The sequence below is a fragment of the Burkholderia vietnamiensis LMG 10929 genome, assembly GCF_000959445.1.
Lineage (GTDB): Bacteria > Pseudomonadota > Gammaproteobacteria > Burkholderiales > Burkholderiaceae > Burkholderia > Burkholderia vietnamiensis.
Genome location: NZ_CP009632.1, coordinates 964,174 through 1,021,844, shown reverse-complemented (window position 1 = coordinate 1,021,844; position 57,671 = coordinate 964,174). Strand labels below are relative to the sequence as shown.

At 68.5% G+C, this 57,671-nt stretch carries 47 protein-coding genes and 1 pseudogene (1 of these 48 running past the window's edge); 24 read left to right on the top strand and 24 right to left on the bottom strand.

Annotated elements, in window-relative coordinates:
- Positions 1-769 carry the 3' portion of a type II secretion system F family protein gene (locus tag AK36_RS29325; protein ID WP_045579835.1) on the top strand. It extends 215 nt beyond the left edge of the window, so only the last 769 of its 984 coding nucleotides appear in the window; the start codon falls outside the window, past its left edge; its stop codon occupies positions 767-769.
- A gap of 316 nt (positions 770-1,085) precedes the next feature.
- On the opposite strand, the gene AK36_RS29320 is transcribed toward AK36_RS29325, so the two are convergent.
- From AK36_RS29320 to AK36_RS29300, 5 genes are all read right to left on the bottom strand, one after another.
- Positions 1,086-2,045 (bottom strand): SphA family protein, encoded by a 960-nt coding sequence (locus AK36_RS29320; protein WP_045579834.1) that lies wholly within the window; start codon positions 2,043-2,045, stop codon positions 1,086-1,088.
- A 33-nt stretch (positions 2,046-2,078) separates the two neighbouring features.
- The gene (locus tag AK36_RS29315) at positions 2,079-2,609 is read right to left on the bottom strand and encodes a flavin reductase family protein (protein ID WP_011880519.1); all 531 of its coding nucleotides are present in this window, start codon (positions 2,607-2,609) and stop codon (positions 2,079-2,081) included.
- Positions 2,606-3,853, bottom strand: coding sequence for a styrene monooxygenase/indole monooxygenase family protein (locus tag AK36_RS29310; protein ID WP_045579997.1), 1,248 nt, complete (start codon positions 3,851-3,853; stop codon positions 2,606-2,608). The genes AK36_RS29315 and AK36_RS29310 overlap by 4 nt, the downstream gene beginning before the upstream one ends.
- 63 nt (positions 3,854-3,916) lie before the next feature.
- The gene (locus tag AK36_RS29305) at positions 3,917-4,705 is read right to left on the bottom strand and encodes an SDR family oxidoreductase (protein ID WP_045579833.1); all 789 of its coding nucleotides are present in this window, start codon (positions 4,703-4,705) and stop codon (positions 3,917-3,919) included.
- Between the two features lie 65 nt (positions 4,706-4,770).
- The gene (locus tag AK36_RS29300; RefSeq protein WP_045579832.1) at positions 4,771-6,000 is read right to left on the bottom strand and encodes a dienelactone hydrolase family protein; all 1,230 of its coding nucleotides are present in this window, start codon (positions 5,998-6,000) and stop codon (positions 4,771-4,773) included.
- A gap of 353 nt (positions 6,001-6,353) precedes the next feature.
- On the opposite strand from AK36_RS29300, the gene AK36_RS29295 reads away from it, so the two are divergent.
- Both AK36_RS29295 and AK36_RS29290 read left to right on the top strand, forming a co-directional pair.
- Complete coding sequence (locus tag AK36_RS29295) at positions 6,354-7,379, top strand: AraC family transcriptional regulator (protein WP_014726166.1); 1,026 nt, start codon at positions 6,354-6,356, stop codon at positions 7,377-7,379.
- Positions 7,380-7,550: 171 nt separating this feature from the next.
- Complete coding sequence (locus tag AK36_RS29290; protein WP_045579831.1) at positions 7,551-8,744, top strand: NnrS family protein; 1,194 nt, start codon at positions 7,551-7,553, stop codon at positions 8,742-8,744.
- Positions 8,745-8,921: 177 nt separating this feature from the next.
- On the opposite strand, the gene AK36_RS29285 is transcribed toward AK36_RS29290, so the two are convergent.
- The gene (locus AK36_RS29285; protein ID WP_011880513.1) at positions 8,922-10,031 is read right to left on the bottom strand and encodes an S-(hydroxymethyl)glutathione dehydrogenase/class III alcohol dehydrogenase; all 1,110 of its coding nucleotides are present in this window, start codon (positions 10,029-10,031) and stop codon (positions 8,922-8,924) included.
- Positions 10,032-10,086: 55 nt separating this feature from the next.
- The gene (gene frmR / locus AK36_RS29280; protein ID WP_011880512.1) at positions 10,087-10,362 is read right to left on the bottom strand and encodes a formaldehyde-responsive transcriptional repressor FrmR; all 276 of its coding nucleotides are present in this window, start codon (positions 10,360-10,362) and stop codon (positions 10,087-10,089) included.
- Positions 10,363-10,715: 353 nt separating this feature from the next.
- On the opposite strand from frmR, the gene AK36_RS29275 reads away from it, so the two are divergent.
- The 3 genes from AK36_RS29275 to AK36_RS29265 all read left to right on the top strand — a co-directional run bounded on the left by AK36_RS29275 (position 10,716) and on the right by AK36_RS29265 (position 14,125).
- Positions 10,716-11,435: an autoinducer binding domain-containing protein gene (locus tag AK36_RS29275; RefSeq protein ID WP_011880511.1), complete on the top strand. Its 720-nt coding sequence runs from the start codon at positions 10,716-10,718 to the stop codon at positions 11,433-11,435.
- 650 nt (positions 11,436-12,085) lie between these two features.
- The gene (locus tag AK36_RS29270; protein WP_011880510.1) at positions 12,086-12,460 is read left to right on the top strand and encodes a nuclear transport factor 2 family protein; all 375 of its coding nucleotides are present in this window, start codon (positions 12,086-12,088) and stop codon (positions 12,458-12,460) included.
- Between the two features lie 114 nt (positions 12,461-12,574).
- Positions 12,575-14,125, top strand: a complete 1,551-nt coding sequence (locus tag AK36_RS29265) for an MFS transporter (protein WP_045579830.1) — start codon at positions 12,575-12,577, stop codon at positions 14,123-14,125.
- A gap of 213 nt (positions 14,126-14,338) precedes the next feature.
- Here AK36_RS29265 and AK36_RS29260 read toward each other — a convergent pair whose 3' ends face one another.
- Entirely contained in the window at positions 14,339-15,427 is a 1,089-nt protein-coding gene (locus tag AK36_RS29260; protein WP_011880508.1) for an aldose epimerase family protein, read from the bottom strand.
- Positions 15,428-15,452: 25 nt separating this feature from the next.
- Positions 15,453-16,646: a XylR family transcriptional regulator gene (locus AK36_RS29255; RefSeq protein ID WP_011880507.1), complete on the bottom strand. Its 1,194-nt coding sequence runs from the start codon at positions 16,644-16,646 to the stop codon at positions 15,453-15,455.
- 263 nt (positions 16,647-16,909) lie between these two features.
- Here AK36_RS29255 and xylA point away from each other — a divergent pair, with 263 nt between their 5' ends.
- From xylA to AK36_RS29205, 10 genes are all read left to right on the top strand, one after another.
- On the top strand, positions 16,910-18,232 hold the full coding sequence (gene xylA / locus AK36_RS29250) for a xylose isomerase (protein WP_011880506.1): 1,323 nt from the start codon (positions 16,910-16,912) through the stop codon (positions 18,230-18,232).
- A 4-nt stretch (positions 18,233-18,236) separates the two neighbouring features.
- Positions 18,237-19,715: a xylulokinase gene (xylB, locus tag AK36_RS29245; protein ID WP_011880505.1), complete on the top strand. Its 1,479-nt coding sequence runs from the start codon at positions 18,237-18,239 to the stop codon at positions 19,713-19,715.
- 86 nt (positions 19,716-19,801) lie between these two features.
- The gene (gene xylF, locus AK36_RS29240) at positions 19,802-20,830 is read left to right on the top strand and encodes a D-xylose ABC transporter substrate-binding protein (protein ID WP_011880504.1); all 1,029 of its coding nucleotides are present in this window, start codon (positions 19,802-19,804) and stop codon (positions 20,828-20,830) included.
- A 71-nt stretch (positions 20,831-20,901) separates the two neighbouring features.
- Positions 20,902-22,461, top strand: a complete 1,560-nt coding sequence (gene xylG, locus AK36_RS29235; RefSeq protein ID WP_011880503.1) for a D-xylose ABC transporter ATP-binding protein — start codon at positions 20,902-20,904, stop codon at positions 22,459-22,461.
- Positions 22,458-23,657: a sugar ABC transporter permease gene (locus tag AK36_RS29230; RefSeq protein ID WP_011880502.1), complete on the top strand. Its 1,200-nt coding sequence runs from the start codon at positions 22,458-22,460 to the stop codon at positions 23,655-23,657. Before xylG ends, AK36_RS29230 begins: the two co-directional genes overlap by 4 nt.
- Positions 23,658-23,778: 121 nt before the next feature.
- Entirely contained in the window at positions 23,779-25,275 is a 1,497-nt protein-coding gene (locus AK36_RS29225) for a sensor histidine kinase (RefSeq protein WP_045579829.1), read from the top strand.
- Positions 25,260-26,648 (top strand): sigma-54-dependent transcriptional regulator, encoded by a 1,389-nt coding sequence (locus tag AK36_RS29220; RefSeq protein ID WP_011880500.1) that lies wholly within the window; start codon positions 25,260-25,262, stop codon positions 26,646-26,648. Before AK36_RS29225 ends, AK36_RS29220 begins: the two co-directional genes overlap by 16 nt.
- A 274-nt stretch (positions 26,649-26,922) precedes the next feature.
- Positions 26,923-27,468 (top strand): hypothetical protein, encoded by a 546-nt coding sequence (locus AK36_RS29215; RefSeq protein ID WP_011880499.1) that lies wholly within the window; start codon positions 26,923-26,925, stop codon positions 27,466-27,468.
- A 13-nt stretch (positions 27,469-27,481) separates the two neighbouring features.
- Positions 27,482-28,786 (top strand): MFS transporter, encoded by a 1,305-nt coding sequence (locus AK36_RS29210; protein ID WP_011880498.1) that lies wholly within the window; start codon positions 27,482-27,484, stop codon positions 28,784-28,786.
- 37 nt (positions 28,787-28,823) lie between these two features.
- Positions 28,824-30,056, top strand: coding sequence for an arsenic transporter (locus tag AK36_RS29205; protein ID WP_045579996.1), 1,233 nt, complete (start codon positions 28,824-28,826; stop codon positions 30,054-30,056).
- Between the two features lie 384 nt (positions 30,057-30,440).
- Here the strand turns inward: AK36_RS29205 and AK36_RS29200 are convergent, their stop codons facing one another.
- Positions 30,441-31,343, bottom strand: a complete 903-nt coding sequence (locus tag AK36_RS29200; RefSeq protein ID WP_011880496.1) for a LysR family transcriptional regulator — start codon at positions 31,341-31,343, stop codon at positions 30,441-30,443.
- A 100-nt stretch (positions 31,344-31,443) separates the two neighbouring features.
- On the opposite strand from AK36_RS29200, the gene AK36_RS29195 reads away from it, so the two are divergent.
- Positions 31,444-32,319: an aldo/keto reductase family oxidoreductase gene (locus AK36_RS29195; protein ID WP_011880495.1), complete on the top strand. Its 876-nt coding sequence runs from the start codon at positions 31,444-31,446 to the stop codon at positions 32,317-32,319.
- A 258-nt stretch (positions 32,320-32,577) separates the two neighbouring features.
- Here the strand turns inward: AK36_RS29195 and AK36_RS29190 are convergent, their stop codons facing one another.
- The gene (locus AK36_RS29190; protein WP_011880494.1) at positions 32,578-32,982 is read right to left on the bottom strand and encodes a cupin domain-containing protein; all 405 of its coding nucleotides are present in this window, start codon (positions 32,980-32,982) and stop codon (positions 32,578-32,580) included.
- A 474-nt stretch (positions 32,983-33,456) separates the two neighbouring features.
- Complete coding sequence (locus tag AK36_RS29185; RefSeq protein ID WP_011880493.1) at positions 33,457-34,320, bottom strand: SDR family oxidoreductase; 864 nt, start codon at positions 34,318-34,320, stop codon at positions 33,457-33,459.
- A 137-nt stretch (positions 34,321-34,457) separates the two neighbouring features.
- Between AK36_RS29185 and AK36_RS29180 the strand changes: the two genes are divergently transcribed.
- The gene (locus tag AK36_RS29180; protein ID WP_011880492.1) at positions 34,458-35,354 is read left to right on the top strand and encodes a LysR family transcriptional regulator; all 897 of its coding nucleotides are present in this window, start codon (positions 34,458-34,460) and stop codon (positions 35,352-35,354) included.
- A 9-nt stretch (positions 35,355-35,363) separates the two neighbouring features.
- Here AK36_RS29180 and AK36_RS34050 read toward each other — a convergent pair whose 3' ends face one another.
- The 10 genes from AK36_RS34050 to AK36_RS29135 all read right to left on the bottom strand — a co-directional run bounded on the left by AK36_RS34050 (position 35,364) and on the right by AK36_RS29135 (position 47,707).
- Complete coding sequence (locus AK36_RS34050) at positions 35,364-35,534, bottom strand: hypothetical protein (protein ID WP_011880491.1); 171 nt, start codon at positions 35,532-35,534, stop codon at positions 35,364-35,366.
- Positions 35,531-36,490, bottom strand: coding sequence for a DUF72 domain-containing protein (locus AK36_RS29175; RefSeq protein ID WP_011880490.1), 960 nt, complete (start codon positions 36,488-36,490; stop codon positions 35,531-35,533). Before AK36_RS29175 ends, AK36_RS34050 begins: the two co-directional genes overlap by 4 nt.
- A 127-nt stretch (positions 36,491-36,617) precedes the next feature.
- Complete coding sequence (locus tag AK36_RS29170) at positions 36,618-38,576, bottom strand: phosphatase PAP2 family protein (RefSeq protein ID WP_011880489.1); 1,959 nt, start codon at positions 38,574-38,576, stop codon at positions 36,618-36,620.
- A 163-nt stretch (positions 38,577-38,739) separates the two neighbouring features.
- Positions 38,740-40,326: a methyl-accepting chemotaxis protein gene (locus AK36_RS29165; RefSeq protein ID WP_045579995.1), complete on the bottom strand. Its 1,587-nt coding sequence runs from the start codon at positions 40,324-40,326 to the stop codon at positions 38,740-38,742.
- Between the two features lie 130 nt (positions 40,327-40,456).
- Positions 40,457-41,977 carry a GGDEF domain-containing protein gene (locus AK36_RS29160; protein WP_011880487.1) on the bottom strand — a complete coding sequence of 507 codons (1,521 nt, stop codon included), beginning with the start codon at positions 41,975-41,977 and terminating at the stop codon, positions 40,457-40,459.
- Between the two features lie 218 nt (positions 41,978-42,195).
- A complete protein-coding gene (locus tag AK36_RS29155) occupies positions 42,196-43,668 on the bottom strand; it encodes an NAD-dependent succinate-semialdehyde dehydrogenase (RefSeq protein WP_045579828.1) in 1,473 nt (490 codons plus the stop codon).
- Positions 43,669-43,774: 106 nt separating this feature from the next.
- Positions 43,775-44,266, bottom strand: coding sequence for an Lrp/AsnC family transcriptional regulator (locus tag AK36_RS29150; RefSeq protein WP_011880485.1), 492 nt, complete (start codon positions 44,264-44,266; stop codon positions 43,775-43,777).
- Between the two features lie 86 nt (positions 44,267-44,352).
- The gene (locus AK36_RS29145) at positions 44,353-45,753 is read right to left on the bottom strand and encodes an aspartate aminotransferase family protein (protein WP_045579827.1); all 1,401 of its coding nucleotides are present in this window, start codon (positions 45,751-45,753) and stop codon (positions 44,353-44,355) included.
- Positions 45,754-45,911: 158 nt separating this feature from the next.
- Positions 45,912-46,838 (bottom strand): 2-hydroxyacid dehydrogenase, encoded by a 927-nt coding sequence (locus tag AK36_RS29140; RefSeq protein WP_011880483.1) that lies wholly within the window; start codon positions 46,836-46,838, stop codon positions 45,912-45,914.
- 8 nt (positions 46,839-46,846) lie between these two features.
- Positions 46,847-47,707: a GNAT family N-acetyltransferase gene (locus AK36_RS29135; RefSeq protein WP_011880482.1), complete on the bottom strand. Its 861-nt coding sequence runs from the start codon at positions 47,705-47,707 to the stop codon at positions 46,847-46,849.
- A 22-nt stretch (positions 47,708-47,729) separates the two neighbouring features.
- Here AK36_RS29135 and AK36_RS33785 point away from each other — a divergent pair, with 22 nt between their 5' ends.
- From AK36_RS33785 to AK36_RS29125, 3 genes are all read left to right on the top strand, one after another.
- A complete protein-coding gene (locus AK36_RS33785) occupies positions 47,730-48,074 on the top strand; it encodes a hypothetical protein (RefSeq protein ID WP_155624968.1) in 345 nt (114 codons plus the stop codon).
- A 65-nt stretch (positions 48,075-48,139) separates the two neighbouring features.
- Positions 48,140-48,808 (top strand): haloacid dehalogenase type II, encoded by a 669-nt coding sequence (locus tag AK36_RS29130; protein ID WP_011880480.1) that lies wholly within the window; start codon positions 48,140-48,142, stop codon positions 48,806-48,808.
- A gap of 167 nt (positions 48,809-48,975) precedes the next feature.
- Positions 48,976-50,514 (top strand): methyl-accepting chemotaxis protein, encoded by a 1,539-nt coding sequence (locus tag AK36_RS29125; RefSeq protein ID WP_045579826.1) that lies wholly within the window; start codon positions 48,976-48,978, stop codon positions 50,512-50,514.
- A 133-nt stretch (positions 50,515-50,647) separates the two neighbouring features.
- On the opposite strand, the pseudogene AK36_RS34805 reads toward AK36_RS29125, so the two are convergent.
- Positions 50,648-50,729: pseudogene (locus AK36_RS34805) on the bottom strand (transposase); the annotation flags it as partial.
- 359 nt (positions 50,730-51,088) lie between these two features.
- On the opposite strand from AK36_RS34805, the gene AK36_RS29115 reads away from it, so the two are divergent.
- Together AK36_RS29115 and AK36_RS29110 are read left to right on the top strand one after the other, a co-directional pair.
- Positions 51,089-52,981 carry a methyl-accepting chemotaxis protein gene (locus AK36_RS29115; protein WP_011880478.1) on the top strand — a complete coding sequence of 631 codons (1,893 nt, stop codon included), beginning with the start codon at positions 51,089-51,091 and terminating at the stop codon, positions 52,979-52,981.
- Positions 52,982-53,143: 162 nt separating this feature from the next.
- Positions 53,144-54,163 (top strand): IS110 family RNA-guided transposase, encoded by a 1,020-nt coding sequence (locus AK36_RS29110; RefSeq protein WP_045579824.1) that lies wholly within the window; start codon positions 53,144-53,146, stop codon positions 54,161-54,163.
- 343 nt (positions 54,164-54,506) lie between these two features.
- Here AK36_RS29110 and AK36_RS29105 read toward each other — a convergent pair whose 3' ends face one another.
- A complete protein-coding gene (locus tag AK36_RS29105; RefSeq protein ID WP_011880477.1) occupies positions 54,507-55,910 on the bottom strand; it encodes an aminotransferase-like domain-containing protein in 1,404 nt (467 codons plus the stop codon).
- A 441-nt stretch (positions 55,911-56,351) separates the two neighbouring features.
- Between AK36_RS29105 and AK36_RS29100 the strand changes: the two genes are divergently transcribed.
- Complete coding sequence (locus tag AK36_RS29100; RefSeq protein ID WP_011880475.1) at positions 56,352-57,614, top strand: NAD(P)/FAD-dependent oxidoreductase; 1,263 nt, start codon at positions 56,352-56,354, stop codon at positions 57,612-57,614.
- Positions 57,615-57,671: the final 57 nt, after the last annotated feature.

Below are 57,671 nucleotides of genomic sequence, written 5' to 3'. Positions count from 1 at the left end.
GCTGTCGCAACCGATCTCCAAGCTGTCGGTGCCGCAGGACGGCTGGGAGAACTCGCCGCTGCGGGTGCGGTTGATGAATGCCGGATGGCGCGACCCGAGCGCGGCCGGGCTCTACTTCACCGCGAAGACGGTGCTGGCGCTGGCCTTGCCGGGCGCCGCGCTGCTCGCGCTCGCCACGACGCGGCTCGCCGATCAGCGCATGCTGCTGTCGTTCATCCTCGTCGCGCTGGCCGGCATCGGCTACTACCTGCCGAACTTCGTCCTGTCGCGCCGCATCACCAAGCGTCAGCGGACGATCTTCGAGGATTTCCCCGACGCGCTCGACCTGCTGACGGTTTGCGTCGAGGCCGGGCTCGGGCTCGATGCGGCGTTGATGCGGGTCAGCGAGGAGCTGCGCTTTCGCAGCGAAGTGGTCTCGGGCGAACTCGACCTGCTGCTGCTCGAAATGCGCTCGGGCTTCACCAAGGACACGGCATTGCGCAACCTCGCGCTGCGCACCGGCGTGGAAGACATCGAGTCGTTTTGCGCGATGCTGATCCAGGCCGACCGGTTCGGCACGAGCGTCGCCGAATCGCTGCGCGTGCTGTCGGACATGCTGCGCACGCGGCGGCGCATGCGCGCCGAGGAGCGCGCCGCGCGCATCGCGCTGAAGCTGCTGTTCCCGCTGATCTTCTGCATCTTCCCCGCGCTGATGGGCGTGCTGCTCGGGCCGGCGATGATTCATGTGTACCGCGTGCTGCTGCCGAGCTTCGCGACCATCGGCCAGTAAGCGGCGCGGCGCGGCCGGCCGCGCCGTGGATCGGCGCGCCGGCTGCGCGGCATCGCGAGCCGGCACGGCAACCGTCTTCATGGGAGGCTCGTCGTCCCCCGGGCGGCGTCGCGAGACAGGCCGATCATAGCGGCGTCAACGCAACCCGGACCCATGGTCGACCCTGGACGTGGCCGTAGTCCACCGCCCGCGCGGGTGGCCCCCTACGGCCATTGGAACGCACGGCGCGCGTGCGAGCCACGCGCGATGCGGCGCGCGCGAGCCGCGATCGCGTTGCACGGCCCGATGCCGTCCGTCACCCGTCACCCGTCACCCGTCACTGAAAGTGATGCACGTACCGTAGCACCATCCGCGTGCCCTGCGGGCGGTTGCGCGCATAGGTCTCGAAGTAGGCGTTGAACATCACGTGGTCCTGCGGCGAGAAGCTGTACATCGCGCCCGGTCCGATCGCGAACACCGCTTCCCGCGTGCCCGCCACGTCCTGCCCGTTCGCCTTCATGTCGGTGGTCTGACGCAGCCAGTAGCCGTTCAGCCCGAGCCGCAATCCGGGGCGCACCTCGTAGTCGGTCGCGAAGTTCGCATGCACGGCCTGACCGGCCTGCGTCGACGTCACGTCCGGCCCGAGCGAGGCGGCCGGCGCGTGATTGGTTGCATTCCACAAGTAATGCAGCCGCCACGACACGGTCCACTTCGGCGTGATCCAGAAGGTGGCGGCCCAGTACGGATCGAACGACCAGAAATGACTGCCCGGATTGATCGCGCGCGTGCGGTCGTACGCGCCGGTCGGCGCGATGAACTGGAATTCCACCCGCTGCGCGAAGCGCGGTCCGTGCGCGCCCATCACCGGGTCGAACTGCACGAACGGGCCGATCAACAGATCGCCGAAGCCCGCACGCGCGTTCAGCGCGACGTTGCCGATGCCGTCGTCGGTATGGACCGAGCCGACCCACGGCAGGATCACGTCGAGCCCCGGATGCATGCCGCCGAACGTCAGCGGCGCCTGGTAGACGAGCTGGCTCAGCCCCGCGAACAGGTCGATGTCCTGCTTCGGCAGCCCGACCTTGTTGCCCGCGTTGTCGTTGACGCGGCCGGCCGTGTAGTACTCGAGGTACTGCGTGCCGTACCAGCCGGAGCCGGCCGGCGGCAGCCCGTCGACGAAGCTCGTCATCCCCAGGTTGACCGACGGCAGGTCGGCCGCCTGGGCCGGCGCGTGGACGGCCAGGCCGGCGACCACGATGCCCGCGATCGCGAGCAGGCGAGAGCCGCAATTCCTCATCACCACCTCCTGTTGCGTTATGAGTAGAGCCGGTCAAACGGCGCGTGCGAGATCCGGGTGCGCGCAGAGCGCGCGATATTCGCCGGCATGGAAGACCAGCGGCGCCTTGCCGAACGCGTCGAACGCTTCGATCCGGCCGATGAACAACAGGTGGTCGCCGCCTTCGTAATGGCCGACGTTGCGGCACACGAAGCGCGCGCTCGATCCGTGCAGGCACGGCACGCCGCCGGCTTCGGCGTCGTCGTGCGGCACGCCGTCGAACTTGTCGGCGCGCGGCGTCGCGAAGCGGCGCGACAGCTCGAGCTGGTCGTGCGCGAGGATATTGATCGCGAAGTGCGTGGCCGCAACGAAATCCGGCCGGCTCGGCGCCACCTTGCGCAGGCTCCACAGCAGCAGCGGCGGATCGAGCGACAGCGACGAGAACGAATTGGCGGTAAGCCCGACCTTGCGGCCGTCGGCGGCGCGCGTGGTGATCACGGTGACGCCGGTCGGAAAATGCCCGAACGCGGCGCGCAGTTGCAGCGGATCGACGGCGGCGAGAGGGGAGGAAGCGCTGGCGTTCATCGCGCTTGCTCCGAACGTGCCGCGTGTTCGCGGATCATCGCGGCGCACGCGGCCGGCTCGAACCACCACGGCGCGAAGCGGCGCGGGTCGTCGAAGCCGTCGACGAGCGTCGCGGCCAGCGTCGGATACTGGCCGGCCGCGCCGAGCAGTTCGAGCACGTGCGGCGGCGGCGGCGTGAGCAGCGAGTTGGTCCAGCGCACGACGTGCTGCGCGTAGGCCCAGTAGCGTTCGAACGTGTCGTGCATCCAGCCTTCGTCGAACGGCGCGGCCTCGCGCGTGAGGATCGCGTCGCCGTAAACCTTCGCGCATTTCGCCGCGTTGTTCGAGCCCTGCCCGGTGATCGGGTCGTTCACGACCACCGCGTCGGCCATGCCGAACACGGTGCGGCCCGACGGCAGCCGCAACAACGGCTTGCGCACGGTCGGCGTGAAGCGCCCGGCGAGCGTGCCGTTCGGATCGGTCAGCTCGACGTCGCGGCAGCGCTCGAATTCCCACGGCACGTAGCGTTGCAGGAACGACAGGCTGCGGTCGAGGTGCTGTTCGGGCGTTTTCACGTCGGCCCAGCAGTCGAGCGGGCCGCCCGGAATGCCCTCGAACACCATGATCTCGCACGGGCCGGTCGTGGTCAGCGCCGGAAACACGAAGTATTCGCCGATGCCGGGCAGCAGGTTGAAGCGCACGCGCGCATACGGCTGGCTCGGCGTCATGCCCTTCACGTAGGTCAGCGCGAGCGCGCGTTGCGGGCGCTCGAACGCGCTGCGCGCGTCGTCGCGGCCCAGCAGGTTGACGATGTCGCCCTTGCCGGCCGCGAGCAGCACGAGATCGTGGCTGCTCGCGAGCGCTTCGAGCTCCGCTATGCCGACGTCGCAGATGCGCACGTCGGCGCCGCGGTCGCGGACTGCGTCGAGCCAGTCGGCCATCTTCACGCGCTGGTCGACCGACTGCGCGTAGCGGGTCAGGCGCGACGACCAGTCGATCGCCTTGCGGCCGCCGCCGTCGGGATGCGGCACCGCGACGCCGATCCCCTCGATGGACGGGCACGCTTCTTCCCAGTGGTTCAGGCCGGCATCGCGCTCCAGCTGCAGCGCGGTGTGGAACATGCATTGGCTCGACATCACCTTGCCGGAGCGGATCTGCTGCGCGTCGCGGTTGGTCGCGAGCGTGACGTGATAGCCGTGGTCGAGCAGCGTGAAAGCGAGTTGAAGGCCGGACTGGCCGGCACCGACGATGGCGATGCGCTTCATGATGAAATCCTTGGTATGACGAATCAATCGGGTCGTGATGCGGCGCGGCGAATCGGCTTGCCGCTATTGCGCGAGCTGCGGGATCGCCGGCACGGCCTGCTCGGGGCCCATCGCGGAATAGCCGCCGTCCACCGCGTAGTCGGCGCCGGTGACGAAGCTCGCCGCGTCGCTGCACAGGAACGTGACGACCTGCGCGACTTCCGACGGGTCGCCGACGCGCCCGAGCAGATGAAACGGCGCGGCCACGCGGTCCGTCTTCGCGCGGTCGCCGTGCGTCATCTCGTCCATCACGCGCGACCAGGTCCAGCCCGGCGACACCGAGTTCACGCGGATCCGGTCCGCCGCGAGATCCATCGCCATGCTGCGGGTGAGCTGGCGCATCGCGGCCTTCGAGGTCGGGTAGAGCCAGCGGCCCGTCTGCGCGCATTGCGCCGAGATCGAGCTGAAGTTGACGATCGCGCCGCCGCCGCGTCGCACCAGGTGCGGATGCACGGCCTTGACCAGCATCGCCGCCGATACGACGTTGACGTCCATCGCCGCGAGCCAGTCGCGGCGCGTCGCGCGGATGCCGTCGTCGACGTAGCTGCATGCGAGGTTGATCAGCAGATCGATCGCGCCGAAGCGCTCGACGACGGCCGCCACCGCGTGCTCGATCGCACGATCGTCGGTGATGTCTGCGGCGATGAACATCGCGTGCTCGCCGAGCGTGTCGGCGACGCGCGCGCCGTTCTGCACGTCGAGGTCGACGATCGCGACGCACGCGCCGGCGCGCACCAGATCCTGCGCGACCGCCGCGCCGATCAGCGTGGCGCCGCCGGTGACGATCGCGACTTTGCCTGCCAGAGCTGTCATGGGGTGTCTCCTGGAATGATTGAGTGAAGGCGACGCGCTCGCGCTGCGGGCCGTCGCTCGGGCGCTTACGCGCTGTCGCGCCAGCGCTGCATCAGTCGGTTCGACGGCACCGTTTCGTCGAGCAGCTTGCGCGCCGTTTCGACGCCGGCGACCGGCAGCCCGGCCGCGTCCAGCAAGCCGATCTGCACGAGCACGCTCGCCTGGTCCCAGTAGATGTGCTCGTGATACAGCTTGTCGCCGCGGAACTTGACGATCGCGACGAGCGGAATCTCGACGCGTTTGCCGGTCGGCGCGACGCCGGGCAGCATCCAGTCGATCTCGGTGGTGTGGGTGAAGCAGAACAGCAGTTCGTCGACGATCTGGCTCGCGCCGATCGTGCGCGAGATCGGCGTGATCGTCGTGTCGGGCGGGTTCGCATGCACGAAGTGATGCGTGTAGAAGCGCTTGAGCTCGTCGTGGCCGACGCCGCCGGTCAGCGTCGGGATATGGTTCACGTACGGTTGCGCGACCATCGTGGCCATCGTCGCGTCGACGTTGCGCGTGTCGAATTCGTGGCGCAGGTGTTCTTCCCACAGTGCGGACAGATCGTAGTGCGGGCCGAGCGCCGCACGGAACGCGGCGATCGCGCGCTGATGCGCCATCACGGCGGCCGCCTTGTCGAAGTGATCGCCGCCGCTGCGCGCGAACGCATGGTCGACGCCGGGATACACGTACACCTCGACGCCATCGCGGCCGCTCAGCGCTGCGACGATGCGCGCCTGCGCGTCCGGCGGGCAGAAGCGGTCCTGCGCGGCGATCTGCAGCACGAGCCGGCCGCGCACGCCGGCCGCCTCGTCGAGCGCGTGCTCGATCCCGACGCCGTAATAGCTGACCGCGGCCGCCACGTCCGGCAGCCGGCACGCGGCCAGATAGGCGAGCTTGCCGCCCAGGCAGAAGCCGAGCACGCCGGCCTTGCCCGTGCACTCCGGCCGGCTGGTCAGCGCGGCCAGCGCGGCGGCGACGTCGTCGACGCCGTCGTTTTCGTCGTAGTCGCGGTACAGCGCCATCGCGCGCTCGAAGTCCGGCGCGGTGTAACCGAGCTCGATGCCCGGCGCCTGACGCCAGAACAAATCGGGCACGAGCACCGTATAGCCTTCTTCGGCGTAATAGTCGGCCACCTCGCGCATCGTCGCGTTCGCGCCGAAGATTTCGTGGCACAACACGATACCGGGCCCCTTGCCGGCCGCCGGCGTGCTCAGATACGCGCGAAACGTGCCGCCGTGCGGCGACGGAACCTCGATGTGTCGTCCTTTCATGCGTCCCTCCCTTCGGTGCGTTGCTTGGATGGACCCAGTATTGGTGGACGAAATTGGCACTTCTATCCGCTTTCTTCGGCCGGTATCCGCGGATTCCGGAAACCTGCGGCGCGCCATGCGGCGCCGCGGCCGGCGCGCGGCGCACTGCGGGTATGTGCGGATGCGGAAGACCCGCGCAGTTTTCTACGATGCGCGAACGGTCCGCTTCTTGCGTGATGGGCGTGGGGCTTGCGCGCGCGACGGCGCGGACTGTCCGGATAGTCCGGGTGCTATCCGGATCGTGCGACGGGCTTCCCAGGAATCGGGAACACGTGCACTGCGCAAGTGCGATCGGGCACGACGGGAGAACTTCGATGGGGCAATTTACGGGAACGGGCTGGCTGGGCGAGGCCGCCTGTTTCAATCGCGACACGCTGTTGCTGCAGTCGAACGACGTCGACGAGGTGCGCGCGCGCGTGGCCGACGTGTTCAAGCCGCATCGGCTCACGCCGACCGGCGCCGCGCACGCGCTGCACGGCTGCATGCATCACGCGCGCTGGGGCAACCTGTCGCTGAACCTGCTCGACTACGGCGGGCAGGTGGCGATCGAGCCGGGGCCGCTCGAACACTTCTATCTGCTGCAGATACCGTTGCGCGGGGATGCCGAGATCGAGTGCGGCGCGGCGCGCTTCGTGTCGTCGCCCGACACCGCGTCGCTGCTGTCGCCGACGCTGCCGGTCCGGATGCAGTGGGGCGACGCGTGTCCGCAGGTGATCCTGCGCGTCGAGCGCGAGGTGATGGAGCGGCATGCGCGGCGCCATTTCGGCGACGAGCGCCGCGCGCCGGTGGAGTTCGAGCCGGAGTTCAGCCTCGCGTCGCCGCAGGGCGCGTGCCTCGCCCAGATGCTGCCGATGCTGGCCGACGCGATCGCAACCGACGGGCATCCGTTGCGCCATCCGCTCGCGTTCGAGCAGTTGGAGTCGACGCTGCTGAACCTGCTGCTGTACGGCCATCCGAACAGCATACGCAACGGCGCACGTCCGGCGCCGGCGCCGCTCGCGCCGTTCTACGTGCGGCGCGTCGAGGAGTACATCCGCGCGCATCTCGACGAGCCGTTGACGATCGAGCGCCTGGCCGAATTGGCGGGCGTGAGCCCGAGCACGCTGTTCGCCGGGTTTCGCAACCGCCACGGCAGCACGCCGATGGCGTATCTGCGCCAGTTGCGGCTGCAGCGCGTGCGCGACGAATTGCTCGACGACGCGACGCCGGGGCTCGCGTCGGTGACGGACATCGCGCTCAAATGGGGCTTCGCGCACCTCGGGCGGTTCGCGATCGAATACAAGCGGGCGTTCGGGGAATCGCCGTCGGCCACGCTGCGGATGCGACGCGCGCGATGCTGACGGGGCGATGACAACACACGCGCGGTTGCGAAAGTCTGGCACATGCGTGAAGCGCGAGCTTGACGCAGGTCACGAACGCGGACGATGCCACCGCGCCGCGTAGGGGCACCCGTCGTCGCGTGCGTCGGAGGTCTAGGATGAACGACGTCATCCTCGATCGACGGAGCGCACATGAAGATCAGCGAGCCCATGCAGGCGCCATCCGCGCCCGCCACGCCGCCGCTGCTGCAACTCGGGCTGCGGCCTTTCTATCTGACCGGCGCAGGGTTCGCGAGCATCGCCGTCGCGGTGTGGCTCGCGGCTTGGCACGGTGTGCCGGCCGCGGGGCGCGCGGGCGCGATGACCGGCCTCATGTGGCATGTGCACGAGATGATCTTCGGCTTCGTCGCCGCGATCGTCGTGGGCTTTCTGCTGACCGCCACGCGCGCGTGGACGTCGCGCGAGACGCTGCGCGGCCCCGCGCTCGGAGCCCTGTGGCTGCTCTGGCTCGCCGGACGCGTGCTCGTCTGGTCGGGGCCGGCCGTGCCCGCGGCGATCGTCGATGCGCTGTTCCTGCCCGTGACCGCCGCCGTGCTGCTGCGCGTGCTGCTGGCCGCGAAGAACCGGCACAACGTGTTCCTGCCGGTCGCGCTGCTGCTGTTCGGTGCGCTCAACGTGCTGTTCCATGTGGCCGTGACGACCGGCCGCGCGGATCTCGCGCTGCGCGCCGCCTACGCGGCGACGGGGCTCGTCGTGTTCTTCGTCGCGGTGATCACGGGCCGCATCGTGCCGATGTTCACGATGAACGCGATCCCCGGCTTCACGATGCGCCGCTTCCGGCTCGTCGATACGCTCGCGGGGCCGGCGGTCGCGCTCACGCTGTTCGCTGATGCGCTCGGCGTACCCGGCGCATTGCAGATCGCCGCCGCGCTCGCGACTGCGGTGCTGCATGCGTGGCGCATCGTCGGGTGGCGCTCGTGGCGCGTCGGCAAGCGGCCGATCGTGTGGATTCTGCACGTGTCGTGTCTGTGGATTCCGATCGGCTTCGTGCTGCTCGCGTTGTCGGTCGCCGGCGTGGTCGCGCACTCGCTCGCCGTGCATGCGTTGACGGTCGGGGCGATCGGCGGCGCGATCGTCGCGATGATCACGCGCACCGCGCTCGGCCACACGGGGCGCATGCTCGTCGCCGGCCCGTGGGAGCAGCTGTGTTACTGGCTGGTGATCGTCGCGGCGGTGCTCCGCGTGTTCGGGCCACTCGTGCCTGGGGTGGGCTACGTCGTGTGGCTCGATGCGTCCGCTGCTTGCTGGATCGTGGCATTCGCCGCGTATGCCGTGCATTACGCGCCGATCCTGATGTCGCCGCGCGCGGATGGTCGCAGGGATTGACGGGCGTGCGACCGGACCGCGCGTATGTGTGAAGCGCCGCCGCATTCCCGGCGCAGCAGGCCGCGGCCGGCGCGATCGTGACGCACCCGCAGAATGCACGACGCCGGCTAAACCTCGCGGTTTGCCGGCGTCGTCATGCGGCGCGACCGGCTGCGTGGCCGGCCGGTCGGATGGGGATCAGAAATGCACGACGGTGCGGATCGACTTGCCTTCGTGCATCAGGTCGAACGCTTCGTTGATGCCGGTGAGCGGCTTCGTGTGCGTGACGAACGGTGCGAGCTGGATCTTGCCGGCCATTGCGTCCTCGACCATGCCCGGCAGTTCGGAGCGGCCCTTGACGCCGCCGAACGCGGTGCCGAGCCAGCGGCGGCCGGTGACGAGCTGGAACGGGCGCGTCGAGATTTCCTGGCCGGCACCCGCGACGCCGATGATGACGGACTGGCCCCAGCCGCGGTGCGCGCATTCGAGCGCCGCGCGCATCACGTTGACGTTGCCGATGCACTCGAAGCTGTGGTCGACGCCCCAGCCGGTCATCTCGACGATCACCTGCTGAATGGGCTTGTCGTAATCGGTCGGGTTCACGCAGTCGGTCGCGCCGAACACGCGCGCGAGGTCGAACTTGCCGGGGTTCGTGTCGACCGCGATGATGCGGCCGGCCTTCGCGAGCTTGGCGCCCTGGATCACCGCGAGGCCGATGCCGCCGAGGCCGAACACGGCGACGGTGTCGCCTTCCTGCACCTTGGCGGTGTTCTTCACCGCGCCGAGGCCGGTCGTGACGCCGCAGCCGAGCAGGCAGACCTGCTCCGGGTTGGCGTCGGGGCTGATCTTGGCGAGCGACACTTCGGCGACGACCGTGTATTCGCTGAAGGTCGAGCAGCCCATGTAGTGATAGACCGGCTGACCGTTGTAGCTGAAGCGGGTGGTGCCGTCCGGCATCACGCCCTTGCCCTGCGTCGCGCGCACCGACACGCACAGGTTGGTCTTGCCGCTCTTGCAGAACAGGCACTCGCCGCATTCGGCGGTGTACAGCGGAATGACGTGGTCGCCCGTCTTGACGCTCGTCACGCCTTCGCCGACTTCGACCACGATGCCGGCGCCCTCATGGCCCAGCACGGCGGGGAACAGGCCTTCCGGATCGTCGCCCGACAACGTGAACGCATCGGTGTGGCATACGCCGGTGTGCGTGATCTTGACGAGCACCTCGCCCTTGCGGGGCGGCTCGACGTCGAGCTCGACGATCTGCAGCGGCTTGCCCGCCTCGAATGCAACTGCGGCACGTGATTTCATGGGAATCCTTTAAGTAATCATCGAATGAATCGGCACGTCGACGATCCCGTATCGGTCAGCGCAAATACGACCGGACGAGCGTCACGATATCGTCGATCGACCCGGAAGCGGGGCGCGTCGCGTCCGCGAGCTGGGTGAATTCCTCGCGCAAATGGCTTTCGAGCACGCCGGCCATCACGCCGTTGATCGCGCCGCGAATCGCAGCCAGTTGCTGGAGTATCGGGCCACAGTCCGCGCCGTCTTCCAGCGCTTGCTCGAGCGCGTTCAGTTGCCCGCGCACGCGGCGCACGCGGGTCAGGACGCGCTTCTTTTCTTCGGGGGAATGCGGCATGGGATCGTGGGCTCCGGATACTGGGGGGCAGTATAGAGGAATGTCGGGGGGAGGTATACGGGGGTGTTGCCGGGGGGATGACTGGGCGGCAGGGAAGGGAGGTCCGTCGCGATCGGGATGGGAGCGGCAATGGCAGCGTTACCGGCGGCTCCTGCTCGGGGGTGTGCGACCGCAGGACGTTCGGCAGTTCCGGGCTGCCGGTGTCGCGGCCGGTCGCGCGGCCACGTCGCGTTCGCCATTTTTTTGTGAAACGCGGCCAATTGATTCGGTTCCGGAGTTCGGATATGGTGACCGGCGCGATTCACGGGTCGGGAACACTATATTGAATAACCGAGCGATCGAAGGGGCCGTAGATGAGTCAATGGCGAGAATCGCTGCTGGCGAGCATGGAGCAGGCGGAAACCGCATCCGACGCATTCGATGGCCTCGCGCCGGCCGTTCGCGCGCTGGGGTTCGAATACCACGCATATGTGCTGCGGGTCACGATACCGATTACGCGGCCCGCCAGCATGGAATGGAACAATTTTCCGCAAGCATGGCGCGCCCATTACGCGCAAAAGCGGTATCAGCATGCCGATCCGGTTCTCCATTACGGACAAGCCTGCACCCGGCCAATGCCCTGGCCGGGGCCGCTGGCCGGCCATGACGCGTTCTGGCGCGACGCAGCGGACTTCGGCCTGCGCCACGGCTGGTCGCAGACGCTCCGCGATCATCGCGGCGCGATGGGCACCTTCAGCCTCGTGCGCGGCGGGCCGCCCATCTCGCCGGAAGAGTTGCGGCGCACGGAGCCGGAGATGATCTGGCTTTGCCAGTTCGTGCACGCGACGATGAGCAACCTGATCGTTTCGGACGTGATGCCGAGCGGCGCAATGCGGTTGTCGCTCCGCGAGAAGGAAGTGCTGCACTGGACGGCGGAGGGCAAGACGGCCGCCGAAGTCGCGGCGATTCTTCAATTGACCGAACGCAACGTCGGTTTCCATATCCAGAATGCGATGGACAAGCTCGACGCCACCAACAAGACTCACGCAACGGTCAAGGCGGCGATGCTCGGGCTGATTCCGGTTCGCGATTAGTCCCGGCTTGGCACTGGCAGCAAACGCCGATTCCTGCGCGACGGCAGCCGTCGGTGGACTGCCGGCGCGTCCGCGTCGGGCGGTGCGAGCATAGCAACGTGCGTGCGACGCCGTCTTGAGGCTGCTCGATGGCGGAGGTCGTATCGCACGCGGCGCTGGCGGCGGCGATCGGCGGGAGGCCCGCGCCCTGATTGGCTTGGTCCGGCACCGGTCGGTTGCCATGCCGTCGCGATGCGCCGGCAGCGACACGCGCACCGGCGTGGTTCGGCGCATGACGCGCTCACTAGCAGTTTTCCTGGAAATTTTCACGCGCCGGCGACTGTGAATTTTCACACTTGATCGGGCCGCGGCCGTCGATAAGATGAGACCTCGATCGGCATCGCAGCGTGAGAAGACCACTACGCGGAAAACGAAAACGGCAACGCCGTCGTGAGGCCGCACGGCGATGTGTGCAATGCGGTCACGCAAGAGCTCCATCGCGACCGCGACGACGAATCCATCTTGTCGTAGGAATCGCTCGGCCGTCGTCTATCCGTCGAAGACGCGCCCCGAATGCCGCACGGCCCGTCCAGCAACGGCGCATCAGGCCGGCTCGCCCCGAACACCGGGTCGATCGTCGTTCCACCAACCCAACGAACAGGTGAAAACCCATGAGTCACGATACGAAAACCCTCGCCGAGCAAGTCGTCCGCGCGTTCGAGGCGCGCGATATCGAGTCGATGTCGGCGTTGCTCGCCGACGACGTGCGCCTCGAGGACGTACCGCTCGGCGCGCATGTCGGCAGGCATGCCGTCGTCGAGAAGATCACCGACTTCTTCGGCAAGGCAAGCACCTATCGCTGGGAGCAGCAGCGCTTGATCGCACAGGGCAGCACCGCGATCGTCGAGCGCACGAGCCATATCGTGCTGGGCGGCAAGGAGATTCGGTTGCCGATGGTGGTGATTCTGGAGTTCGACGCAAACGGCAAGTTGACGCTCTTCAAGGACTATTTCGATCTGCAGACGCTGGAGCGGCAACTCGCATGACGGCGTGGCCGGCGGCCGTGCCGAGCGGCGTCGCTCGGCACGGCCCTGGTTCATCGCGACGACAGATGCACATGTTCCAGTGAGCGATCAGCGCAGCCATAACGAGGCAATTCAATGAAGAAATGGATCGTTCTATTTTCGATCGGCATCTGCCTGCTGCTCGCCAATCTCGACATGACGATCGTGAATCTGGCCTTGCCGGCGTTCTCGACCGAGTTCGGTGCGTCGATGCAGCAGATTCAGCTCATCATCGTCAGCTATCTGACCGCGGCTGCGGCGTTCTTCTGCCTGTTCGGCAAGATGGCCGACAGCGTGGGCCGAAAGCGCGTGTTCATGTTCGGCGCGGTGCTTTTCATGGTGTCGTCGCTGTATCTCGGCGCGTGGTCGAGCACGGTCACGGAGATCATCGTCGCGCGGTTCGTCCAGGGCGCGGGTTTCGCCGCCACGCTGGGTCTTGCGCTCGTGCTCATCGCGAATGCGTTTCCGCCGGACCAGAAGGGCTTCGCGACCGGCGTTGCGGTCACCATCACCGGGGTCGGCATGGCGCTCGGACCGCCGACCGGTGGCTTCATCCTGCAATATCTCGGGTGGCGCTGGATCTTCCTGCTGAACGTCCCGCTCGGCTTGCTTTCGATCGTACTGACCTGGATTTTCGTGTCTGACGACGCAGCCGGAGCGCGTCGCCCGCTGGCGCTAGACGTCGCGGGCGTGCCGTTCTACCTGTTCGCCCTCGGTTGCCTGATCTATGTATCGAACATGCTGAGCACGGCCGCGACCGCCACACTCGCCGCGATCGCCGTGGCCGGGCTGCTGTCGGCGGCGATATTCGTGCGACGCAGCCTGCGCAAGCCGGCTCCGCTGATCAACGTGACGTTGTTGACGAGCCGCGGCTATCTCACGGTCATCCTGATCCGGATGATCTTCAATTACACGATGGCCAGCTTTCTGTTCGTGCTGCCGCTGTTCATGCAGAACGTACTCGACTACTCGAAGCTGAAATCCGGCATGTGGCTGCTGTGCATGACGATCGCGGTCGCGTTCATCGCGCCGCTGGCCGGCAAAGTGATCGATCGCGTTGGCTTCCGCATTCCTACGCTCGTATCGATGTCGCTGCTGTTCGTCAGTTGCGCGGCGTTCTGCGTGCTCGGGCCCGCTACGTCGAGTGCGATCTTCGTCGTTGGGTTGTTCTGCTTCGGTGTGTCCAACGGCATGCTGACGACCGCGACCATCAACGGCGTCACCACCCAGGTGCCTGCGAAAGATGCCGGTACGGCGATCGGCTTGTTCTTTACGCTCGTGATGGTGGGCTCGATGTTCGGCGTGAGCGTCGCGGGGCTCGTGCTGGATCGCGTGAGCCACGCGGAGGTGGTCGCCCGTCTCGCGCATGCGGCACTGCCGCTCGCCGAACCGGCACGCGCTGCACTGTTCATGGCCGCGAACGGCAGCCGCAATATTGCCGAATCTGTATTGCAGAACGATGCGCCGACGTTCGCGGCCGCGACGCAGATTGCGCATGCTGCCTACTACTCGGCGCTCGGCAAGCTGATGACCGGGAACGCGCTACTGACCCTGGTCGGTGTCGGGCTCAGCATCATGCTGTTGAAAAAGCAACCATCCAGATCGATGTCCGGAGCGACGCATGCGATCGAGATTCCCGAGCGCTGAGTGGAGCCGTCGCAGCGCTGACAGCGGCGGGGGATACGTGTGTCAGCTCAGCTATATCCCAACGGCACGCCACCTGCGCCCCACATCACGCATCGCGGCCGCGCAGACGATCCGCGCACGAACCGAAGCCGAATTCGACCGCAACTCACCCCGAGCACCGCAGCACGACGCTATCACGCGCGCCGCCGGCGAACCGCGGCATGCACGCGCCCACTACCCCCGCACCCCCACCCGATACCGCGTCGTCTGCCGATAAACCTGCCCCGGCCGCAGAATCGTCTCTTCGCGCAACCCATCCATATTGACCTGATCCGGAAAGTACCCGGCCTCGACGCACAGCGCCGCATGCGGCGCGCACACCACACCGCCGCTCACGCGCAAGCCCTGCAGATAGTTGCCCGTATAAAGCTGCAGCCCGCGTTGGTCGGTCGACACGGCGAGCTCGCGCCCGCTCTCCGGATCGTAGATCGACGCAACCGTGCGCACGCCGCCCCCCGGTTCGCGCAACACGTAGCAGTGATCGAACCCGCGCCCGCGCGCGAGCTGCGCATGCGGCCAGTCGAGGCGCGCGCCGATCGGCGCGCTCTGGCGGAAATCGAACGCGCTGCCCGTCACGTCGGCCGTGCCGGTCGGGATCAGCGCGTCGTCCACTTCGACGAACGCATCGGCGTCGATCTGCAGCAGATGTCCGCGCACGTCGCCGCCCGCGCGTCCGCTCAGGTTGAAGTAGCTGTGATTCGTCAGGTTCAGCGGCGTCGGCGCATCGGTCACGCCCGTGTAGTCGATCGTCAGCGTGCCGTCGTCGTCGAGCGTGTAACGGACCTGCACGCGCACGTTGCCGGGAAACCCCGCATCGCCTTCCGGCGACTCGAGCCGCAGCGTCAGCCCGCCGCGGTCGTCGATCACGTCCCAGCGCGCACGATGAAAGCCGCTCGCGCCGCCATGCAGCAGGTTGCCGTTCTCGTTGCGGTCGAGCGGATAGTCGATGCCGTCGAGCGTGAAGCGCCCGGCGGCGATCCGGTTGGCCCAGCGGCCGACCGTCGCGCCGAGGTACGCGCCCGCGTCGAGATACTCGGCCGGCGTGTCGTGCGCGAGCACGATGTCGGCGAAGCGCCCGGTGCGATCCGGCGCGAGCCACGACACGACGGTCGCGCCGAGATCGCTGACGACGACGCGCACGCCGTGCGCATTGCGCAGCGTATAGCGCCGCACCGGGTCGCCGCCGGGCAGCGTGCCCCACGGCTCGGACGGAATGCGGCCGACGTCGGTCGCCGGGTGAGAAGTGTCGGTATCGATACGCATGAGTGGTTCGCTGGTGGCGGTGAATTCAGTGGGCGGCCGCCGCGCGCTCCTGGTATTCGCGCGGCGTGCAGCCGAGTTCGCGGCGGAACACCGCATACATGTATTGCAACGACGTGAAGCCGCAGCGGATCGCGACTTCCGCGCTCGGCGCATCGCGCGCCGCGAGCAGCGCCTGCGCGGCCTCGAGCTTGTGACGCAGGATCTCCTGATGCACGGTGCGCTGCAGCTCGCGCCGGAAATGCTCTTCGAGCAGCGAGCGCGACACGCCGACATAGTCGGCGACCTGCTCGGTCTTGATCCCCTGGCACGCGTACTGGCGGATGAAGTGCCGCGCGCGCATCACGTGCGGGCTCGCGAGCGGCTGATGGCGCGTCGATTCGAGCACGTTGATGCCGACCGGCGGCACGAGGATGCGCTGCCCGGGAAACCGCGCGCCGCGCAGCATCCGGTGCAGCAGGTGCGCCGCGGTGCGGCCCATTTCCTCGGTGCCCTGGATCACCGACGACAGCGGAATGCGCGTCAGCGTGCGCGTGAGCGGATCGTTGTCGATGCCGATGATCGCGACCTGCTCGGGCACCGCGATGCCGGCGATCAGGCACGCCTGCAGCAGATGCCGCGCGCGCGCATCGGTCACCGCGATGATCCCGACCGGCTTCGGCAGCTCGCGCAGCCAGCCGATCAGCTGCTCGATCGCGTGATCCCAGCCCGATGCGCTCGTCGACACGCCGCGGTAGATCGGCGCATCGAGGCCGTCTGCGCGCGCGAGGCGGTCGAACGCGAGTTCGCGCTGCTGCGCCCAGCGGTTCTCCTGCGCGGCCGGCAGGCTGTACATCGCGAAGTGCGCGAGCCCCGCGCCGATCAGGTGCGTATAGGCGAGCGACACGAGCTTCGGATTGTCGGTCGCAATATATGGGACATCTTGCGGGTACTGCGCCGGGTCCTCGTACGACGAACCGAGCGCGACGACCGGCAGCGGCGAGCCGGCGAGCGCATCGGCCACGGCCGGATCGTCGAAATCCGCGATGATCCCGTCGCCGTCGAAGCGCTCGATGCCGGCCAGCCGGCAGCGAAAGTCGTCTTCGAGGAACAGGTCCCACACGACGCGCGTCGTGTGCAGATACTGGCCGATGCCGCTGATGATCTCGCGGTCGTAGACCTTGTTCGCGTTGAACAGCAGCGCGATGCGGTGCGGTGTCTGGGCGGAAGGGGCGCGGGTCATGTCGGTGTCGGGGCGGGCGCCGCCGGGGCGCCGCGCCGTTGTCTCCGGGGCGCGCCGCGGGCGGCGCGCGTTCGTCTGGTGTCCGGCGATTGTAGGACGGAACGCGCGCCGCGCGTGCGCGGCTGGCAAGAAACGTTAAGCGTGCTGCGCAATTTCGCAATTGCCGGCCGGCAGGCGCGCGGGCACGATCCAGCCAGATCGAATTCGGCTGCGCGCGCCACCCCGGCGCGCTGCGCTGCAACACGACCCCGGATGGAGACGCCATGTCGTATTTCGAACACATTCCCGCGATTCGCTACGAAGGTCCGCAGTCGGACAACCCGCTCGCCTATCACCACTACGACCCCGCCAAGCGCGTGCTCGGCAAGACGCTCGCCGAGCATCTGCGCATCGCGGTGTGCTACTGGCACACGTTCGTCTGGCCGGGCCACGACATGTTCGGGCAGGGCACCTTCGTGCGGCCCTGGCAGCAGCCGGGCGACCCGCTCGAGCGCGCGCGGATGAAGGCCGACGCCGCGTTCGAATTCTTCTCGAAGCTCGGCACGCCGTTCTACACGTTCCACGACACCGACGTCGCGCCGGAAGGCGACAACCTGCGCGAGTACACAGCGAATTTCGCGCGGATGGTCGACTATCTCGGCGAGCGCCAGCAGGCGAGCGGCGTGCGGCTGCTGTGGGGCACGGCGAACCTGTTCTCGCATCCGCGCTTCGCGGCCGGCGCGGCGACCAACCCGAACCCCGACGTGTTCGCATGGGCGGCGACGCAGGTGCGCCACGCGCTCGACGCGACGCACCGGCTCGGCGGCGAGAACTACGTGCTGTGGGGCGGCCGCGAAGGCTACGAGACGCTGCTCAATACCGATCTGAAGCGCGAGCGCGACCAGTTCGCGCGGTTCCTGTCGATGGTGGTCGAGCACAAGCACCGGATCGGCTTCAACGGCGCGCTGCTGATCGAGCCGAAGCCGCAGGAGCCGACCAAGCACCAGTACGACTACGACGTCGCCACGGTGCACGGCTTCCTCGTGCAGTACGGCCTGCAGGACGAGATCCGCGTGAACATCGAGGCGAACCATGCTACGCTCGCCGGCCATTCGTTCCATCACGAGATCGCGAATGCGTTCGCGCTCGGCGTGTTCGGCAGCGTCGACGCGAACCGCGGCGATCCGCAGAACGGTTGGGACACCGACCAGTTCCCGAACAGCGTCGAGGAGCTGACGCTCGCGTTCTACGAGATCCTGCGGCACGGCGGCTTCACGACCGGCGGGATGAACTTCGACGCGAAGGTGCGGCGCCAGAGCGTCGCGGCGGAAGACCTGTTCTACGGCCACGTCGGCGCGATCGACGTGCTCGCGCTCGCGCTCGAGCGCGCGGCGGTGCTGGTCGAGAACGACCGGCTCGACGCGCTGCGCCGGCAGCGCTACGCGCAGTGGGACGACGCGTTCGGCCGCAAGATCCTGTCGGGCGGCTACACGCTGCAGTCGCTCGCCGACGACGCGCTCGCGCGCGGCGTGAACCCGCAGCACGTGAGCGGCGCGCAGGAGCGGCTGGAGAACATCGTGAACCAGGCGATCTACGCGCTGCGCTGACGCCATGTACATCGGACTCGATCTCGGCACGTCGGGCGTGAAGGCGGTGCTGCTCGACCGCGACGGCGCGGTGCGCGCCTCCGCCAGCCACGCGCTGACGGTGAGCCGGCCGCATCCGCGCTGGTCCGAACAGGCGCCGGGCGACTGGTGGGACGCCGCATGCGGCGCGCTCGCGGCGCTCGTCGCCCACGCGCGCGCGGCCGGCATCGACGCGCGCGACATCGTCGCGCTCGGGCTGACCGGCCAGATGCACGGCGCGACGCTGCTCGACGCGCACGGCGACGTGCTGCGCCCGGCGATCCTCTGGAACGACGGCCGCGCCGACGCGGAATGCGCGGAACTCGAACGCGCCGCGCCGACGCTGCGCGCGGTGGCCGGCAACATCGCGATGCCGGGCTTCACCGCGCCCAAGCTGCTGTGGGTGCGCCGTCACGAACCGGACGTGTTCGCGCGCATCGCCCACGTGCTGCTGCCGAAGGATTATCTGCGCTACCGGCTGACGGGCGCGTTCGCGACCGATGCGTCGGATGCGGCGGGGACGCTGTGGCTCGACGTCGCGAAGCGCGACTACGACGACACGCTGCTCGCCGCGTGCGGACTGTCGCGCGCCCAGATGCCGACGGTGTTCGAAGGCAATCGCGTGACCGGCACGCTGCTGCCGGCGGTGGCCCGCACGCTCGGGCTGCGTGAGATCCCGGTGGTGGCGGGCGGCGGCGACAACGCGGCCGGCGCGGTCGGCGTCGGCATCGTGCGGCCCGGCGATGCGCTGCTGTCGCTCGGCACGTCGGGCGTGTACTTCGCGGTGTCGGACGGCTTTCGCGCGAACCCGGAATCGGCCGTGCACAGCTTCTGTCACGCGTTGCCCGACACGTGGCATCTGATGTCGGTGATGCTGAACGCGGCCGGCTGCATCGACTTCACCGCCCAACTGACCGGCTACGAAGGCGTGGCGGCGCTGCTCGCCGACGCGGAAGCGAACGCGCGCGACGCGCGCCCGTGGTTCCTGCCGTATCTGAGCGGCGAACGCACGCCGCACAACGACGTGAACGCGAAGGGCGTGTTCTATGGGCTCACGCCCGACACGCGGCGCGCCGATCTGGCCAATGCGACGCTCGAAGGCGTCGGCTTCGCGCTGCTCGACGGCATCGACGCGCTGCATGCGGCAGGTCTCGCGCCCGAGCACATCACGGTGATCGGCGGCGGCTCGCGCAGCGCGTACTGGACCCAGATGCTCGCCGACCTGAGCGGCCGCGCGCTGACGCTGCGCGAGGGCGGCGAGGTCGGCCCGGCACTCGGCGCCGCGCGCCTCGCACAGCTTGCGTGCGAACCCGCCGCGTCGCTCGACGACGTGTGCCCGCAGCCGCCGGTGGTCGCGGTGCGCGAGCCGGATCGCGAGCGGCACGCGTGGTATCGCGACGTGCGGCGGCCGACGTTTCGCGCGCTGTACCGCGCGCTCGAACCGGTGTTCGCGACGGGCGCATGATGCGCCCGGCGACGACTCGATGCGGGCGGCCCGTTCCGACGGCCGCCCGGCGTTCGTAAGGTGGTTCCATAACAAGGAGTGGAGACATGCAATCCGTGACGCGTCGTACCGTATTGAGTTCGCTTGCCGGCGCCGCTGCGCTGGCGATCCTCGCACTGGGCGCACCGCTCGCGCATGCGAGCAAGGACAAGCCCGAGATCGGCTTCTGCATCGACGATCTGCGCGTCGAGCGCTGGTCGCGCGACCGCGACTATTTCGTTGCGGCGGCAACCAAGCTCGGCGCGAAGGTGTCGGTGCAGTCGGCCGATGCGAGCGAGGAGCGGCAGATTTCGCAGATCGAGAACCTGATTTCGCGCGGCGTCGACGTGATCGTCATCGTGCCGTTCAACTCGAAGACGCTCGGCAACGTCGTCGCCGAGGCGAGGAAGGCCGGCATCAAGGTCGTGTCGTACGACCGGCTGATCCTCGATGCGGACGTCGACGCCTACATCTCGTTCGACAACGAGAAGGTCGGCGAACTGCAGGCGCAGGGCGTGTTCGACGCGAAGCCGAAGGGCAACTACTTCCTGCTCGGCGGCGCGCCGACCGACAACAACGCGAAGATGCTGCGCGAAGGGCAGCTCAAGGTGCTGAAGCCGGCGATCGATCGCGGCGACATCAAGGTGGTCGGCCAGCAATGGGTGCCCGAGTGGAGCGCCTCGACCGCGCTGCGCATCGTCGAGGACGCGCTGACCGCCAACAACAACAAGATCGATGCGATCGTCGCGTCCAACGACGGCACGGCCGGCGGCGCGATCCAGGCGCTCGCCGCCCAGCATCTGGCCGGCAAGGTGCCGGTGTCCGGGCAGGACGCGGATCTCGCCGCGGTCAAGCGCGTGATCGCCGGCACGCAGACGATGACCGTCTACAAGCCGCTGAAGCTGATCGCGAGCGAAGCCGCGAAGCTCGCGGTCGATCTCGCGAAGGGCACGAAGCCCGCGTTCAACGCGCAGTACGACAACGGCAGGAAGAAGGTCGACACGGTGCTGCTGCAGCCGACGCTGCTCACCAAGCGCAACGTCGACATCGTCGTGAAGGACGGCTTCTACACCCAGGCGCAGCTGGCGAGCCAGTAACGGCGCGCGCGGCGCGCTGCACGCGGCCGGCCCTGTGCGCGGCCGCGTGCCGATTGCGAGGCAATGAACGTATGACCGAACCCTTGCTGACGATGCGCGGCATCGTCAAGGCATTCGACGGCGTGAAGGCGCTCGACGGCATCGACCTGACCGTGCGCCCCGGCGAATGCGTCGGCCTGTGCGGCGAGAACGGCGCCGGCAAGTCGACGTTGATGAAGGTGCTGTCGGGCGTGTATCCGCACGGCACGTGGGACGGCGAGATCCGCTGGGAAGGCGCGCCGCTCGTCGCGTCCGGCGTGCGCGACACGGAGCGCGCGGGCATCGTGATCATTCACCAGGAGCTGATGCTCGTGCCCGAGCTGTCGGTCGCGGAGAACATCTTCCTCGGCAACGAGATCACGCTGCCGGGCGGCCGCATGCATTACGCGGAGATGGTGCGCCGCTCGGAGGCGCTGCTGCGCGAGCTGCGCATCGACGCGATCAACGTCGCGCAGCCGGTGATGAACTACGGCGGCGGCCACCAGCAGCTGATCGAGATCGCGAAGGCGCTCAACAAGCGCGCGAAGCTGCTGATCCTCGACGAGCCGTCGTCGTCGCTGAGCGCCGCGGAAACGCGCATCCTGCTCGACATCGTGCGCGACCTGAAGCGCCGCGGCGTCGCGTGCGTGTACATCTCGCACAAGCTCGACGAGATCGACGCGGTGTGCGACACCGTGACCGTGATCCGCGACGGCCGCCACGTCGCGACCGAGCCGATGCGCGCGCTGAGCACCGACCGGATCATCTCGATGATGGTCGGGCGCGACATCGGCAACCTGTATCCGCGCGAGCCGCACGAGATCGGCGAGGTCGTGCTCGAAGCGCGCAACGTGACCTGTCACGACGTCGCCAACCCGCGCCGCAAGCGCGTCGACGACGTGTCGTTCAGCGTGCGGCGCGGCGAGATCCTCGGCGTGGCCGGGCTGGTCGGCGCGGGCCGTACGGAGCTGATGCAGGCGATCTTCGGCGCGTATCCGGGGGCGAGCACGGCCACCGTGCGGATGAACGGGCGGCCGCTCGCGATCCGCTCGCCGGCCGATGCGATCCGCGCGGGCATCGCGATGGTGCCCGAGGATCGCAAGCGTCACGGGATCGTGCCGCAGCTCGGCGTCGGCCACAACATCACGCTGTCGGTGCTGCGCCGGTTCGCCACGCGCGGCCGGATCGACGCGGCCGCCGAGCTCGACGCGATCCGCACCGAGATGCAGCGGCTGTCGGTGCGCGCCGCGCATCCGTTCCTGCCGATCGCGAGCCTGTCGGGCGGCAACCAGCAGAAGGCGGTGCTCGCGCGGATGCTGCTCGCCGACCCGCAGGTGCTGATCCTCGACGAGCCGACCCGCGGCGTCGACGTGGGCGCGAAGGCCGAGATCTACCGGCTGATCTTCGCGCTCGCGCGGCGCGGCGTCGCGCTGATCGTCGTGTCGTCGGAGCTGCCGGAAGTGCTCGGGCTCGCCGATCGCGTGCTGGTGATCGGCGAAGGCGAGCTGCGCGGCGATTTCGCGAACGACGGTCTCACGCAGGAACAGATTCTCGGCGCCGCGCTGAAGCCCGCGCGGCGTCCGGCCGAACCCATTGCAGCGAGTGCGACATGAATACCGAACTTTCCTCCTCTTCCGCCGTGCCGCCGGACGCCGACGCGCGCCGCCTGCGCGGCCATCCGCTGCGGCAGATCTTCGTGCGCTACAAGGTGCTCGCGCTGCTGTTCGCGGTCGTCGCGATCTGGGCGTTCTTCTCGGTGCTGACCGACGGCGCGTTCGTCACGCCGCGCAACGTGTCGAACCTGCTGCGGCAGATGTCGATCACCGGCATGCTCGCGTGCGGGATGGTGTTCGTCATCATCGCCGGCGAGATCGACCTGTCGGTCGGCTCGCTGCTCGGGCTGCTCGGCGGCGTCGCGGCGATCCTCGACGTCAACCGCCACTGGCCGGTGGCCGCGACGGTGCCGGCGGTGCTCGCGCTCGGCGTGCTGGTCGGGCTGTTCAATGGCTGGTGGTCGACCTATCGGCGCGTGCCGTCGTTCATCGTCGGGCTCGGCGGGATGCTCGCATTCCGCGGGATCCTGCTCGGCGTGACCGGCGGCTCGACGATCGCGCCGGTGTCCGACGGCTTCGTGTTCCTCGGCCAGGGCTATCTGCCGCGCGCGGTGGGCGACGGCCTCGCGGTGCTGTTGTTCGCGCTCGTCGCGCTGCTGGTCGTGCGGCAGCGCGGCACGCGGCGCCGCTACCGGCTCGCGGTCGTGCCGCCGTGGCAGGACGTCGCGAAGGTCGTCGGCGCCGGCGCCGTGCTGTTCGCGTTCGTCGCGACGCTCGATCGCTACGGCGGCATTCCGGTGCCGGTGCTGCTGCTGCTCGCGCTGCTCGGCGTGTTCTCGTGGATCGCGACGCAGACGGTGTTCGGCCGGCGCATCTATGCGGTCGGCTCGAACCTGGAGGCCACGCGCCTGTCCGGCGTCGATACCGATCGCGTGAAGCTCGCGATCTTCGCGCTGATGGGGCTGATGTGCGCGTTTGCCGGCATCGTCAACACCGCGCGGCTCGCGGCCGGCTCGCCGTCGGCCGGCACGATGGGCGAGCTCGACGCGATCGCCGCGTGCTTCATCGGCGGCACGTCGATGCGCGGCGGGTCGGGCACCGTGTACGGCGCGCTGATCGGCGCGCTCGTGATGGCGAGCCTCGACAACGGGATGTCGATGCTCGACGTCGACGCGTACTGGCAGATGATCGTGAAGGGCGCGGTGCTGGTGCTGGCCGTGTGGATCGACGTGGTGTCGCGCTCGAACCGGCGCTGACGGCGCGGGCGCGTCGGCGGGGGCCCGACGCGCCAGCCCGGCCCGGCCCGCGCCTGGGTGGTCGGCAGGCTTTACGCTATCCTGTCGCGATCGCCTTTTCGCCGGAACCCCGCCGGACCCCATGAAGCGCCCGTCGTTTTCCAACCAGCTCGTGATGTTGTGGTCACTCGTTGCCGTGCTGTGCGCGACGCTCGTCGCGCTCGTGTGGATCGTCACGCGTTCCGCCGCGAGCGAGCAGATCGCCGATGCGCGCACCCAGGCCGCGGCGGCGTGTGCAGCGGTCGCGTCGCGCTACGCGGGCGCGGGCTCGCCGCCCGGCGCGCAACCGGACGCCGACCGGATGCACGCCGTCCTCGACATCGTGCTCGCCCGCACGCCGGACGTCGAAGGCGGCTTCTGGACGCGCAGCGGCGCCGGCGCCGACGGCCGCTTCGTCGCGTATGCGTTTCCGACCTATCAGGGCAGCGGCATCAAGCGCGACGTTCCGGAGGACGAAACGCCGCTGATCGTGCGGACGCTGCGCGCGAGCGCGGCGATCGGCATCGCGTCGACCAGCGTGGTCGAAGGCGCGCAGGACGCGGTCGTCGCGGCGGCCTGCCCGGTGCCCGGCATGCCGGGGCTGTTCGCGTGGATGCTGACCCGCGCGCATCCGCCGCTCGGCCGGCATGGCGAGTTGCTCGCGACGGCGCTGGCGGCGGTGCTCGCGGTCCTGCTCGCGATCGCGGCGGGGCTCGCGTTCGCGCTGCGCGGCTGGAACCGCAAGCTCGGGCGCATCGAGGCGGCGCTGTCGACCGAGGGCCGCGACGCGCAGCTGCCGCGCGTGGGCGAGCCCGATCTCGACCGCATCATCGACGCGTTCAACGCGCGCACGCGGCGGGCCGAACGCCTGCAGCAGCAGGCCGGCGAACTCGGCGCGCGGCTCGTGCAGGCCGAGCGCTTCGCGATGCTCGGCAAGCTGGCTGCACAGCTCGCGCACGAAATCCGCAATCCGATGGGCGCGATGCGGCTGAAGGCGGAGAATGCGCTCGCCGGCGACGTGAGCCGGCAGCAGGACGCGCTGCGCATCATCCTCGCGCAGATCGCCCGCATCGACGCACAACTGTCGGGCCTGCTCGCGCTGACCCAGCCGGTGAGCCCGCACGCGACGCGCGTCGATCTCGACACGTGGCTGCCGCAGGTGGTCGATGCGCATCGCGAGCTCGCGCAGCGGCAATCCATCGCCGTGACGTGCACGCCCGACGGGCGGGGCGAGCGCTTCGCGGCGCCCGCCGACGGCCCGGCGTTCGACGCGGAGCAGATGCGCCGTGCGCTCGACAACCTGCTGCTCAACGCGCTGCGCCACGCGGGCGACGGCGGTGCGGTCGCGGTCGCGGCCGCGCGCTCGACGGCCGACGGGCGCGCGATGCTCCGCTTCACGGTGTCGGATACGGGGCCAGGCGTACCGGACGCGCAGCGCGAGCGGATCTTCGAGCCGTTCGTGACGGGCCGGGCGGACGGCACCGGCCTCGGCCTCGCGGTCGTGCGCGAAGTGGCCGCGGCGCACGGCGGCCGCGCGTGGGTCGACACGACGCCGCGCGGCGCTTCCTTCGTGATCGAGATCCCATGGCAAGCATCCTGATCGTCGACGACGACGCCGCATTCCGCGACGGCCTCGCGGAAACCCTCGGCGATCTCGGTCATCGGGTCGTCGAGGCCGCATCCGCGCGCGCGGCGCTCGCGACGCTGCGCGACGGCGCGCGCGTCGATTGCGTGTTCCTCGACTTCCGGCTGCCGGACCTCGACGGCCTCGCGGTGCTCGCGCAATTGCGCGACGACCCGGCGCTCGCCGCGATTCCGGTCGTGATGCTGACCGCCCATGCGACCAGCGACAACACGATCGACGCGATGCGGCTCGGCGCGTTCGATCATCTGACGAAGCCGGTCGGGCGGGACGACATCGCGCGCCTGCTCGAGCGCATCGTGTCCGCGCATGCGCCGCTGCCGGCCGGCGACGCCGAACCGGCCCGGTTCGCGGGCGAGAGCGCGTCGGACCGGCCGCGATTGCTCGGCGCGAGCGCCGCGATGCGCGACGTGCAGAAGCAGCTCGGCCGCGCCGCGACCAGCGACGCGACGGTGCTGATCACCGGCGAAACCGGCACCGGCAAGGAAGTGGCCGCGCGCGTGCTGCACGCGGCGTCGGCGCGGCATGCCGGGCCGTTCGTCGCGGTGAACTGCGCGGCCGTGCCGGCCGAGCTGCTCGAGAGCGAACTGTTCGGCCATCGCCGCGGCGCGTTCACCGGCGCGCATGCGGATCGCGCGGGGCGGCTCGTCGAGGCCGACGGCGGCACGTTGTTCCTCGACGAAATCGGCGACATGCCGGCCGCGATGCAGGCGAAGCTGCTGCGCGCGCTGCAGGAGCGTCAGGTGACGCCGCTCGGCGCGGACCGGCCGACGACGATCGACCTCCGCGTGGTGGCCGCGACGCACCGCGACCTCGCGGCCGCGGTGGCGAACGGCACGTTCCGCGAAGACCTGTTCTACCGGCTGAACGTGATCCCGCTGCATCTGCCGCCGCTCGCCGAGCGGGTCGCCGACATCCTGCCGCTCGCCGCGCATTTTCTCGAGCGCGCGGCCGGCGCGCGTGCGCTGTATCTGACCAACGATGCGCAGCGCGCGCTGCTCGCGCACCGCTGGCCCGGCAACGTGCGCGAACTGCGCAACGTGATGGAGCGCGCGGCTGCGCTCGCGCCCGGGCCCGCGATCGGCGCGGCCGATCTCGCGCTCGGCTTGGCATCAGCGTCGGCGTCGGCGGCGCCCGCGGACGACGCGCTGCCCGCGTACCTGTTCGATCTGCCGCTGCCCGATGCGCTCGCGACGGTCGAGCGCGCCGCGATCCTGCGCGCATTGGCGCTCGCGAACGGCAATCGCGCGCAGGCGGCGCGGCAGCTCGGCATCGGCCGCCAGTCGCTGTACGCGCGGATGGCGAGCCTCGGCATCGAGCGCGACGACTGAACGGCGCAGCGGGTGTCGGGTTTCCCGACACCGGCCGGCTGCTGCTGTCCGTCTTTCCGACACCTGGGGCGTGACCGCCGCGATCGCCGCACGGCCGCGCGGGCCTGCGCGCACTGGCACGGCGTTTGCAAAGAGAGGCGGACCGCAACCCGTCGTCGCGGTCCGTCACGCCGCCGTCGCCGCGCGTTCGACGCTGCGCGCCGCCCGGCCGCCGCAGCGTACGCCGCGGCCCTCGGTGCGACGCCTGCGGCGACACTCCGATGAGGACCCCACGATGCACTGGATCGATCCGGCGTGCCTGCCCGAAACGCGCGGCCGCGTCACGCAGTTTTTGCTCAACCCGCATGGCGAAGTCGACGGGCTGATCCTCGACGGCCAACTGCAGGTTCATGTGCCGCCGCATCTCGGCCGCGCGCTGGTGCGGCACGTGGCCAGCGGCGACCGCATCCGCGTGCGCGGCGTCAAGCCGCGCGGCGCCGACATGGTGGCGGCCGTGCAGCTGACCGCTCGCGACGGCGCCGAGCTGGTCGACACCGGCCCCGGCCCCGAACCGCATGCGCGGCCGCATCCCGCCCGCGAGCCGATCGACCTGTGCGGCCAGATCGCGTTCGCGCTGCATGGCCCGCGCGGCGAGTGCAACGGCGCGCTGCTGACGAGCGGCGCGGCGCTGCGCATGCCGCCGCACGCGGCCGCCGAACTCGCCGACTACCTGCGTCCCGGCACGCACGTGCAGGTGTGGGGCGATGCGGTCGTCACGCCGCACGGCACGACGATCGACGTCGTCGAGATCGCCGAGCTCGTCGATGCGCCGGCCGACTGAACGCGCGGCGACCATGCGACCGGCGCGCGCGCTCGAGGCGCTCAACTTCTTCATCGCCGACGTGCAGGCCGGGATCGGCCCGTTCGCCGGCGTGATCCTGCTGTCGCGCGGGTGGAGCGCCGACGCGATCGGCTCCGTGATGACGCTCGCCGGGCTCGCGGCGATGGCCGCGACGCCGGCCGCCGGCGCGCTCGTCGACGCGCTGCGCGCGAAGCGGCTGCTGATCGTCTGCGCGACAGCCGCGACCGCGCTCGCGTCGCTGACGCTGCGTTTCGCCGACGGCTACGGGGCCGTCGCCGCATCGCAGGTCGTGGCCGCGGTGTGCGGCGCGGCGCTCGCGCCGGCCATCGCCGGCATGACGCTCGGCATCGCGCGCAGACAGGGCTTCGACCGCCAGTTCGGCCGCAACCAGATGGCGAATCACGCCGGCAACGTGGTCGGCGCCGCACTCGCCGGCTGGCTCGGCTGGCACGCGGGATTCGATGCCGTGTTCGCGCTCGTCGCCGCGTTCGCGGTGCTCGCGATCGTGAGCGCGTGCGCGATTCCGGCGCGGGCGATCGACCATGCGTGCGCGCGCGGCCTCGCGATGCCGGACGACGCAGCCGGCCGCGCGCGCGGCGAGCCGGCGTCGGATCGCGGCCGCTCGGCCGGCGGCGCGGCGCGGCCTGCGCGCGCATGGCGCTCGGTGGCCGCGAACCGGCCGCTGGTGCTGCTCGGCGTATCGCTCGCGCTGTTCCATCTCGGCAACGCGGCGATGCTGCCGCTGTACGGAATGGGCGTCGTCGCCGCGCACCGCAGCGATCCGAGCGTGTTTACCGCGCAGACCATCGTGATCGCGCAATGCGTGATGATCGCGGCGGCGTGGTGCGCGCCGCGGCTGATTCGTGCGCACGGATACTGGTGCGTGCTGCTGCTGTCGTATCTGGCGCTGCCGCTGCGCGGCGTGCTCGCGGCCGCGCTGATGAGCGAGGCCGGCGTGTGGCCGGTGCAGATCCTCGACGGGATCGGCGCCGGCCTGCAAAGCGTCGTCGTGCCGGCGCTCGTCGTGCGCCTGCTCGACGGCACGGGCCACGTGAACGCCGGGCAGGGCGCGGTCGCGACCGTGCAGGGCATCGGCGCGGCGCTCAGCCCGACGCTCGGCGGCGTACTCGCGCAGCATTACGGTTATCCGGTCGCGTTCGTCGTGCTGGGCGCGGTGTCGACCGGCTCGCTCGCGCTGTGGCTCGGCTATGCGCGCTCGCTGCGCGCGGCGTGCGGCAAGCCGCCGGGCGGCGCGGACGGCGGTGAGCCGGCCGACCTGCCGGTCGCATCGCGATGAAGCGCGCGTCGATGCATTGCAGCCGCCCGGTATGCCGATGAATTCCGCTCCGTTCGCGTGGTCGATCGCCGCGCTCGCGACCGCCGGCGTGATCGTGCGGCCGTTCGGCTGGCCCGAGGCGATCTGGGCCGTGGCCGGCGCGGTGCTGCTGGTCGCCCTCGGCCTGTTGCCGGCCGACGCGGCGCTCGCGGCCGTGGCGAAAGGCGGCGACGTGTACCCGTTCCTGACCGGGATGATGCTGCTGTCCGAAGTGGCGCGGCGCGAGGGGTTGTTCGACTGGGTCGCGGCCCACGTCGTGAACGGCGCGCGCGGTTCGCCGCGGCGGCTGTTCGCGCTCGTCTATCTGGTCGGCACCGTCACGACCGTGTTCCTGTCGAACGACGCGACCGCCGTCGTGCTGACGCCGGCCGTGTTCGCGGCTGCGCGCCGCGCGAAGACGGACCCGCTGCCGCTGCTGTACGTCTGCGCGTTCGTCGCGAACGCGGCGAGCTTCGTGCTGCCGATCTCGAACCCCGCGAATCTCGTGCTGTACGGTGCGCACATGCCCGCGCTCGGCACCTGGCTCGCACGCTTCGCGCTGCCGTCCATCGCGTCGATCGCGTGTACCTACGCGATGCTGCGCGCGACGCAGCGTCACGCGTTGCGCGGCCGGTGTGCGTGCGATCTGCCGGTGCCCTCGCTGAGCGCGGGCGCGCGCATCGCGTTGGCCGGCATCGCGGCGACGGCCGCCGCACTGATGATCGTGTCGCTGCTCGACCGGCCGCTCGGCTTGCCGACTGCGCTGGCCGGCGCGCTGACCGCGGCCTGTGTGCTGGCGCGCGATCGCGCGGCCTGCGGGCCGACGCTGCGCGCGATTTCGTGGAGCGTGCTGCCGCTCGTGGCCGGACTGTTCGTGCTGGTCGAGGCGCTCGAGCGGACCGGCGCGGTGGATGCGCTGGCGGCGTTGCTGCGCACGCTGACGGCCGGCGGTACGGCGCATGCGGCGGCCGCGTCGGGCGTCGCCATCGCGCTGGCGTCGAACCTCGTCAACAACCTGCCTGCGGGGCTCGTCGCCGGCGCGATCGTGGGCGTCGCGCACAGCCCGCAGCCGGTGGTTGATGCGCTGCTGATCGGCGTCGATCTCGGGCCGAACCTGTCCGTCACCGGCTCGCTCGCGACGATCCTGTGGCTCGCGGCGATCCGGCGCGACGGGCTGCAGGTGAGCGCGGGGAAGTTTCTGGCGATCGGCGCGTGTGTGATGCTGCCGGCGCTGGCGGTGCGGCTTGTGTAGAGGTGGGGGGCTTGTGGGGCGGAAGGCGGGCGCGGGCGGGGACATCCGCGCCACGTCATGCGCTACGCGGCGTCGGCCTCGATGAAATCGGCGAACGTGTGCAACGGTGCAGGTATAGCGGTGTGTGTGCTTAGGCGACGGAAAGCCCGCGCGGACCACGGCCGACATCGACGTGTGGCTACGGTGATCCGGCGGCCGTCGGACACCCGCGCCACGTCATGCGTTACGCGGCGTCGGCCTTGATGAAGTTGGCGAACGTATGCAGCGGTGCAGGTATAGCGGTGTGTGTGCTTAGGCGACGGAAAGCCCGCGCGGACCACGGTCGACATCGACGTGGGGCTACGGTGATCCGGCGGCCGTCGGACACCCGCGCCACGTCATGCGTTACGCGGCCTCGGCCTTGATGAAGTCGACGAAGGCGCGCAGCGGCGCGGGCACGAAGCGCCGGCCCGGATAGTACAGATACGGGCCGGAGAACGGCCGCCACCACGCGTCGAGCACGGGCTCGAGCGCGCCGCTCGCGAGCTGCGGCGCGAGCCAGTCTTCGTACAGGTGGACGATGCCGACGCCCGCGCATGCGGCATCGACGACGAGATCGACGGCGCCGCCGATCTGCACGACGAGCGGCCCCGACGGCTCGACGCGCACCACTTCGCCGTCGCGCTCGAACTCCCACGCCGGCATCGCGCCGCTCGCGAACCGGCCGCGCAGGCACGCGTGGTCGAGCAGCTCGCGCGGATGGGCCGGCCGGCCGCGCCGCGCGAGATAGGCGGGCGCCGCCGCGGTCGCGAAGCGCTGCGAGCGCGGGCCGATCGGCACGGCGATCATGTCCTGTTCGAGGCGGTCGTCGTAGCGTATGCCGGCGTCGCAGCCGGCCGCCAGGATATCGACGAAGCTCTCGTCCGCGACGATGTCGAGCCGGATCTCCGGATACGCGTCGAGAAAGCGCGGGATGATCGACGGCAGCACGAGCCGCGCCGCGCTGGTCGGCACATTGAGCTTGAGCGTGCCGACCGGCCGCTCGCGGAACGTGTTCACCACGTCGAGCGCGGCCTGCACCTCGCTCAGCGCGGGCGTGAGCCGCGCCAGCAGACGCTCGCCGGCTTCGGTCGGCGACACGCTGCGCGTCGTCCGGTGCAGCAGCCGGACTCCCAACTGCGCCTCCAGCCGGCGCACCGCCTCGCTGAGCCCCGACGCGCTCGCGTCGGCCAGCCGCGCGGCCTCGCGAAAGCCCCTCGCGCGCGCCACCGCCACGAACGCGTTCAGATCGCCGAGATCGACTTGCATTGTTCGTCCTTTCGTACAGGTCGTGCAGATTATGACGGGTTATCGCGCAGTGCGAGGCGGCGTAACCTGCGTTCTGTCATTCGAAAACAGGAGCACGATCATGTCCCCCATCGTTCAATCGGGCACGTTCGCCATCGCCGGCCGGCGCGTTCACCGTCTCGGTTACGGCGCGATGCAGCTGGCCGGGCCCGGCGTGTTCGGGCCGCCGAAGGATCGCGACGCCGCGCTCGCGGTGCTGCGCGAAGCCGTGGCGGCGGGCGTCGACCACATCGACACCAGCGACTTCTACGGCCCGCATGTGACGAACCAGCTGATTCGCGAAGCGCTGCACCCGTATCGCGACGATCTGCTGATCGTGACCAAGGTCGGTGCGATGCGCGGCGACGACGGCTCGTGGCTGCCGGCCTTCTCCGCCGACGCGCTCGCCGCGGCCGTGCACGACAACCTGCGCAACCTGGGCCTCGACGTGCTCGACGTCGTCAACCTGCGCATCATGTTCGACGTGCACGGGCCGGCCGAAGGCTCGATCGAGGCGCCGCTGAGCGCGCTCGCCGAACTGCAGCGGCAGGGCCTCGTGCGGCACATCGGGCTGAGCAACGTGACGGCCGCGCAGATCGCCGAAGGGCGGCGGATCTGCGACATCGCGTGCGTGCAGAACCACTACAACCTCGCGCATCGCGACGACGATGGCCTGATCGACGCGCTCGCACGCGACGGCATCGCGTACGTCCCGTACTTTCCGCTCGGCGGCTTCAACCCGTTGCAGTCGTCGACGCTCGACGCGGTCGCCGCGCGGCTCGGCGCGACGCCGATGCAGACCGCGCTCGCGTGGCTGCTGCGCCGCGCGCCGAACATCCTGCTGATTCCGGGCACGTCGTCGGTCGCTCATCTGCGCGAGAATCTGGCCGCCGGCGCGCTGACGCTGCCGGACGATGCGATGCGCGAACTCGACGGCATCGCGGCGGTGCGCGGCTGAGGCGGGCGGGGCGGTTGGCGGGGCTTGCTGCGGGAGGTGCTGCGCGAGGTGCTGCGTGCGGCAGCGTGCGGCTGCGTGCGCCCGAAGCGCCGGCCGCCCGAGCCGCGCCGAGCGCGGGGTGCCGCCTGCGCGTACCCGCGTGCTGGATACATATGATGTCCGCGGTAACGGGAAGCGCGTTCGCTGCGGTCGCGCGATATCGAACCGCGTGCACCGCCCGTCGCGCGCGGGCTTGCGCCGCCCGCGACGCGCGCGAATTCAGCGCGGCTGCGGCTGACCGAGCTGCTCGTCGAGCGTGCGCGTCAACGGCGACTGCACGTCGCCGGTGTGCTTCGTCTGCACGGGCTCGATCAGCACGATCCAGCATTCTTCTTCGGCGATCGGGTTGTGCAGCGTGCCGCGCGGCACCACGTGCATCGAGCCGGCGGGCAGATCGACGACGCGGCCGCCTTCATACTCGATCTTCAGGTGGCCGCGCACGACGAAGAACAGCTCGTCTTCGCCGACATGGTCGTGCCACACGAGCCGGCCGCGCACCTTCGCGACTTTGACGTACTGATCGTTGACCTGCGCGACCACCTTGGGCGACCAGTATTCGGATACGTCGTCGAATGCGGCTTCGAGATCGAACGATTCGGCGAACGGAACGGCGGGGAGGGTCATCTCGTCTCCAGAGGCGAAGGGTGTTGCCCGGAATGGGAAGTGCTGCGTCATCGCGCGCGAACGCGGCGAAAGGTCCGATTATAGGGAGGCCGTCACGCGGCTGCTTGGGTCGTGAATGCGGCGATGCGGGGTGGTCGATGTGCGGGGCGTTTTGCCGTGATGGCGCCGGTCGCGGCCATCGCGGCGGTAGATCGGTCGCGGCGATCGCCGCGAACCGGCCGCCGATGACGACCGGCTCGACGGCGTCCAGCCGCATCCGACCAACCGCACCGCGCCGCAGCACGGCGCATCGCCTTACCGCGCATCGCATGCCAGTGCGTCCCGGCGCACCAGCGCACTTGCGCATCGACACATCGGCGCACCAGCGCACTTGCGCATCGACACATCGGCGCATCGGCGCATCGGCACATCTGGCTCATCCGGCTCATCCGGCGCTGGCGCTAGCGCGCCAGCACCACCCACAACACTCACCACTCACCCAGCCAGCGCCGTCGCGAACGCGCGGTACGTGTGCAGCGGCCGCCCCAGGATCTCGATCAACCGTTCGACGGCGCCGCTTTGCGGCACCATCCCGTCGCTGACGTAGCGTTGTGCCATCAAGCGCATTTCGTACGCCATCCATTTCGGCATGAAGGTCGCCAGATTGTTTTCGAACGCGCTGGGATCGTCGCCGCCATACGCAACCGGACGGCCGAGAATCTCCGACCAGATGCCCGCCAGTTGCTCGCCGGTCAGCGTATCGGGGCCGACCAGGTCGATCGTCTCGACCGGCAGCTTGCCCGGCGCGTCGTTGCGGCGGATCAGCTCGAGCGCCGCGACTTCCGCGATGTCGCGCACGTCGACCATCGCGACGCCCTTGCCGCCGATCGGCATCGGATAGACGCCGTGGCCGACGATCACGTCCCTGACCATCCGTTCGTTGTCCATGAAGTACGCGGGACGCAGGATCGTCGCGCTGAAGCCGAGCTGTTCGATCATCCGCTCGGCGCCGAATTTCACGGCGAAGTGCGGCACGTCGACGAAGCGGTCCGCGTGCAGCACCGACAGATAGACGACGCGCTCGATCCCCGCGTCGCGGGCGAGGTTCAGCGCGATCAGCGCCTGCGTGAATTCGTCGCCCGCCACGCCGTTGAGCAGGAACAGCGTGCGCACGCCCGAATAGGCATTGCGCAGCGAGTCGATGTCGAGCATGTCGCCCTGCACGACGTTCGCCGCGGCCGGGAAATCGGCCTTCGACGGATCGCGCACCAACGCGCGCACGCTGGCGCCGCGCTCGACGAGTTGCTGGACGACCTGGCGGCCGACGCGGCCGGTGGCACCGGTAACGAGAATGGTCATGATGTCTGCTCCTGAAATAACGGTTGGGTTGACCTGCCCTCGTAAGTTAGGTGATCCACCTGCGGACCGGAAGATGTGATAAATAGACTCGGTGTCTCATTGGTGGAACGCATTGAGGAAACGCATTGGTGGAACCCATGGACCTGCTCGCGCTTGCCGATTTCAATCTGGTCGCCCGTCATGGCAGCTTCGGCGAAGCTGCGCGTGCGGCCGGGCGCCCGAAGGCGACGCTGTCGCGCCGCGTGTCGGAGCTGGAGAACAGCCTCGCGCTGCGCCTGTTCGAGCGCGGCTCGCGCGGCGTGACGCTGACGCAGGAAGGGCGCGCGCTGTACGAGCGCACCGGTGCGCTGCTCGCCGAGCTGGCCGACAGCGCCGCCGCGATCGCGTCGGGCGGCGAGCGGCCGCGCGGCCGGCTGCGCATCAGCGCGCCGATGCTGTTCTCGCAGCTGGCGATGGGCAAGCTCGTCGCGACGTTCGCGTTGAAGTATCCGGAGGTGCGACTGGAAGTGACGACCGACGACCGGCCGGTCGACATGATCGAAGAAGGCTACGACCTCGTGATCCGCGTGAACCCCGACCCGGACGCAACGCTGATCGGCCGCGTGTTCCTGCGCGACCGGCTGGCGGTGGTCGCGACGCCGGCGCTCTCGCGACCCGGCGACGGCGCCGCCGCGCCGGCCGTCGTGCGCACCGCCGACGACCTGCGCACCGCGTGGGACGTGATCGGGCCGGCCGGGCCGGCTCGCATCGCGTTCGAACCGGTGGCGCGGCTGTCGTCGCTGGTGATGGTGCGCGATACGGTGCGCCTCGGGCTCGGCGCCGCGTGCTTGCCGGTGTCGCTCGTGAGCGGCGACCTCGCGGCCGGCACGCTCGTCAGCTGGGGCGACGTGCCGGGGCCGGACATCGCGCTATGGGCGCTGTATCCGTCGCGGCGGCTGTTGAGCGCGCGCGTGTCCGCGTTTCTCGCGCATCTGTCCGATGCGTTTCCGTCCGCGAGCCCCGACGCGCTCGCCGCCTATCTCGACGCCGCGTGACGCCCGCGCCTAGGTGCGATCGCGGCTGCGCGCGCGCGTGGCGCCCGTGATCACCGCGATGCCGAACAGGATCACGGCGACGATCTCGACGACATGCTGCGACACGTGCAGCGCGATCAAGCCCCACGCGACGCCGCCGATGAAAATGAGCCATCCGACCAGATAGATGAGCAGGGTCATCGTTCTTCTCCTTGCGGTTGCGGTTCAGCCTGCGGCGCGCTGTCCGCTGCGGCCGCCGCGTCGTGCGCCCGCACGCCGAGGCGCGCCATCAGGCGCCGCGCATCGAACGGCGCGCGCGTCTTCGTATCGTTGTCGAAGTAGCAGTAGACGGCGCGCGCATGCGCGCGCGGCGGCGCGAGGTCCGGTGCGGCGAGGCGCGCGTCGGCCGGCTGCGCGCCGCGGCTCCACGTTTCGATGCGCTGCGCCCAGCGGTCGAGCGACGCATCCGAGTACTCGCCCGAATATTTGGTCTCGGTGCCGTGCAGCCGCATGTAGACGAAGTCGGCGCTCAGGTCCTCGAACTGCGGCCACGGTTCCGTCGAATCCGACACGACCAGCGCGACCGCGTGCCGGCGCAGCAGCTTCACGAACGCCGGGTCGACGAAGCTCGCGTGACGCACTTCGATCGCGTGTCGTAATGCGCGCTTGCGGTCGATCTGGAGATAGGGCGTCCTGACCCGCCCGTCGTGCCGTTGCGCGAGCGCCAGCGCCGCTCCGGTATCGTGCGGCAGCAGGCCGAGGAAGTGTTCCATGTGGTCGGGGTCGAATCGCAGCGACGGCGGAAATTGCCAGAGGAGCGGGCCGAGCTTGTCGTTGAGCGCAAGCAGCCCCTGCGCGAAAAAGTTCGCGCACGCGACCGTCGCGGTTTCGTCGCGAAACCGCAGCATGTGGGTCAGATAGCGTGCGCCTTTCACCGCGAACGTAAAACCGGGCGGCGTTTCGTCGTACCAGCGCCGCCAGCTGGCGAGCGATTGCAGGCTGTAATGCGTGCCGTTGATCTCGATCGTCTGCAGCCGGCTCGCTGCGTAGCGCAACTCGTCGGCCTGCTTCAGCCCTTTCGGGTAGAAGGTGCCGCGCCAGCCGGCGTAGCGCCAGCCGGAAATGCCGATATGGATGCGCGCTGATGGGCTCGTCACGTCGATACCTCGGAGATGCCGTGGATCGTGTCGCGACGAGCAAGGCGCGTGCCGGCCGGTATGAAATGGGGACCTGCACACAGCGTGCTCGCGACGGCCGCGCGGCACGCTGAGGCTGGACCGCCGATCAGGACGCCGACAACACCACCGACACGCCCGTAGCCGTATAAACCGGCGTTGCCTTGAAGCCGTCGACCGTCACCGTCGCGAACTTCGCGGCGAGCGCCGCGCCGTCGATCAGCGCGATCGTGTCGCCGGCCTTCGGCGCATAGCCGTTCACGAACTTCACGTGAAGCGTGCCGCCGGCGACGGTGAGCGGGCCGCCGACGCGCAGGCGGCCGCCGCCTTTGCCGTCGATGTCGAGTTCGAGCGTCGTGTTCGCGAGCTGCGTGTAACGCGTCGCGATCGTGACCGGCGCGGCCGCCGCGATCCGGACGCCGCCGCCCGCGCCGACGTACACGTCGCCGTTGCCGAACGCGCTCGCGGACGCCGCGGCGAGCGTGCCGCCGTTCACCTGCGTGCCGCCCGTGTAGCTGTTGTTGCCGGCGAGCGTCAGCGTGCCGGTGCCTTGCAGCGTCAGCTTGCCGGCGCCGCCGATGTCGTTGCGCCACTGGTCGGCCGCGTAGAAGCCGCCGCGCGACGCGTCCATCGACACGACCACGTTGCCGTTGAACGTGCCGTAGCCGTCGGCCGCGGTGAACAGGTTCAGGCGGCCCCAGCCTTCCGCATCGTCCATCACCGGGTAGCCCGACGGCAGCTCGGTGGTCTTCAGCACGACCCGCCGCTGGTCCGCGCTCAGGTACGGGAAGCGCGTCTGCAGCAGCACCTCGGCGCCCTTGGGCACGACGGGCGGCGCGTCGGTCGATTCGATCGCGCCGAAGCCGAACGTCAGGCGGCGCAGGAACGCGGCCCGGTTCGCGGTGTAATCGGCGAACCGGTCGGTCGCCGTGGTGCCCGAATGCGCGAACGCGGCGAACGTCGCGTCGGTCGTTCCCGTGAGCTGCTGCAGCGCCTGATGCGCCTGACCGTACGCGGCCTGCGCGTCGCTCGCGTAGGCGGTCAGGTTCGCCGCGCTGATGGCGAGCGCGAGCATGCGGCCGCCGATCACGTCGAGCGGCGAATGCATGCCGGCGAGGATCCGGTTCTCGCCGAGTTCGAGGCCGCGGCTCACCATCTCCTGGAAGCGCTCCGGCACGAGCCACGCCATCGTCGTCGCGTCGCGCATCGCTTCGGCCTCGTGGCCGCTGATGAAGCCGCCGTCGGTGGCGGGCGTCGCGCTTTCGGCGGGCACGAGCGTCGGCGCGACGGCGACCGCGGCGCTCCAGCGGTACGGACGCGCATATTTGTAGAAGCGCTTCGACGGTTCGGTCGACGCGTTGGTGCCCATTTCGTTGAGCAGATCGACGACCTTGCCGAAGTTCGCGTTGGTGCTGCTGCCGACGCCGGTGTTGTTGCCGGCGTCGTTGTACAGCACCGTGGTCGCATCGGCCGGCACGCTGGTGATGCTGGTCGTCTGCTGCGCGGCCGTGCGCCACGCGTCGGTGAGCGGGCCCATCCCGTCGGTCACGCTGTAGCCTTTGCCGCGCCGGTCGTCGAAGTAGGCCGCATCGGCCTGCTGCTGCGTGCGTGCGGTCGTTGCGTCGACCACGTATTGAACGTTGGCGGCGAGCACCGTGCCGTTCAGAATCGTGCCGCACGGCGTGCCGCTGCTGGGCAGGCCGGAGCACGTCGACGCCACCACGGCCGGAAACGCGCCGTTGGCCGGCGCGTTCACGCCCGCGTCGACGATCATCGTCGACGGCTGCCACAGATCGAGGAAGCGGCTCACGACCCGCACCGCGGCGTTGGTCGACAACGTCGCATAGCGCGCGTCGCCGCGCTGGTTGGTCGCGATGTTGTCGACGAACGCCGGCACGCTCGGCACCGGTGCGCTGTCGACGAAGCCGGGGTCGGCGGGCGGCGCCGGCATCGCGGCGCTGGTCGCCGGGGTCGATGCGACGTCGTCGCCGCCGCCGCAGGCGGCCAGTGCGAGCGCGCTCGCGAGTGCTGCGACGTGCAGCGGAAAACGGCGGGGTGACACGATCATGCGGACTCCATCCTGAAGGTCGAAGATGGCGGATTGTCGAGCGCGATCGTGACGCGGCCGTTAAGGAATTGTGGCGCGTCGCGGTCGACGCGGCCGAATGCTCACTATTTGGTGAATTCGTGCTGCAAAACGTTTGCGGCCAGTATGAACCGGCCGCGTGCGGCTACGCGTGGGCTGCGCTCTCATCGAGTCGAAACAGCGCGACTGCGTTGGCCAGCTGGCTGCCCTGTTCTTCGAGCGATCGGGATGCGGCGGCCGCTTCCTCGACGAGCGCGGCATTTTGCTGCGTGACTTCATCCATCTGTGTGATCGCCAGCGTGACCTGCTCGATGCCGCGGCTTTGCTCGCTCGACGCCGCCGCGATCTCGCCCATGATGTCCGTCACCCGCGCGACGGCCTGCGTCACCTGGCTCATCGTGTCGCCCGCGTGGTTCGCGAGGCGCGATCCGTCTTCGATCTTCTCCACCGAATGCGAGATCAGCTCGCGAATTTCCTTCGCGGCGCTCGACGAGCGCTGGGCGAGGCTTCTGACCTCGCTCGCGACCACTGCGAAGCCGCGCCCTTGCTCGCCGGCGCGGGCCGCCTCGACGGCCGCGTTCAGCGCGAGGATGTTGGTCTGGAACGCGATGCTTTCGATGATCCCGGTGATATCGGCGATCTTGGCTGAACCGGCGCTGATGTCAGTCATCGTCTCGACCATCGATCCGACCGCGACGTTGCCGCGCTGTGCGACTTGCGACGCGTTGTCGGCCAGCGCTCTGGCCTGCTGGGCGTTGTCGGCGTTCAGCCGCACGGTCGACGTCAATTGCTCCATGCTCGACGCGGTTTCCTGCAGCGATGCGGCCTGCTGTTCGGTGCGGGACGACAGGTCGACGTTGCCGGACGCGATCTGGCTCGCTCCCGCCGCGACGTTGCTCGACGCGGCGCGGACCTGCGCGATCAGCCGCACGAGGTTCGCCTGCATTTCGTGCATCGACGCCAGCACGCTGCCGCGCGGTGCAGCGGCGCTCGCGGCGTTGCCGGCGAGGTCGCCGGCAGCGATGCGCTGCGCGATGCCGTTGAGCATTGCCGGTTCGGTGCCGAGCGAGCGGATCAGGTCGCGCGCGATCGCCCAGCCGGCCACCATCGCACCGACCGCCGCGGCGAGGCAGATGGCGATCTGCAGCAGCCGTTGCGACGTATAGCGGTCGCCCGAATCGGTCACGAGCTGCGCGGCCCGCTCGCGCGAATAGGTCGCAAAGGCGTCGGTCGCGGCGACGAGCCGGACCAGCAGCGGGCGGCACTGTTCGTCGATCATCGTGATCGCCTGATCGCGCCGGTTGTTCACGGCGGCATCGACGATCGCGCGCGCGACGGGCCCGTAGCTGGTCTCGACCGTGTCGATCTGTCTGACGAGTTCGCGCGCCTTGTCGGTCGCGTCGGTGCCCGGGCCGACGGCGAGCCGCAACTGGCGAAGCAGGGTGCCGACGTCGCGGTCCGCCTGCAGCGCCGCCTCCTTTTCGTGTTCGACGTCGGCCGCGGAGCCTGCGAGCACGATGTTGCGCGCGGCGATTGCGCGCCGGTCAACCGCGACGTGCACGCGGTCGGCGAGCGTCGCGCGCGCGTTGATGCCGTTCACGTAGTCCGAGAACCTCCCATGCGCGCGGCTGAGGGAGACGATGCCGAGCACCGACACCAGCAGCACGACGCAGGTCAGAACCCCGAACGCGAGCATCAACTTCGCGCGAATGGTCAACGGCTTGTTACTCATCTTGCACATCCTGTCATGTAATTCGATAGCGTTCCGGATGGCGCGCACGGTACATGAAGGATATGGGGGTGTGAATCGCCCAATCGTTTGCGGGTCGCGTATGCTCAAACGAACGATCGAAGCGGTACGGTCAAGCCGGTTGCGCAAACGATTTCGCGTCCGCGCGGCACACGCGATTGCGGCCCTGGCGCTTCGCCGTGTAGAGCGCGAGGTCCGCGTGATGCGACAGGGCCTGCACGGATTTCGGGTGGCCGCGATGCGCGGTCGCGCAGCCGATGCTGACCGTGAACGCGGGCATCGTCGCGTCGAATCCGTCGAGGCAGTTGCGCTCCACCGCGCCGCGAATCGCTTCCGCGACGGTCGCCGCGCCGCTCTCGTCGGTATCGGGCAGCACGGCGACGAATTCCTCGCCGCCGTAGCGCGCGGCCAGATCGCCGCGCCGTCGCGTATGGGCGCGGATGCATTCGGCGAGAAAACGCAGCGCGGTATCGCCTTGCGCATGGCCGTAGCGGTCGTTGTACTGCTTGAAGTGATCGGCGTCGATGAACAGCATCGACAGGCTGCCGTCGTTGCCGCGCTGCAGGCGCTGCCATTCGTCGGCGAGCGCTGCGTCGAGCGCGCGGCGATTGTGCAGGCCGGTCAGCGGATCGGTGCGGGTGAGGTCGGTGAGCAGCGTCTGCTTGCGCAGGTTGTCGCGCAGCGCGAACGCGAGCAGCCACATGACCGCGCAGAACAGCGCACCGATCACGGACGCCGACACGCCGACCTTCCATGACAGCCGCGTGATGTCGGCCAGCACGTCCTGTTCGGCCGGCGCGACCACCGCGATTAGCGGCGTGCCCGGCACCTGCTGGTACGTATACAGTCGCAAGGTCCCATCGATGCTCGAGCGCGCCGCGTAGAAGCCCGATTCGTGCTGCACCATCCGTTCGAACGCCTTCGAGCGACGCAGGCGCACCATCTGGCCATCGCTCAGCGGTGGGTTGCGCGCGAGTATCGTGCCGTCGGCGCGCAGGATCGCGCTGATGCCGTGGGGCCCGACGTTCAGGCGCGACAGCAGCCGGTCGAAATACGCGAGGTCGATGGCGACCACCGCGATGCCCTCGAACGTATGGTCCGGCCGTTCGATACGGCGCGACAGCGCGATCGATTCGGTGCCGCCGCGCGAGCGCGCACGGTACGCCTGGGATACGTAGAGGCCCACGCTGTCCGAATCGCGATGGACCTTGAAGTAGTCGCGATCGCTGAAATCCCAGCGGTGCGACGGGCCGCAGCAGCCGTCGATCAGTCGTCCGTAGCGGTCGGTCACGCCCATGCCGGTCACGTATTGCGCGGCCGTGCGCTCGAACAGCAGATCATGGCGCAAGCCGGCATTCATGCGGGCCATCGCCGGGTTGCGAATATTGGTCGCGAGCGACGCGAGCGCGCTGTTCGACGTCTCGACGGTGCGTGCGACCTCGCTCGCGAGCACGGCGGCGACGTTGCGCGAGTTTTCCCGCGCGTGCTCCACGACCTCGCTGCGCGCGGCCCATAGCGTCGCCGCGCTGATGCCGAGCGCCGCGACCGACATCAGCGTGCCGAGTACGCCGACGACCAGATGGTGGCGGCCGGCCCAGTCGGCAATTTTCTCGATCGAAAGAGTTGCAGGCATTGGTCGCGCTCGTTCCGGAAGCCGGCCGCGACTGACGCGGCCGGGTCAAATCCGTGTTAACGGCAGGACTGCCCAGAAATCGAGGCCGGCATGCGGGGCGATGATGGCGGCGGCGCAACCGGCTATGGGCCGGCTGCGGCCGTTTATGCGATGCGATCGTGACAATCGCGGCAATCGTCGCGCTGGTTGCGCTTGGCGAATCGGCGCCGCCCAACCGATCAGTCGAGCCCGCCCTGGCACAGATACTTGATCGACAGGTAGTCGTCGAGGCCGTACTTCGAGCCTTCGCGGCCGTAGCCCGACTCCTTCACGCCGCCGAACGGCGCGGCCTCGCTCGCCAGCGCGCCTTCGTTGATGCCGACGATGCCGGTTTCGAGCCGCGCCGACACGCGTGCGATGCGCCGCACGTCCTGCGTGTAGAAATACGCGGCGAGCCCGAACGGCGTGTCATTGGCGGCGTCGACGGCCTGTTCCTCGGTATCGAACCGGAACAGCGCGGCGACCGGCCCGAAGGTTTCCTCGCAGCTCAGCTGCATATCGGCGGTGGCGTCGGCCAGCACCGTCGGCGCGTAGTAGTTCGGGCCGAGCTGCGACAGCCGCCTGCCGCCGGTCAGCACGCGCGCGCCGCGTTCGAGCGCGTCGCCGACGTGGCGCGCGATCTTGTCGACCGCGCGCGCGTTGATCATCGGGCCGATCTGCGCGGCCGGATCGGTCGCCGGCGCGAGCTTCAGCGCGGCGACGCGCGCGGCCAGCTTCGCGGCGAACGCATCGTAGACACCGGCCTGCACGTACACGCGGTTCGGCGACACGCAGGTCTGGCCGCCGTTGCGGAACTTGGCGGCCATCAGCCCGTCGACCGCGGCGTCGAGCTGCGCATCGTCGAACACGATGAACGGCGCATTGCCGCCCAGCTCCAGCGACAGCTTCTTCAGCGTCGCCGCCGATTCGCGCGCGAGCAGCTTGCCGACCGCCGTGGAGCCGGTGAACGTGATCTTGCGCACGCGGGCATCGGCGAGCCAGTCGGCCACCGCGTCGATGCCGCGCTCGCGCGACGCGGCGATCAGGTTCAGCACGCCGGGCGGCACGCCGGCTTCCATCGCGAGGAAGCCGAGCGCGAGCGCGGTCAGCGGCGTGTCCTCGGCCGGCTTCGCGACGACCGTGCAGCCGGCCGCGAGCGCCGGCGCGATCTTGCGCGCGATCATCGCGAGCGGGAAATTCCACGGCGTGATCGCCGCGACGACGCCGATCGGCTCCTTCACCGCGCTGAGCTGCTTGCCGCGCTGCTGCTGCGGAATCAGATCGCCGTAGGTGCGCGTCGCTTCCTCGGCGAACCACAGCACGTACGACGCGCCGTATGCGACTTCGCCGCGCGCTTCGGCGAGCGGCTTGCCCTGTTCCAGCGACATCAGTTTCGCGAGATCGTCGGTGTGCGCGACGATCGCCGCATGCCACGCGCGCAGGATCGCCGCGCGCTCGCGCGCCGGTGTCGCGCGCCACGCGGGTAGCGCGCGGGCGGCCGCATCGGTCGCGGCGCGCGCGTCGGCCGCGCCGCTGTCGGGTGCGTAAGCGATCGTGTCGAGCGTCGCCGGGTTGGTGACATCGAAGCAACGGCCATCGAGCGCGGCGCGCCAGCTGCCGTCGACGAGATTGGCGGTGCGAACGAGTTCGGTGCGTGACAGCGTAAGCGGCATGACAGGTCCTTGCAATGAGGCGAAACGGTTCGGCGCCGGCGGCGCGCGCGCAACGACCCGGCGCGGCCGGCGTGCTGCCGCGTTGGGGGCTGCTGCGCGCCCGCCGTCAGTGGCGTTCGCCGAACAGCGATTCGAGCGGGTAGTGCCGTTTGACGAACGGCGATTTGATGATCACGTAACTGAAATACTTCTCGATGCCGATGTTCTGCTCGAGCAGCCCTTCGACGATCGTCTGGTAATGGCTCACGCTGCGCGTGATGAACTTCAGCAGATAGTCGTAGCCGCCGCTCGCGAGGTGGCACTCGACGATTTCATCGACGTTGCGGATCGCCGCGACGAACCGGTCGAAGTCTTCGCGCCGGTGGTCGGCCAGCGTGACTTCGGTAAAGACCACCTGCACGTCGCCGAGCTTCTCGAGCTGGATGTGTGCGCCGTAGCCGCCGATGTAGCCGGCCTTCTCGAGCCGCTTCACGCGGATCAGGCACGGACTGGGCGACAGCCCGACCGCATCGGCGAGCTCGACGTTGGTCATGCGACCGCGCTTTTGCAACTGGGTGAGGATGCGCAGGTCGATGCGATCCAGCTTGCTGTCCGTCATGTTCACGTGAGAGGGCAAAAATGGAATGTCCGGTTACTTTAGAGTCGAACGATGGCCGCCACAAGCCCGGCTTTCCCTCGTCCGGCTCAGGCCGGCTGCGCGTGGGCGGCGTCGAGCGCGCGTTGCACGCCCGGGTCGGCCAGCACGTCGTCGAGCGTCTTGCGCACGCGTTCGAACATCAGGTCGAATTCTCCCGCGGTGAAGCTCAGCGCCGGTGCGAAGCCGAGCACGCCGTCGCCGAACGCGCGAAACACCACGCCGTTCGCGTACGCGGCCGCGGCGATCTTGTCCGGCACGTTCAGCGCCGGGTCGAAGCGCGTCTTGCGCGCCTTGTCGGCCACCAGCTCGAGCGCGCCGAGCAGGCAGGCCGAACGCGCGTCGCCGACGAGCGGATGCGCGCGCAGCGCATCGAGCCCCGCGGCAAAGCGCGGCGCCTGCGCGCGGCCGTTCGCGAGCAGCCCGCCCTCGTGATAGAGCTTCAGCACCTCGAGGCCGATCGCCGCGCTGACCGGGTGCGCGGAATACGTATGACCATGGCCGACCACGGCCGATTCGGTACGGCTACCGGCGAGCCCCTCGTAGATTTCGTCGGACATCAGCACCGCGCCCATCGGCGCGTAGCCGGCGGTGAGCCCCTTCGCGACGGTCATCAGGTCCGGCTCGACGGATTCGGTTTCGCACGCGAACAGCGGGCCGGTGCGGCCGAAGCCCGTGATCACCTCGTCGGCGACGAACAGGATGCCGAGGCGCCGGCACGCGTCGCGCATCGCCTTCAGCCAGCCCGCCGGCGGCACGATCACGCCGCCCGAGCCCTGGATCGGCTCGCAGAAGAACGCGGCGACGTTGTCGGCGCCGAGCGCCGCGACCTTCGCCTCGAGCGCGGCGACCGAGGCGGCGATCAGCGCCTGCGGGTCGTCGCCGAGCGGATGGCGGTACGGGTAGGGCGACGGGATATGGTGCTGATCGGCGCGCGGCAGATCGAAATGACGGTGGAACGCGGGCAGCGCGGTCAGGCCGGCGCCGATCGACGACGAGCCGTGATAGCCGCGCTCGAGCGCGATCATCTGCTTCTTCGACGGGCGGCCGGTCGCGTTGAAGTAATGCGTGATGAAGCGCACCGCGGAGTCGACCGCGTCCGAGCCGCCGAGCGTGAAGTACACGCGGTTCAGCGACGGCGGCGCGAGCGCGGCGAGCCGTTCGGCGAGTTCGATCGCCGGCTGCGAGCCGAAATGGAAATAGCCGGTCGCGTAGGGCAGCTTCGCCATCTGCTCGGCGGCGGCCTTCACGATGCTCTCGCGGCCGTAGCCGACGTTCACGCACCACAGGCCCGAGAACGCGTCGAGCAGCGTATGGCCGTCGCCATCGCGCAGGAACACGCCGTCGGCGGATTCGAGCACGGTGACGCCGCGCGCTTCGTGCGCGCGATAGTTGACGACGGGATGGATCAGATGTTGACGATCGGCTTCGATCAGCGCGGCTTGGTTCATGGCGGGGCGGGGTTCTCGTCGGGTGTCAGCGATGAGTTCATGCTACCGGGCGAGAATTCCACATGCGTCTTCAATTTGCGGGCGGAAACGTATGGAGACGGCGTTTGCGCGGGGCGCTTCGGCATTTTCTGCTGCGCGCCCCGCGGGGCAGGGGCGCGTCAGTAGCCGCGCGCGCGATCGACGACGCCGATCATCGGTTGTCCCGCGCGATGGCGCGCGAGGTTGGCGAGCACGGCGTCGACCGCGCCGTCGGGCCGCGTCGCGCTGGCGATGTGCGGCGTGATCCGGATGCGCGGGTGCGTCCAGAACGGATGGCCGGCCGGCAACGGTTCGGGGTCCGTCACGTCGAGGATCGCGCTGTCGAGGCGGCCGCCGTCGAGCGCGTCGAGCAGCGCGCTCGCGTCGAGCTGCTCGCCGCGGCCGACCTGCACGAGCGACGCGCCGGCCGGCAGCGCGTCGAACACGCGCGCGCCCAGCAGCCCGCGCGTGGCGTCGGTGAGCGGCAGCAGGCAGATCAGAATGTCGGTGCTGGCCAGGAACACATCGAGCGCCGCGTCGCCCGCGTAGCAGTCGACGCCGTCGAGCGCGCGCGGCGTGCGGCTCCAGCCCGCGCACGGGAAGCCGAAGCGCCGCAGCGTGTCGAGCACGGCCTGGCCGAGCGTGCCGAGGCCCAGCACGCCGACGCGCCGCGATGCGGCCGCGCGCACCGGCTTCTCGCGCCACACTTGCGCGCGCTGTTGGGCCGCGTAGTCGAACAGGTCGCGATGGATCGTCAGCACGGCCTGCGTCACGTATTCGACCATCCCTTCGACGATCCCCGGCTCGATCATCCGCACGACCGGAATGTGCGCGGGCACGCGCGACAGGTCGAACTGGTCGATGCCGGCGCCCACCGAGAAGATGACCTCGAGATTCGGCAGCAGCGCGGCCGGGTCGTCCGGCGGCTGCCAGGCGGCGAGATAGCGGACGGCCGCGGCGTCGCCGAGGTCCGGCCAGATCCGGAACGCGAGGTCCGGCGCCCGTTGTGCGAAGCGCTGCGCCCATTGCGCGCCGCGCACCGGGTCGGCTTTGTACAGGAAGCTCATCGCGCGGCTCAGCCGAGTGCCTGATTGACGATCGCGAACGCGCGCAGCGCCGGGTCGCGCTCGGGCGCCGCGCCGCGCGCCATCGCGACGACGGTATCGACGCGCGGCAGGCCGAGCCCCTGCAGCCAGTCCGACAGCCCGCTATCGCCCGGTACGTCGAGGCGCACGAACATGCCTTCGTGCAGCGCGAGCCAGTGGCTGATCAGCGCCTGCGCACGCAGCGCATCGGGCGCGATCACGGGGCCGATCACGTGGCCGCGGCCGAAGCGGCGGAACAGCGCGAAGCCGAGCAGTTCGCCGTCGCGGTCGAGCGCGATGCCGTTGGCGACGTCGAGCAGCGCGTCGATCACCGTGCCGCGCGCATGGCCGGCGGCGCGCGACGCGAGCGCCGCGAGGCGCGGCCCGTCGTTGACGCCGAGCGGGCGCAGGCGTTCGCCGGGCGGCAGCGAGATCAGCGGCGGCTGGAACGCGGCGCCCTGATGCTGGTCGATGGTGCCGATCGCTGCGAAGCCGAATTTCACGTAGAGCGGTTCGCCGGACGGCGTCGCATGGAGGAAGATGGTGCGCGCGCCGAGGCTGTCGATCACGCGTGCGAGCAGCTCGCGGCCGATGCCGCGGCCCTGCTGCTCGGGCGACACGATCACCATGCCGAGCGACGCGCAGGCGTCGTCGAAGCGCCAGCCGAGCGCGGTGCCGACGACGCCCGATTCGTCCTCGGCGACGAAGCCGCTGCCGAGCTGGAATGCGAAGCGCCAGTCCTCGACGCGGTGCGGCCACTTGACCGCCTCCGACAGCCGGTGCGCGGCGCTCAGGTCGGTTTCGGCGAAGGGGCGATAGGTAAGCGTGCTGGAAGGGTTGAGGTCGGACACGCCGGACTCCGGATGGATGGGAATGACCCGCTCACTCTGCCAGCGCGGTTGCCGCGCGGATAGGACGATTCGCCTGTTTTGCGGCGGCTGCCGCCGCGCCCGCGAGATCGACGCAAACCCGCTCGATCCGTGCCGACGAACGCGTGGAGCGTGCCGGCAAGGGCCGCCAATCCGACAGCTCCTGCTGTGGGAATGCCACTACGATGACGGCAGGGTGGCGCTGCCGCTTGCAGAACGGCTCGCCGAACGGCTTGCCGTGCGGCGCCTGCCGGCCGCGCCGCAGATCGTGCTGCACGCGCCCGGCAACACGCGGCGATTCTGCCTTTTGAGCGGCGCCGAACGATGCGCGAACGACTTTTTGCCTTGATTCAATTTCGTTGAACCCAGCCCGTCCCCGGCCCTGCCGGGGCTTCACACCGACAGGACGTCACCATGATCCAGTTTGAACCCAAGTTCATCACCTTCGACTGCTACGGCACGCTGACCCGTTTCCGGATGGCCGACATGGCGCGCGAGGTCTACGGGGACCGGCTTTCGCCGGTCGCGCTCGAGGACTTCGTGCGCGCGTTCGCCGCGTATCGGCTCGACGAGGTGCTGGGCGCATGGAAGCCGTATCGCGACGTCGTCGTCAACGCGATCCGCCGCACCTGTGCGCGGATCGGCGTGAAGTTCGACGAAGCCGAGGCCGAAAGTTTCTATCTGGCCGTGCCGACGTGGGGCCCGCATCCGGACGTGCCGGCCGGGCTGTCGCGGCTGGCGAGCAAATACAAGCTCGTCATCCTGTCGAATGCGTCGGACGACCAGATCATGAGCAACGTCGACAAGCTCGGCGCGCCGTTCCATGCGGTGTTCACCGCGCAGCAGGCGCAGTCGTACAAGCCTCGGATGCAGGGCTTCGAATACATGTTCGACAAGCTCGGCTGCAAGCCCGAGGACGTGTTGCACGTGTCGTCGAGCCTGCGCTACGACCTGATGACGGCCGAGGATCTCGGCATCAAGCACAAGGCGTTCGTGAACCGCGGCCACGAGCCGGGCACGCCGTTCTACAACTACTACGAAGTCTCGGACATCGGCCATCTCGCGACGCAGCTCGGCCTGTGAGCGACGCGCGCGCCTGCGCCGGCAGGCGGCGCGCCATGCAGGCGGCCGCTTGCATGGCGCGTGCGCTCAACGCACGGATCGAGGGTAAATACCGATAAGGACTCATTCAAGATGGGGCCGGTCGAGCCGATATATGTACCAGACGGTTAATATATCGAGGCCCCCGCATGAAGTTGTCCACGAAACTGCTGCTGTTGGTCGCCGCGGCGCTGCTCGGCGTCGTGTTGCTCGCCGCGATGTCGCTGTACACGCTGCGCGACGCGCTGATCGACAGCCGCCGCGACGAGATCGTGATTCTTCTGACGAAGGCCGAGCATCTGGTCGATTCGTACCGCGCGATGCAGGCGAACGGCACGCTGACCGCTGAGCAGGCGCAGCAGCAGGCCAAGGCCGCGCTGTCGGCGCTGAATGCGAATTCGAAGAGCTACTTCTGGGTCACGACGTCGGACGGCGTCAATCTCGTGCATCCGAACGCGAAGTTCATCGGCACCCGCGCCAAGGGCAATCGCACGACGGGCGGCCTGTCGGACAGCGACGCCTACCGCGAGGGGATGGCGCGCGATCACTTCGCGCTCGTCGACGTGCTGATCAAGCGCAGCCCCGACGCCGACCTTGAGCCGAAACTTCAGGGCGTGGTGGCCATTCCGGACTGGAACTGGTGGATCGGCACGGGCTTTTTCTACGACGACATCAACACCGTGTTCAGCCGGCTCGCGTGGGTGCTGGGCGGGATCACGCTGGTGATCGCCGCCGCGCTCGCGGCGATCGCGTGGGGCGTGCTGCGCAGCGTCAGGCGCACGCTGGGCGGCGAGCCGGCCCATGCGACGCAGATCGCCGCGCGCATCGCCGCCGGCGAGCTGGACGTGCAGTTCGACACCGCCGACGCGGCGCCGGGTAGCCTGCTCGTCGCGCTCGGCGACATGAAGGCACGGCTGACCGAGACCATCGCCGACATCCAGGCGACGACCCATTCGATCGCCGTCGGCACCGGCGAGATCGCGCAAGGCAATCTGGACCTGTCGCAGCGCACCGAGGAGCAGGCGGCGTCGTTGCAGCAAACGGCCGCGAGCATGGAACAGCTCACGTCGACGGTCAAACAGAACGCCGACAACGCGCGGCAGGCCGATGCGCTGGTGACCCGCGCGAAGGAGGCGACCGAGCTGGGCGGCGCGGCCGTGCAGGAAGTCGTCGAAACGATGCGGCAGATTGCCGATGGGTCGGTGCGGATCGCCGACATCACCGTCGTGATCGAAAGCATCGCGTTCCAGACCAACATTCTTGCGCTCAATGCCGCGGTGGAAGCGGCGCGGGCCGGCGAGGAAGGGCGCGGGTTCGCGGTCGTGGCGGCGGAGGTCCGCTCGCTGGCGCAGCGCAGCGCGGCGGCCGCGAAGGACATCAAGGGATTGATCGACGCGTCGGTCGAGCAGGCCGGTAGCGGCAGCCGGCTCGTCGAGGCGGCGGGCACGCGCATGACGGAGATCGTGCGGTCGATCGACCGGGTGGCCGCCATCATGGGCGAGATTTCCGCGGCATCGGCGGAGCAGAGCACCGGCATCGAGCAGGTCGGCCTGGCCGTCGCACAAATGGACGAAGTCACCCAGCAGAATGCGGCGCTGGTCGAGCAGGCGGCTGCGGCCGCGTCGTCGCTCGACGAACAGGCGGCGCGGCTCAGGGCGGCGGTGGCGGTGTTTAGGGTGGCGGCTTGATGGGGGTGGGGCGGGTGCTGCGTGCGGCGAGCACGTGCATCCGGCGATAGCTATATCGGCGCTTCTGCGCGGCGATGGCCATCATCCGGCCAGTCAGCGCTTCGTCGTCAACTCGGCGACGTGATTCGTAGTGGCACAGCTCCACCGGCTTCAGGCCAGCCTCGGCTTCCTTCAAGATGCCGATGATTTTGCTCTTCGGTGAATCGCCTTTTCATTGCCGTTCCTCTCTGGAACGGACTCTACACCGTCACCGTACTAAACGCCGGGAGCAGGTCGCTCGGAAGAACAGAAGAACGGGGCACTCGAGCACTACGTCAATCACGGGCGCTGCTTCACTTTCACTGCTTCGGTCTTCGACATGGGGTTCCCTCGACCTTTCATATCATGCTCCACGGGGGCATGAATCGGGACCTCCGTCGCATCTATGCCGACTACGAGCCATTGCACCCGGAACATCTCTGTAAGGGTTTTCCCGCCCCTCAAGAAAATTCAAGGCCTTGTCGAAAATACGTCTGCCGGGTGGGCTGTTGATGCTGCTTCCGGGGCCGTCAAACCAATCCTCTGAAGAATCGGAATGAAAGTATCGAATTCGATCGGTTTCAAGATCAACCTTGCGTTCGGTACTGCGCTGGTTCTCAGCGTCGCCGTGCTGGCGACCGTCGGCGCGCTGAATGTGCGCCACCAGGCCGTCAGCGAGTTCGAGCAATCGAGCCAAGCGCGCATCACACAGGCTGACGGCTCGCTCGACGGAACCTTCAGCGAAGTCGAGCAAAACCTCACGTATCTCGCACAAACCCCCGAGTTGACGTCGGCCGACGCCACCATCACGAACTATCTGACCCACACCGGCAAGATGACGCCTGACAGCAACGGTGGCGTTGAGCAGCGCATCTTCACGGTACTCAAGCAGTTCGGCGACGCGCACCCCAACATGCGCTACCTCGATATCGGCACGCACTGGGGCGGTTACGTGCAGTGGCCGTTGGAAACCATGAACGGCGACCACTACGATCCCCGTCAGCGGCCGTGGTATACCGCCGCCATGGCAACCCCCGACCGCGTGGCGCGGCCCGCGCCGTACCTGAGCGCGGCGGGCTCCGGCGGCGCAATCATTCCGTTCGCGCGGGTGGTCAAAAACGCCGGCGGCGAAGTGCTGGGCGTGCTCGAGGGTGACCTCTCCCTAGAAGGCTTCGCCAAGCTCACCAGCGGCATCCGCTTCGGCCAGAGTGGTTATCTGATCGTGACCGACAACAACGGCAAGGTGCTGATCGATCCGCGCGACAAGAGCCACGAATTCAAGGAATTCAAGTCGCTCGGCGGTGGCTACGACCAACTCGCGTCCGCCGCCGACGGCCGTGCTGTCGTGACGATCAACTCGACTCGCTACCAGGCCTATGCCTACACGTCGCGCAAAAACGGGTGGCGTTACTACGCGCTCGAGCCGGAGGCGGAGATGATGGCTGCCGCGAACCGGCTAACCTTCCAACTGGTCGGCACGGGCGCGCTGGTGATCGTGATCGCGCTGTTCGCGATGGTCGTGCTGAGCCGGCAAATCGTGGTACCGCTGCGCACGCTCGCGGATTCGATGCACGAGATCGCGGTCGGCGACGGCGACCTGACGCGGCGCCTGCCGGTCGTCAACAGCGACGAGGTCGGGCTGCTCGCGGGCCGCTTCAATGCATTCGTCGAGAAGCTGCACGGCGTGCTCGTCAAGGTGTCGTCGAGCATCAATCATCTCGAAACCGCCTCGCGCGAAGTCTCTTCTGGCAACAACGACCTATCTGCCCGAACCGAGCAGCAGGCCGCCTCGATCCAGCAGACCGCGGCCAGCATGGAGCAACTGGCCAGCACGGTGCGGGAGGCCGCCGATCGCGCCAAGCACGCCAACGCGATCGCGTCCGGCGCCGTCGCCACCGCGTGCCGCGGCGACGAGGCGGTGGCCGATGCCGCGAAAACCATGCTGGCGGCCGTGAACGAATCGGAGCGCGTCATCGGTATCGTCGGGATCATCGAGGGTATCGCGTTCCAGACCAACATCCTGGCGCTCAACGCAGCAGTGGAATCCGCGCGGGCCGGCGAGAGCGGCCGCGGCTTCGCGGTAGTCGCCTCCGAAGTGCGCAACCTCGCGCAGCGCTCGACCAGCGCGGCGAAGGAGATCAAGGCGCTGCTCGAAACCTCGGTCAGCAACGTGCGCGAAGGCGCCAGCCAGATCGGGCTGGCCGGCAAGACCATCGCGGAACTTAACGCGGCGGTGGGCAACGTCGCCCAGATCACCACCGAAATTTCGGCTGCGGCCGAGGAGCAAAGCCGCGCCATCGACGAGGTCAACCAGGCAGTCGCGTCGATGGACCAGAACACACAGCAGAACGCGGCGCTCGTCGAGGAAATCGCGGCGGCGTCCGAATCGCTGAGCGTGCAGGGACGCGACCTGCACGCGACGGTCGGCTTCTTCAGGCTACAAACATGACCCTGCCGCTCGAGACAGATCTGGATGCGGCGGTGACCGGTGAATGATATGAACGCCCCCCACCATCGCTGCGTGTAGCGTCGGCGGTACATTCGTGCCATGCGGTCGCTACTGAATAGAAATCGGTAGATCATATTGGCCTACTCAGCCGGAGGATCCATCATGACGCATACGATCGTGGGTGTGGACATCGCAAAAAACGTAATGCAGGTGCACTGGGTGGACCCCGAAACCGGTGAGATCGTGAACAGACCTGTGAAACGAGCGGCGTTTCTCGAATATTTTGCGAATCGTAGTCCCTGTCTTATCGGGATGGAATCCTGCAGCGGATCCCAACACTGGGCGCGGCGATTGATCGAGATGGGCCACCGGGTGAAGCTGATGCCAGCGAAATTCGTCAAGGCATTCAACATCCGCAACAAAAACGATGCTGCCGATGCTCGAGCAATCTGGATGGCTACGCAGATGGACAGCAAGGAAGTTGCCGTGAAGACCGAGGCTCAACAGGCAGTGCTCGCGCTGCATCGCATGCGGCAGCAACTGGTGAAGTTCCGCACGATGCAGATCAACAGCCTGCGCGGATTGCTGACCGAGTATGGCGAGGTGATGGGTGTCGGTCGAGCTGCGTTGGACAAATCCGTCGTTGGGGTTTTGGAAAGATTGTCGGGACGCCTGCCAGCGATACTGATCGAAACGTTACGCGAGCAATGGAAAGGTCTGGATGACCTCGATCGGCGGATCGGCCAGATCGAGCGCCGTTTGCATGAGTGGATGAAAGACGACCCGTCTGCCAAAGCAATTGCAATGATCCCAGGCGTAGGCCTGCTTACCGCAACGGTGGCAGTGGCAACGATGGGACAGGCCAAAGCCTTCAAATCCGGCCGAGAGTTTGCTGCGTGGCTCGGTCTCGTCCCGGGACAGACGGGTTCCGGCGGCAAGATAGAGCTACAGGGAATCAGTAAGCGAGGTGATACCTATCTCAGGACTTTGCTCGTGCACGGCGCGCGCAGCATCATCTACCGCGTGAGAGAGCCAGGTCTATGGGTGACGCAGATGAAACAGCGGCGTCCATTGAACGTCGTCATCGTCGCGATGGCCAACAAGCTTGCCCGAATAATCTGGGCAATGCTGGCACATCAGCGACCCTACCGGAAGGACTACGAAAGCGTTAAACCGGCCTGATTTCTCTGGTTTGTCTGAAAGTTGAGCTGAAGGGGTGGAACGTCAAAAGTTGCGGTGGCATTCGAGCGTGATGACAAGACAGGTAGGACCTGGGACTCACTAAGCCTGAAAAGTTGTCTGAGCCTGACCAGCTCGCGAGGTGAATGAGGCGTGAGTCTGCGGATTTCATAGGGGCCCGCAGCGAATCAGGCTGCAACAAGGCCGAATGTAGAGCTGCAGCCCATCCTGTTTTTCGAAGACTCGAAAGTCCGGCGCAAAGGGGGGCGTTCATGTAGACGACTTTAATTCGCGACGTGCAACTCGTGAATCGACGACCGCCCTCCGCAACACCGGTCAGCCAGCATCAGATCGTCCCGAACAGCGCTCTCGGACGGTCTTTGAGCGTCGCAGTCAACAACCTTAACGCACTCACCAGTTGATCACGGCTCGTCGCGCACGCGAGGTTGATGCGCACGCCGTGCTCGATCTCCGAACGGTCCACGGCAAACGCCGACGACGGCATCACCACCACGCCGCGCGCCTTCGCGTTGGCGGCGAAATCGTCAGCACGCCACGGCGGCGGCAACTTAAGCCATACGAACATGCACGCCGGATCGGTCTGCAGCAACTCCTGCGGCAACAGTTCGCACGCCAGATCCTGGCGCGCGCGAATTTCAGCAAGCTGTGCGTCCATGATGTGACGCGCGGTGCCGTCCTCGATCCAGATTGACGCGATCAGCATCGACATCGGCGCAGGCATCCACGCAGTGGTACGCACAGCCTCCGCGCATAGCGCTGAACTGTCCGGCGGACTCAGCAAATAGCCGAGCCGTAGTCCGGGTGCGAGGATTTTCGACGTCGCGGCGATGTGGAACGTCAGTTCCGGGCACAGGCTCGCGATCGTTTGCAGACGCTGCGACACCAGCGGCCCATACACATCGTCTTCGATGATCGCCACGCCATGCCGGCGCGCAATGTCGACGAGTGCCACCCGGCGCTCGAGACTCATCGTTATGACTGTCGGGTTCTGCAGATTCGGCACCGTGAAGATGGCCTTCACCGGCATGCGCCGGCACGCGCGCTCAACTGCGTCGGTGAGCAGACCATCGCGGTCGCTTGGGATGCCGACGATTTCAAACTGGAAAACCGGCGCAAGCGCTTTCAGGCCATAGTAGGTAAGTTGATCGGCGAGGATCACCCCGTCCGTGCCGATCAGGCTGTTCAAGACAGCATACAACCCGTGCTGTGCGCCGCTCGTCACCACCAAATGGTCTGCCGTCGGCTCAAAGCCGGGCGCGGCCATCCAGCGGGCACCGGCGGCGCGCGCCCATAGAGGCCCTTGCGGCGACTGATATTCCTGCAGTTGCGCGTAGCGCGGGTCGCTCGGCAAGTCCGCGAGTGTGCGCGCGAGGCAGGTCAGGAATTCACCGGTCGCAGGACGGTTCACGGTGAGGTCGATCGCCGCATTGCTCGGCGCCTGCGCGGGTTCGACGCTCGGCATCGCTCCGCCTGTCACCAGCGAGCCGCGTCTCTTGCTTCCAATCACCAGCCCGCGCAACTGCAATTCCTTGTAGGCGCGCGACACCGTCGACACATTGATGCCCAGGTCGGTTGCGAGTTGCCGCTGTGGCGGCAGGCGGCTGCCTGGCGGATAAACACCACGACGAATCTCGTTCTCGAGCGAACTCGACACCTCAATATAGGTGGATCGCTTTGCCTGGGCGGGCGCTACATGGGGGGCGCGTGCTGCGTCTTTGCCAGAAGCCATAAGAACAGATGTCTCCATACAAAACCGGCTTTGTCCGCAACTGTGCGGAGTTTTGCCGATTCTATACCAGACATGGACTACTGCGACGCTCTCCGGGAAGCGCCGACTGCGCAGAACGCTTGCGCTAGCACGGCACCTGCGACCGTTCACGCAAAATTCTCAAGCCACACAATATGTATTTTAATTGCACACAAAAAAATGTTGTGTGATTCTAGTCGCCAGAGTTTGTCTGGTGATGTGCGTCGAGGCGCCACCGGGCAGTGTCCAGGAATCTGTCAGCAGGAGTTGCCTCGTGAATGCGTCCGGTGCGGTCATTCGGCTCGTCTATCTCGCGTCGTCGTCGGCGGCGAATCTGCTGGCAGCGAAACGCCGGCACGGCGGCGCCAGGGTTACTGGATATCCTTCGCCAATTGGCAAACATGCGATAGAAGGGCGCAAGTGATGTCAGACATCGCCATCCTCGGAGCGGGATTCATCGGCCTCGCGAGTGCCGCGTCGCTGATTCGCGACGGTCACCGTGTGACGTTGTTCGACGCCTCCGGCGTCGGGCAGGGGGCGTCGTTCGGTAATGCCGGGACGTTCGCGCACTACGCGTGCATCCCGGTGAACAACCCGTCTGTGTTCCGCGATCTGCCGCGCTTCCTGTTATCGCACGACAGTCCGTTCCGGTTGCGCTGGGGATATCTGCCGCAACTTGCGCCGTGGCTCGTGCGTTTCATGATCAGTTCGTTGCCGCGCCGCTATGAAGGGAGCGCGGGAGCACTCGCCGCGTTGCTCGGACGCGCACAGGATGGTTACGCGCCGCTGCTGGAGGACGCGGAACTCGCCCGCTTCGTCCAAGCGCGTGAGTGCCTTTATCTCTACTCCAACTCGGAATCGTTTGACGCCGCCCGTCCTGCACTCGATCTGCGCCGGAAGCTCGGCGTCGCCTTCGATGTGCTTTCGGGAAATGACATTCGCGCGCTCGAACCGTCGCTCGCGCCGATTTTCGAGCGCGGCGTGTTGTTCAGCGACAGTTGGCATTTCTCCGACCCGCAGGGCTTTCTACAGACTCTGTACGAACGGCTCGCGGCGCAAGGGCTGACGTTGGAGCGTTCAACAGTGACCGCGGTGCAACCGTCGGATGACGGCGTGACGGTGACGCTCGACGGTGTCGCAAGACGTTTTGGGCATGTGGTGATCGCTACCGGTGCACGATCCGCGAAGTTCGCCAAACAATGCGGGGATTCTGTGCCGCTCGATACCGAACGGGGCTATCACGTGCGCTATCCGGGCGCGCAGCAAATGATTTCGAGACCCGTCGGTTGGGCCGAGCGGGGCTTTTACATGACGCCGATGAGCGACGGTATTCGCGTCGCGGGCACGGTCGAACTTGGCGGTTTCAATGAAGCGCGTAATCGCTCGCTTCTCGATCTTCTGACGTTTTCGTCGAAGCGGGCGTTGCCCGCGCTCGATACGCCTGACAGCACCTGGCTCGGCTTCCGTCCCACTTTGCCGGACGGTGTGCCGGTTCTCGGCCGTTCGAGCGCAAGCGAACGTGTGATCTATGCATTCGGTCATCAGCATCTTGGACTCACGTTAGCGGGTATTAGCGGACGCATAGTCGCCGATCTGATCGCGGGGCGCACTCCGTCGCTCGATCTCACACCGTACGCGGCCACGCGGTTCCAGATTGCGGCTGGAACCGTGCAGCACAGGCATTAAGTTTTACCGCAAGTACCGCAGGACGGTCCGACGCGTCGCGCATCGAACCAGTCGATC

Coding starts and splice junctions, on each gene's coding strand:
- AK36_RS29320 (WP_045579834.1), bottom strand. CDS start 2,045: ATGAGGAATTGCGGCTCTCGCCTGCTCGCGATCGCGGGCATCGTGGTC.
- AK36_RS29315 (WP_011880519.1), bottom strand. CDS start 2,609: ATGAACGCCAGCGCTTCCTCCCCTCTCGCCGCCGTCGATCCGCTGCAA.
- AK36_RS29310 (WP_045579997.1), bottom strand. CDS start 3,853: ATGAAGCGCATCGCCATCGTCGGTGCCGGCCAGTCCGGCCTTCAACTC.
- AK36_RS29305 (WP_045579833.1), bottom strand. CDS start 4,705: ATGACAGCTCTGGCAGGCAAAGTCGCGATCGTCACCGGCGGCGCCACG.
- AK36_RS29300 (WP_045579832.1), bottom strand. CDS start 6,000: ATGAAAGGACGACACATCGAGGTTCCGTCGCCGCACGGCGGCACGTTT.
- AK36_RS29295 (WP_014726166.1), top strand. CDS start 6,354: ATGGGGCAATTTACGGGAACGGGCTGGCTGGGCGAGGCCGCCTGTTTC.
- AK36_RS29290 (WP_045579831.1), top strand. CDS start 7,551: ATGAAGATCAGCGAGCCCATGCAGGCGCCATCCGCGCCCGCCACGCCG.
- AK36_RS29285 (WP_011880513.1), bottom strand. CDS start 10,031: ATGAAATCACGTGCCGCAGTTGCATTCGAGGCGGGCAAGCCGCTGCAG.
- frmR (WP_011880512.1), bottom strand. CDS start 10,362: ATGCCGCATTCCCCCGAAGAAAAGAAGCGCGTCCTGACCCGCGTGCGC.
- AK36_RS29275 (WP_011880511.1), top strand. CDS start 10,716: ATGAGTCAATGGCGAGAATCGCTGCTGGCGAGCATGGAGCAGGCGGAA.
- AK36_RS29270 (WP_011880510.1), top strand. CDS start 12,086: ATGAGTCACGATACGAAAACCCTCGCCGAGCAAGTCGTCCGCGCGTTC.
- AK36_RS29265 (WP_045579830.1), top strand. CDS start 12,575: ATGAAGAAATGGATCGTTCTATTTTCGATCGGCATCTGCCTGCTGCTC.
- AK36_RS29260 (WP_011880508.1), bottom strand. CDS start 15,427: ATGCGTATCGATACCGACACTTCTCACCCGGCGACCGACGTCGGCCGC.
- AK36_RS29255 (WP_011880507.1), bottom strand. CDS start 16,646: ATGACCCGCGCCCCTTCCGCCCAGACACCGCACCGCATCGCGCTGCTG.
- xylA (WP_011880506.1), top strand. CDS start 16,910: ATGTCGTATTTCGAACACATTCCCGCGATTCGCTACGAAGGTCCGCAG.
- xylB (WP_011880505.1), top strand. CDS start 18,237: ATGTACATCGGACTCGATCTCGGCACGTCGGGCGTGAAGGCGGTGCTG.
- xylF (WP_011880504.1), top strand. CDS start 19,802: ATGCAATCCGTGACGCGTCGTACCGTATTGAGTTCGCTTGCCGGCGCC.
- xylG (WP_011880503.1), top strand. CDS start 20,902: ATGACCGAACCCTTGCTGACGATGCGCGGCATCGTCAAGGCATTCGAC.
- AK36_RS29230 (WP_011880502.1), top strand. CDS start 22,458: ATGAATACCGAACTTTCCTCCTCTTCCGCCGTGCCGCCGGACGCCGAC.
- AK36_RS29225 (WP_045579829.1), top strand. CDS start 23,779: ATGAAGCGCCCGTCGTTTTCCAACCAGCTCGTGATGTTGTGGTCACTC.
- AK36_RS29220 (WP_011880500.1), top strand. CDS start 25,260: ATGGCAAGCATCCTGATCGTCGACGACGACGCCGCATTCCGCGACGGC.
- AK36_RS29215 (WP_011880499.1), top strand. CDS start 26,923: ATGCACTGGATCGATCCGGCGTGCCTGCCCGAAACGCGCGGCCGCGTC.
- AK36_RS29210 (WP_011880498.1), top strand. CDS start 27,482: ATGCGACCGGCGCGCGCGCTCGAGGCGCTCAACTTCTTCATCGCCGAC.
- AK36_RS29205 (WP_045579996.1), top strand. CDS start 28,824: ATGAATTCCGCTCCGTTCGCGTGGTCGATCGCCGCGCTCGCGACCGCC.
- AK36_RS29200 (WP_011880496.1), bottom strand. CDS start 31,343: ATGCAAGTCGATCTCGGCGATCTGAACGCGTTCGTGGCGGTGGCGCGC.
- AK36_RS29195 (WP_011880495.1), top strand. CDS start 31,444: ATGTCCCCCATCGTTCAATCGGGCACGTTCGCCATCGCCGGCCGGCGC.
- AK36_RS29190 (WP_011880494.1), bottom strand. CDS start 32,982: ATGACCCTCCCCGCCGTTCCGTTCGCCGAATCGTTCGATCTCGAAGCC.
- AK36_RS29185 (WP_011880493.1), bottom strand. CDS start 34,320: ATGACCATTCTCGTTACCGGTGCCACCGGCCGCGTCGGCCGCCAGGTC.
- AK36_RS29180 (WP_011880492.1), top strand. CDS start 34,458: ATGGACCTGCTCGCGCTTGCCGATTTCAATCTGGTCGCCCGTCATGGC.
- AK36_RS34050 (WP_011880491.1), bottom strand. CDS start 35,534: ATGACCCTGCTCATCTATCTGGTCGGATGGCTCATTTTCATCGGCGGC.
- AK36_RS29170 (WP_011880489.1), bottom strand. CDS start 38,576: ATGATCGTGTCACCCCGCCGTTTTCCGCTGCACGTCGCAGCACTCGCG.
- AK36_RS29165 (WP_045579995.1), bottom strand. CDS start 40,326: ATGAGTAACAAGCCGTTGACCATTCGCGCGAAGTTGATGCTCGCGTTC.
- AK36_RS29160 (WP_011880487.1), bottom strand. CDS start 41,977: ATGCCTGCAACTCTTTCGATCGAGAAAATTGCCGACTGGGCCGGCCGC.
- AK36_RS29155 (WP_045579828.1), bottom strand. CDS start 43,668: ATGCCGCTTACGCTGTCACGCACCGAACTCGTTCGCACCGCCAATCTC.
- AK36_RS29150 (WP_011880485.1), bottom strand. CDS start 44,266: ATGACGGACAGCAAGCTGGATCGCATCGACCTGCGCATCCTCACCCAG.
- AK36_RS29145 (WP_045579827.1), bottom strand. CDS start 45,753: ATGAACCAAGCCGCGCTGATCGAAGCCGATCGTCAACATCTGATCCAT.
- AK36_RS29140 (WP_011880483.1), bottom strand. CDS start 46,838: ATGAGCTTCCTGTACAAAGCCGACCCGGTGCGCGGCGCGCAATGGGCG.
- AK36_RS33785 (WP_155624968.1), top strand. CDS start 47,730: ATGACCCGCTCACTCTGCCAGCGCGGTTGCCGCGCGGATAGGACGATT.
- AK36_RS29130 (WP_011880480.1), top strand. CDS start 48,140: ATGATCCAGTTTGAACCCAAGTTCATCACCTTCGACTGCTACGGCACG.
- AK36_RS29125 (WP_045579826.1), top strand. CDS start 48,976: ATGAAGTTGTCCACGAAACTGCTGCTGTTGGTCGCCGCGGCGCTGCTC.
- AK36_RS29115 (WP_011880478.1), top strand. CDS start 51,089: ATGAAAGTATCGAATTCGATCGGTTTCAAGATCAACCTTGCGTTCGGT.
- AK36_RS29110 (WP_045579824.1), top strand. CDS start 53,144: ATGACGCATACGATCGTGGGTGTGGACATCGCAAAAAACGTAATGCAG.
- AK36_RS29105 (WP_011880477.1), bottom strand. CDS start 55,910: ATGGCTTCTGGCAAAGACGCAGCACGCGCCCCCCATGTAGCGCCCGCC.
- AK36_RS29100 (WP_011880475.1), top strand. CDS start 56,352: ATGTCAGACATCGCCATCCTCGGAGCGGGATTCATCGGCCTCGCGAGT.